General features: G+C 64.7%; 53 protein-coding genes and 4 pseudogenes (1 of these 57 only partly in view). 28 read left to right on the top strand and 29 right to left on the bottom strand.

Features of this window, described 5'->3' with window-relative positions; translation table 11 throughout:
- Positions 1 to 74, bottom strand: partial view of a ComF family protein gene (locus A7D16_RS11865; protein WP_193395461.1) — the 5' portion only. 652 nt of this gene lie to the left of the window's left edge; only the first 74 of its 726 coding nucleotides appear in the window; its start codon is at positions 72 to 74; its stop codon lies beyond the left edge, outside the window.
- Between the two features lie 49 nt (positions 75 to 123).
- Between A7D16_RS11865 and bioB the strand changes: the two genes are divergently transcribed.
- The 7 genes from bioB to lpxO all read left to right on the top strand — a co-directional run bounded on the left by bioB (position 124) and on the right by lpxO (position 6,979).
- The gene (gene bioB / locus A7D16_RS11860) at positions 124 to 1,158 is read left to right on the top strand and encodes a biotin synthase BioB (protein ID WP_064632944.1); all 1,035 of its coding nucleotides are present in this window, start codon (positions 124 to 126) and stop codon (positions 1,156 to 1,158) included.
- A gap of 201 nt (positions 1,159 to 1,359) precedes the next feature.
- Positions 1,360 to 2,565 (top strand): 8-amino-7-oxononanoate synthase, encoded by a 1,206-nt coding sequence (bioF, locus tag A7D16_RS11855; RefSeq protein WP_064632942.1) that lies wholly within the window; start codon positions 1,360 to 1,362, stop codon positions 2,563 to 2,565.
- 190 nt (positions 2,566 to 2,755) lie between these two features.
- Positions 2,756 to 3,106, top strand: a complete 351-nt coding sequence (locus A7D16_RS11850) for a DUF7079 family protein (protein WP_064632963.1) — start codon at positions 2,756 to 2,758, stop codon at positions 3,104 to 3,106.
- Positions 3,107 to 3,270: 164 nt separating this feature from the next.
- Positions 3,271 to 4,032 carry a pimeloyl-ACP methyl ester esterase BioH gene (gene bioH, locus A7D16_RS11845; RefSeq protein ID WP_064632960.1) on the top strand — a complete coding sequence of 254 codons (762 nt, stop codon included), beginning with the start codon at positions 3,271 to 3,273 and terminating at the stop codon, positions 4,030 to 4,032.
- 44 nt (positions 4,033 to 4,076) lie between these two features.
- A complete protein-coding gene (locus A7D16_RS11840) occupies positions 4,077 to 4,859 on the top strand; it encodes an SDR family oxidoreductase (RefSeq protein WP_064632938.1) in 783 nt (260 codons plus the stop codon).
- A gap of 84 nt (positions 4,860 to 4,943) precedes the next feature.
- Entirely contained in the window at positions 4,944 to 5,828 is an 885-nt protein-coding gene (gene bioC, locus A7D16_RS11835; RefSeq protein ID WP_064632936.1) for a malonyl-ACP O-methyltransferase BioC, read from the top strand.
- Positions 5,829 to 6,073: 245 nt separating this feature from the next.
- Positions 6,074 to 6,979: a lipid A hydroxylase LpxO gene (lpxO, locus tag A7D16_RS11830; protein ID WP_064632934.1), complete on the top strand. Its 906-nt coding sequence runs from the start codon at positions 6,074 to 6,076 to the stop codon at positions 6,977 to 6,979.
- Positions 6,980 to 7,073: 94 nt separating this feature from the next.
- On the opposite strand, the gene A7D16_RS11825 is transcribed toward lpxO, so the two are convergent.
- From A7D16_RS11825 to A7D16_RS11815, 3 genes are read right to left on the bottom strand one after another with little or no spacing between them, the layout of a single operon-like run.
- Entirely contained in the window at positions 7,074 to 7,493 is a 420-nt protein-coding gene (locus A7D16_RS11825; protein WP_064632931.1) for a nuclear transport factor 2 family protein, read from the bottom strand.
- A 42-nt stretch (positions 7,494 to 7,535) separates the two neighbouring features.
- Positions 7,536 to 8,153, bottom strand: coding sequence for a YdcF family protein (locus A7D16_RS11820; protein ID WP_064632929.1), 618 nt, complete (start codon positions 8,151 to 8,153; stop codon positions 7,536 to 7,538).
- Complete coding sequence (locus tag A7D16_RS11815) at positions 8,138 to 9,097, bottom strand: pyridoxal-phosphate dependent enzyme (RefSeq protein WP_064632926.1); 960 nt, start codon at positions 9,095 to 9,097, stop codon at positions 8,138 to 8,140. Before A7D16_RS11815 ends, A7D16_RS11820 begins: the two co-directional genes overlap by 16 nt.
- Positions 9,098 to 9,253: 156 nt before the next feature.
- Here A7D16_RS11815 and A7D16_RS11810 point away from each other — a divergent pair, with 156 nt between their 5' ends.
- From A7D16_RS11810 to A7D16_RS11800, 3 genes are all read left to right on the top strand, one after another.
- The gene (locus tag A7D16_RS11810; protein WP_064632924.1) at positions 9,254 to 9,727 is read left to right on the top strand and encodes a hypothetical protein; all 474 of its coding nucleotides are present in this window, start codon (positions 9,254 to 9,256) and stop codon (positions 9,725 to 9,727) included.
- Positions 9,728 to 10,296: 569 nt separating this feature from the next.
- Positions 10,297 to 12,201, top strand: coding sequence for a tRNA uridine-5-carboxymethylaminomethyl(34) synthesis enzyme MnmG (gene mnmG / locus A7D16_RS11805; protein WP_064632921.1), 1,905 nt, complete (start codon positions 10,297 to 10,299; stop codon positions 12,199 to 12,201).
- A gap of 206 nt (positions 12,202 to 12,407) precedes the next feature.
- On the top strand, positions 12,408 to 13,118 hold the full coding sequence (locus A7D16_RS11800; protein ID WP_064632918.1) for a DUF2490 domain-containing protein: 711 nt from the start codon (positions 12,408 to 12,410) through the stop codon (positions 13,116 to 13,118).
- A 290-nt stretch (positions 13,119 to 13,408) separates the two neighbouring features.
- Here the strand turns inward: A7D16_RS11800 and A7D16_RS11795 are convergent.
- Both A7D16_RS11795 and A7D16_RS11790 read right to left on the bottom strand, forming a co-directional pair.
- Positions 13,409 to 14,147: pseudogene (locus tag A7D16_RS11795) on the bottom strand (alpha/beta hydrolase).
- Positions 14,148 to 14,808: 661 nt separating this feature from the next.
- The gene (locus A7D16_RS11790) at positions 14,809 to 15,669 is read right to left on the bottom strand and encodes a PA4780 family RIO1-like protein kinase (protein ID WP_064632916.1); all 861 of its coding nucleotides are present in this window, start codon (positions 15,667 to 15,669) and stop codon (positions 14,809 to 14,811) included.
- Between the two features lie 148 nt (positions 15,670 to 15,817).
- Between A7D16_RS11790 and A7D16_RS11785 the strand changes: the two genes are divergently transcribed.
- Positions 15,818 to 16,678, top strand: a complete 861-nt coding sequence (locus A7D16_RS11785; protein ID WP_064632914.1) for an IclR family transcriptional regulator domain-containing protein — start codon at positions 15,818 to 15,820, stop codon at positions 16,676 to 16,678.
- A 229-nt stretch (positions 16,679 to 16,907) separates the two neighbouring features.
- Here A7D16_RS11785 and A7D16_RS11780 read toward each other — a convergent pair.
- From A7D16_RS11780 to A7D16_RS11740, 9 genes and pseudogenes are all read right to left on the bottom strand, one after another.
- Positions 16,908 to 17,473: pseudogene (locus A7D16_RS11780) on the bottom strand (hypothetical protein).
- 158 nt (positions 17,474 to 17,631) lie between these two features.
- Complete coding sequence (pcaC, locus tag A7D16_RS11775) at positions 17,632 to 18,057, bottom strand: 4-carboxymuconolactone decarboxylase (protein WP_064632911.1); 426 nt, start codon at positions 18,055 to 18,057, stop codon at positions 17,632 to 17,634.
- Between the two features lie 28 nt (positions 18,058 to 18,085).
- Positions 18,086 to 18,868, bottom strand: coding sequence for a 3-oxoadipate enol-lactonase (gene pcaD, locus A7D16_RS11770; protein ID WP_064632908.1), 783 nt, complete (start codon positions 18,866 to 18,868; stop codon positions 18,086 to 18,088).
- 10 nt (positions 18,869 to 18,878) lie between these two features.
- On the bottom strand, positions 18,879 to 20,231 hold the full coding sequence (locus tag A7D16_RS11765; protein WP_064632906.1) for a 3-carboxy-cis,cis-muconate cycloisomerase: 1,353 nt from the start codon (positions 20,229 to 20,231) through the stop codon (positions 18,879 to 18,881).
- 342 nt (positions 20,232 to 20,573) lie between these two features.
- Positions 20,574 to 21,137 carry a protocatechuate 3,4-dioxygenase subunit alpha gene (gene pcaG, locus A7D16_RS11760; protein ID WP_064632904.1) on the bottom strand — a complete coding sequence of 188 codons (564 nt, stop codon included), beginning with the start codon at positions 21,135 to 21,137 and terminating at the stop codon, positions 20,574 to 20,576.
- 4 nt (positions 21,138 to 21,141) lie between these two features.
- On the bottom strand, positions 21,142 to 21,870 hold the full coding sequence (gene pcaH / locus A7D16_RS11755) for a protocatechuate 3,4-dioxygenase subunit beta (RefSeq protein WP_064632901.1): 729 nt from the start codon (positions 21,868 to 21,870) through the stop codon (positions 21,142 to 21,144).
- Positions 21,871 to 21,984: 114 nt separating this feature from the next.
- Positions 21,985 to 23,193, bottom strand: a complete 1,209-nt coding sequence (pcaF, locus tag A7D16_RS11750; protein WP_064632898.1) for a 3-oxoadipyl-CoA thiolase — start codon at positions 23,191 to 23,193, stop codon at positions 21,985 to 21,987.
- Positions 23,190 to 23,978: a CoA-transferase subunit beta gene (locus A7D16_RS11745; RefSeq protein ID WP_064632896.1), complete on the bottom strand. Its 789-nt coding sequence runs from the start codon at positions 23,976 to 23,978 to the stop codon at positions 23,190 to 23,192. The genes pcaF and A7D16_RS11745 overlap by 4 nt, the downstream gene beginning before the upstream one ends.
- Complete coding sequence (locus A7D16_RS11740; RefSeq protein WP_064632894.1) at positions 23,975 to 24,838, bottom strand: CoA transferase subunit A; 864 nt, start codon at positions 24,836 to 24,838, stop codon at positions 23,975 to 23,977. Before A7D16_RS11740 ends, A7D16_RS11745 begins: the two co-directional genes overlap by 4 nt.
- A gap of 250 nt (positions 24,839 to 25,088) precedes the next feature.
- On the opposite strand from A7D16_RS11740, the gene A7D16_RS11735 reads away from it, so the two are divergent.
- From A7D16_RS11735 to glpK, 6 genes are all read left to right on the top strand, one after another.
- Complete coding sequence (locus tag A7D16_RS11735) at positions 25,089 to 26,165, top strand: aromatic ring-hydroxylating dioxygenase subunit alpha (protein ID WP_064632891.1); 1,077 nt, start codon at positions 25,089 to 25,091, stop codon at positions 26,163 to 26,165.
- Between the two features lie 100 nt (positions 26,166 to 26,265).
- Positions 26,266 to 27,249, top strand: a complete 984-nt coding sequence (locus A7D16_RS11730) for a PDR/VanB family oxidoreductase (protein ID WP_064632888.1) — start codon at positions 26,266 to 26,268, stop codon at positions 27,247 to 27,249.
- Between the two features lie 45 nt (positions 27,250 to 27,294).
- Positions 27,295 to 28,122: a DeoR/GlpR family DNA-binding transcription regulator gene (locus A7D16_RS11725; RefSeq protein ID WP_064632886.1), complete on the top strand. Its 828-nt coding sequence runs from the start codon at positions 27,295 to 27,297 to the stop codon at positions 28,120 to 28,122.
- 241 nt (positions 28,123 to 28,363) lie between these two features.
- Complete coding sequence (gene glpD / locus A7D16_RS11720; protein WP_064632884.1) at positions 28,364 to 29,878, top strand: glycerol-3-phosphate dehydrogenase; 1,515 nt, start codon at positions 28,364 to 28,366, stop codon at positions 29,876 to 29,878.
- 175 nt (positions 29,879 to 30,053) lie between these two features.
- Positions 30,054 to 30,878, top strand: a complete 825-nt coding sequence (locus A7D16_RS11715; protein ID WP_064632881.1) for an MIP/aquaporin family protein — start codon at positions 30,054 to 30,056, stop codon at positions 30,876 to 30,878.
- Between the two features lie 138 nt (positions 30,879 to 31,016).
- The gene (gene glpK / locus A7D16_RS11710) at positions 31,017 to 32,516 is read left to right on the top strand and encodes a glycerol kinase GlpK (protein WP_064632958.1); all 1,500 of its coding nucleotides are present in this window, start codon (positions 31,017 to 31,019) and stop codon (positions 32,514 to 32,516) included.
- Between the two features lie 114 nt (positions 32,517 to 32,630).
- Here glpK and A7D16_RS11705 read toward each other — a convergent pair whose 3' ends face one another.
- Positions 32,631 to 33,143 (bottom strand): nuclear transport factor 2 family protein, encoded by a 513-nt coding sequence (locus tag A7D16_RS11705; RefSeq protein WP_064632880.1) that lies wholly within the window; start codon positions 33,141 to 33,143, stop codon positions 32,631 to 32,633.
- Between the two features lie 459 nt (positions 33,144 to 33,602).
- Positions 33,603 to 34,787 (bottom strand): 4-hydroxybenzoate 3-monooxygenase, encoded by a 1,185-nt coding sequence (pobA, locus tag A7D16_RS11700; protein WP_064632878.1) that lies wholly within the window; start codon positions 34,785 to 34,787, stop codon positions 33,603 to 33,605.
- Positions 34,788 to 34,883: 96 nt separating this feature from the next.
- On the opposite strand from pobA, the gene A7D16_RS11695 reads away from it, so the two are divergent.
- Positions 34,884 to 35,789, top strand: coding sequence for a helix-turn-helix domain-containing protein (locus tag A7D16_RS11695; RefSeq protein WP_064632876.1), 906 nt, complete (start codon positions 34,884 to 34,886; stop codon positions 35,787 to 35,789).
- Positions 35,790 to 36,205: 416 nt separating this feature from the next.
- Here the strand turns inward: A7D16_RS11695 and A7D16_RS11690 are convergent, their stop codons facing one another.
- From A7D16_RS11690 to A7D16_RS11670, 5 genes are all read right to left on the bottom strand, one after another.
- Positions 36,206 to 37,687, bottom strand: coding sequence for a benzaldehyde dehydrogenase (locus A7D16_RS11690; protein ID WP_064632873.1), 1,482 nt, complete (start codon positions 37,685 to 37,687; stop codon positions 36,206 to 36,208).
- Between the two features lie 33 nt (positions 37,688 to 37,720).
- Positions 37,721 to 38,488: a coniferyl-alcohol dehydrogenase gene (locus tag A7D16_RS11685; RefSeq protein ID WP_064632956.1), complete on the bottom strand. Its 768-nt coding sequence runs from the start codon at positions 38,486 to 38,488 to the stop codon at positions 37,721 to 37,723.
- A 511-nt stretch (positions 38,489 to 38,999) separates the two neighbouring features.
- A complete protein-coding gene (locus tag A7D16_RS11680; protein WP_064632871.1) occupies positions 39,000 to 39,530 on the bottom strand; it encodes a MarR family winged helix-turn-helix transcriptional regulator in 531 nt (176 codons plus the stop codon).
- A 452-nt stretch (positions 39,531 to 39,982) separates the two neighbouring features.
- Positions 39,983 to 41,251 (bottom strand): HD-GYP domain-containing protein, encoded by a 1,269-nt coding sequence (locus A7D16_RS11675; protein WP_064632954.1) that lies wholly within the window; start codon positions 41,249 to 41,251, stop codon positions 39,983 to 39,985.
- Between the two features lie 148 nt (positions 41,252 to 41,399).
- Positions 41,400 to 42,713, bottom strand: coding sequence for an MFS transporter (locus A7D16_RS11670; RefSeq protein WP_064632869.1), 1,314 nt, complete (start codon positions 42,711 to 42,713; stop codon positions 41,400 to 41,402).
- A gap of 460 nt (positions 42,714 to 43,173) precedes the next feature.
- Between A7D16_RS11670 and A7D16_RS11660 the strand changes: the two genes are divergently transcribed.
- Positions 43,174 to 43,719, top strand: a complete 546-nt coding sequence (locus tag A7D16_RS11660) for a gamma carbonic anhydrase family protein (protein WP_064632951.1) — start codon at positions 43,174 to 43,176, stop codon at positions 43,717 to 43,719.
- A gap of 22 nt (positions 43,720 to 43,741) precedes the next feature.
- On the opposite strand, the gene A7D16_RS11655 is transcribed toward A7D16_RS11660, so the two are convergent.
- Entirely contained in the window at positions 43,742 to 44,008 is a 267-nt protein-coding gene (locus A7D16_RS11655; RefSeq protein ID WP_082925787.1) for a YkgJ family cysteine cluster protein, read from the bottom strand.
- 420 nt (positions 44,009 to 44,428) lie between these two features.
- On the opposite strand from A7D16_RS11655, the gene ilvD reads away from it, so the two are divergent.
- Positions 44,429 to 46,267 (top strand): dihydroxy-acid dehydratase, encoded by a 1,839-nt coding sequence (gene ilvD, locus A7D16_RS11650; protein WP_064632862.1) that lies wholly within the window; start codon positions 44,429 to 44,431, stop codon positions 46,265 to 46,267.
- Here the strand turns inward: ilvD and A7D16_RS21550 are convergent.
- A pseudogene (locus A7D16_RS21550) lies at positions 46,260 to 46,612 on the bottom strand (phage integrase N-terminal SAM-like domain-containing protein); the annotation flags it as partial. The gene ilvD and the pseudogene A7D16_RS21550 sit on opposite strands and share 8 nt — an antisense overlap.
- Before the next feature lie 226 nt (positions 46,613 to 46,838).
- On the opposite strand from A7D16_RS21550, the gene A7D16_RS23110 reads away from it, so the two are divergent.
- From A7D16_RS23110 to A7D16_RS11625, 6 genes are all read left to right on the top strand, one after another.
- Positions 46,839 to 47,228: a hypothetical protein gene (locus A7D16_RS23110; RefSeq protein ID WP_147308493.1), complete on the top strand. Its 390-nt coding sequence runs from the start codon at positions 46,839 to 46,841 to the stop codon at positions 47,226 to 47,228.
- Positions 47,229 to 47,309: 81 nt separating this feature from the next.
- On the top strand, positions 47,310 to 47,603 hold the full coding sequence (locus A7D16_RS23105; RefSeq protein WP_147308492.1) for a hypothetical protein: 294 nt from the start codon (positions 47,310 to 47,312) through the stop codon (positions 47,601 to 47,603).
- A 71-nt stretch (positions 47,604 to 47,674) separates the two neighbouring features.
- Positions 47,675 to 48,304, top strand: coding sequence for a hypothetical protein (locus A7D16_RS11635; RefSeq protein WP_064632854.1), 630 nt, complete (start codon positions 47,675 to 47,677; stop codon positions 48,302 to 48,304).
- Positions 48,305 to 48,366: 62 nt separating this feature from the next.
- Positions 48,367 to 48,651 (top strand): DUF6959 family protein, encoded by a 285-nt coding sequence (locus A7D16_RS23100; protein ID WP_147308491.1) that lies wholly within the window; start codon positions 48,367 to 48,369, stop codon positions 48,649 to 48,651.
- Positions 48,652 to 48,708: 57 nt separating this feature from the next.
- Positions 48,709 to 49,050: a hypothetical protein gene (locus A7D16_RS21540; protein WP_082925784.1), complete on the top strand. Its 342-nt coding sequence runs from the start codon at positions 48,709 to 48,711 to the stop codon at positions 49,048 to 49,050.
- A gap of 63 nt (positions 49,051 to 49,113) precedes the next feature.
- Positions 49,114 to 49,743 (top strand): hypothetical protein, encoded by a 630-nt coding sequence (locus A7D16_RS11625; RefSeq protein ID WP_064632849.1) that lies wholly within the window; start codon positions 49,114 to 49,116, stop codon positions 49,741 to 49,743.
- 38 nt (positions 49,744 to 49,781) lie between these two features.
- Here A7D16_RS11625 and A7D16_RS11620 read toward each other — a convergent pair whose 3' ends face one another.
- Both A7D16_RS11620 and A7D16_RS11615 read right to left on the bottom strand, forming a co-directional pair.
- A complete protein-coding gene (locus A7D16_RS11620; RefSeq protein ID WP_064632846.1) occupies positions 49,782 to 51,137 on the bottom strand; it encodes a DUF6792 domain-containing protein in 1,356 nt (451 codons plus the stop codon).
- Positions 51,134 to 51,796, bottom strand: coding sequence for a hypothetical protein (locus A7D16_RS11615; RefSeq protein WP_064632844.1), 663 nt, complete (start codon positions 51,794 to 51,796; stop codon positions 51,134 to 51,136). Before A7D16_RS11615 ends, A7D16_RS11620 begins: the two co-directional genes overlap by 4 nt.
- 458 nt (positions 51,797 to 52,254) lie before the next feature.
- On the opposite strand from A7D16_RS11615, the gene A7D16_RS11610 reads away from it, so the two are divergent.
- Positions 52,255 to 52,605: a SymE family type I addiction module toxin gene (locus tag A7D16_RS11610; RefSeq protein WP_064632841.1), complete on the top strand. Its 351-nt coding sequence runs from the start codon at positions 52,255 to 52,257 to the stop codon at positions 52,603 to 52,605.
- Between the two features lie 39 nt (positions 52,606 to 52,644).
- On the opposite strand, the gene A7D16_RS11605 is transcribed toward A7D16_RS11610, so the two are convergent.
- The 3 genes from A7D16_RS11605 to A7D16_RS11590 form a co-directional block, all read right to left on the bottom strand.
- A protein-coding gene (locus tag A7D16_RS11605) for an IS3 family transposase (protein ID WP_095522362.1) occupies positions 52,645 to 53,747 on the bottom strand; the annotation gives its coding sequence in 2 pieces (ribosomal slippage) (positions 52,645 to 53,498 and positions 53,498 to 53,747; 1,104 coding nt in all).
- 244 nt (positions 53,748 to 53,991) lie between these two features.
- Positions 53,992 to 54,369: a DUF6559 family protein gene (locus A7D16_RS11595; protein ID WP_153043156.1), complete on the bottom strand. Its 378-nt coding sequence runs from the start codon at positions 54,367 to 54,369 to the stop codon at positions 53,992 to 53,994.
- A gap of 81 nt (positions 54,370 to 54,450) precedes the next feature.
- Entirely contained in the window at positions 54,451 to 54,732 is a 282-nt protein-coding gene (locus tag A7D16_RS11590) for a hypothetical protein (RefSeq protein ID WP_064632835.1), read from the bottom strand.
- 208 nt (positions 54,733 to 54,940) lie between these two features.
- Here A7D16_RS11590 and A7D16_RS21535 point away from each other — a divergent pair.
- Positions 54,941 to 55,548 (top strand): annotated as a pseudogene (locus tag A7D16_RS21535) (transposase); the annotation flags it as partial.

Here is a 55,548-nt window from a genome sequence, read left to right as displayed (position 1 = left end):
AACAGCAGCCGCAACACCCGGTGCGGCCACCTGTAAACCGATCCCACTTCTTCAAAGTTGACAGCTTCTTCCATGCTCACCAGACTGCCTGGCTTCCAAGCCGCTGACTGTCAGGAAACTCCGATGTCTGTTGCCGTACGCCATGACTGGGATCGCAAAGAGCTGCAGTCGTTGTTCGATCTGCCGTTTCCGGAGTTGCTGCACCGTGCGGCCAGCGTGCACCGCGCCCATTTCGATCCGGCGGAAGTGCAGGTCTCCACGCTGTTGTCGGTCAAGACCGGCGGCTGCCCGGAAGATTGCGCGTACTGCCCGCAGGCGCAGCGCTACGACACCGGCGTGACCGCGCAGAAGCTGATGGAGACCGAAGAAGTCGTGGCCAAGGCGCGCCAGGCCAAGGCTGCCGGCGCCTCGCGTTTCTGCATGGGCGCCGCCTGGCGCTCGCCCAAGGAGCGCGACATCCCCAAGGTGGCCGCGATGATCCGCGAGGTCAAGGCCATGGGCCTGGAGACCTGCGCCACGCTGGGTATGCTCGACGCAGGCCAGGCGCGCGCGCTGAAAGACGCCGGGCTGGACTACTACAACCACAATCTGGACACCGCGCCGGATTACTACGATTCCATCATCCATACCCGCCAATACCAGGACCGTTTGAACACCCTGGAACATGTGCGCGATGTGGGTTTGAAGACCTGCTGCGGCGGCATCGTCGGCATGGGCGAAACCCGCGAACACCGCATCGGTCTGCTGCTGGCGCTGGCCACGCTGCCGGCGCATCCGGATTCGGTACCGATCAACCAGCTGGTGCAGGTGCCCGGCACCCCGCTGCACGGTACCCAGCAGCTGGACCCGTTCGAGTTCGTGCGCATGATCGCGGTCGCGCGCATCGCCATGCCCAAGTCGATGGTGCGCCTGTCCGCCGGCCGCGAAGCGATGAGCGACGAACTGCAGGCGCTGTGCTTCCTGGCCGGCGCCAACTCGATCTTCTACGGCGAAAAACTGCTGACCACCGGTAACCCCGACACCGAGCGCGACCAGGCCCTGTTCCAGCGCCTGGGCCTGCGCCCGATGCAGATCACCGTCGATGCCGCCGAGCACGACCACCCCGGCACCGTGCATGCGGACATCACCCGCGGCGCGGCGTGCGAACACGCCGCATGACGGAGCACGCCGTTCCGGCGTGACCCCGCACTACGTCCAGCCCTTCAGAGCCGAGAAGGGCGGGCTGCAGCGTTCAACAGGCATCGCCGGCAGCCCATGCACCTCAAGCCCACCACGCTGCCACCGGCCGTCGGTGCCAGCTGGGCGATATGAGCGCGGCACGCTACGCTAGCGGCCCTTCTTTCGTTGTCGAACGCCCCCATGGCTCGCCCCGATCTGCACGAACGGATTTCGTCGCTGCGTAAATTGCGTGTGGCCCAGGAACGGGTGCGGGTGCGGCGGTTGGTGGGGCGCCGCGATGGCGTGCGGCTGGAGATCGACGGCCGCTGGCTGACCGGTTTCTGCTCCAACGACTATCTGGGCCTGTCGCAACAGTTCGAAGTGGTCGCCGCCTTGCAGGACGCCGCCGCGCGCGATGGTGCCGGCGCCACCGCCTCGCATCTGATCTGCGGCCACCACACCGCGCACGAAACGCTGGAACGCGAGATCGCCGAGTGGTTGGGCTACGCGTCGGCGTTGCTGTTCGGCAGCGGCTTCATCGCCAACCTGGCCGTGCAGCAGGCCTTGCTCAGCGAAGAAGACGATGTCTGCGTGCAGGACCGGCTCAACCACGCCAGCCTGCTCGACGCCACCCGCCTGGCCGGCTGCCGGCTGCGGCGCTATCCGCACCTGGACGTGGAAGGTGCGATGCGCCAGCTCAAGGGCGCACCCGACGGTGCGGCGATGCTGGCCAGCGACGGCGTTTTCAGCATGGATGGCGATGTGGCGCCGCTGCGTGCGTTGAGCCTGGTGGCGCGCATGCAGGACGCGTTGTTCTATGTCGACGACGCGCACGGTGTGGGCGTGTTGGGCCCGCAGGGGCGCGGTTGCGTGGCCGATGCCGGTTTGGGCGTGGCCGAAGTACCCCTGCAATTGGTGACGCTGGGCAAGGCGCTCGGCGGCTACGGCGCGGTCGTGGTCGGCGAAGAAGCATTGATCCGCCATCTGGCCGAAACCGCGCGGCCGTATATCTACACCACCGCGTTGCCGCCGGCGCAGGTGGCCGCCACCCTGGCCGCAGTCCGCCTGGCGCGCCGCGACGATTGGCGGCGTACGCGCCTGGTCGAATTGATCGGCACTTTCCGCGATGGCGCGCGCAAGCATGGCTTCGAACTGATGGCCTCCGACACACCGATCCAGCCGTTGCTGTGCGGCGAAGAAGCCACCGTCATGGCAATGTCGGCCGCGCTCGAACAGGCTGGTTTCATGGTCGGCGCCATCCGTCCACCCACCGTGCCCGAAGGCAAGGCGCGCCTGCGCGTGACGCTGTCTGCGCTGCACACCCCGCAGCAGGTGCAGGCGCTGATCGACGCCATCGTGCAGGCGCGCGATGTGGTGAGCCGGCAGCCGCTGCGTGCATCTGCCTGAGGGCGCCGCCCTGCATGCGTGGCCTGTACTGAAAGTGGCAGGGCCCACCCAGCCAACGCATTGACTGCACAACGCGCGCGCGTGGCAGGCGGCACCCGCGCGCTGACGTTTCGTTGCGACCTGCTCTGTGTGCATTGCACCGGTTTTGCGGTGCATGCGTACTGGCCACCCATGGCATCTGGTCACTGACATGCCGCTGGCGACGCCGGGTACAGCCACAGCGGCGCAGCGCCGCGTGTGGGAAGCGTTGTCGGTGCTGTATCTGGACACCGACAGTCGCGACGACGACAGCATTGCGCACGTTTTAGCCGTCTCACCATTCACCCTGGAACAGTCACGCACGATGCTGTTGCACGAGGTACATCCGGTGCTGATCGGCAATCTGCGCAGCGTGGCCGGCGTCTGGGGTGGATTCGACCCCGACTGGTTGGCGGCCACGATCCAGGCGCGGCGTGCACGGCGCTGGCGCGGGCATGCGCGCACGCAATGGGCGTTGCTGGCCCCGAAGATCGGCGCGCTGCGTGCAGCCGTCTCGCACTGACGCCGGCGCGCCGCAACAGCGCCATACCTAAACACCCAAGCGCCAATCGGCAAACTGCAAGCGGCGACAAGGCCACCACCATCCAGTATTTCTGGACCCTGTCGCAGCACCAACGCGCCTCGATCAACGCGTATGGGCACGCAACAATCGGCGACAATACGCGCATGCATATCGACGTCATCGGCCACGGGCCTGCGCTGGTTCTTCTGCACGGTTGGGCACTGCACGGCGGGGTGTTCGCGCCGCTGGTGGAGCGCCTGTCGTCGCACTATCAACTGCATCTGGTCGACCTGCCCGGGCACGGCTTCAGTCGCGACGACCGCACACCGCTGGCATTGCCGTACGTGGTCGCAGAGATTGCGGCAGCCACACCGCCGGCGGTGTGGCTTGGCTGGTCGCTGGGCGGGTTGTTTGCGCTGCATGCGGCGGCCACCCAACCGCAGGTGCGCGGGCTCGCGATGATCGCCGCCACACCGCGTTTCGTGCGCGGCAACGACTGGCCCGATGCAGTGCAGCGCGAGGTGTTCGTGCAGTTCGGCACCGAGTTGTCGCGTGACTATCGCGGCACGCTGGAGCGGTTTCTTGCGCTCGACACACTCGGCTCGGCGCATGCGCGCAGCGAGCTGCGCAGCCTGCGCGAAACGCTCAGCGCGCGTGGCGAACCGGCGCCCGATGCGTTGCAGCAAGGGCTTGCCCTGCTCGAGCGCACCGACCTGCGCCGCGCCTTGCCGCAACTGGCACGCCCCAGCCTGTGGATCGCCGGGCAACGCGATCGCCTGGTGCCTGCCGCCGGCATGCATGCCGCCGCTGCGCTCACCCCGCAGGCGCAGGCGCTCACCATCGCCGGCGGTGGCCATGCCCCTTTTCTCGGTCACGCCGATCAGGTAAGCGAGGCGCTGCAACGCTTCGTTGCGTCCGTGCCATGAGCGGATCGCCGAGCATGCGCTATCGCTGATCGAGGACACATCGCATGGATCTGGGAATCGCCGGCCGCTGGGCCCTGGTATGCGCCGCCAGCAAAGGCCTGGGGTTGGGCTGCGCAGGTGCGCTGGTCAGCGAAGGCGTCAATGTGGTGATTGCGGCGCGTGGCAGCGCCGCACTGGAACAGGCCGCCGACGCACTGCGCGCACGCCCCGGTGCTGGCGAGGTGCGCAGCGTGGTCGCCGATATCGCAACGCCGGCAGGACGCAGCGCCGCGCTCGCGGCCTGCCCGCAGGTCGACATCCTGATCAACAACGCGGGCGGCCCGCCGCCGGGCGATTTCCGTCAGTGGGAACGCGAAGACTGGCTACGCGCGCTGGACGCCAACATGCTCGCGCCGATCGAACTGATCCGCGCCACCGTCGATGGCATGCGCGCACGCCGCTTCGGCCGCATCGTCAACATCACCTCCAGCGCGGTGAAGGCGCCGATCGATATCCTGGGCCTGTCCAACGGTGCGCGTGCCGGCCTCACCGGCTTCGTCGCCGGGTTGGCGCGCAGCACCGTCGCCGACAACGTCACCATCAACAACCTGTTGCCCGGGCAGTTCGCCACCGACCGCCTGCGCGGCAATTTCGCCGCCATCGCGCAACGACAGGGCAGCAGCGCCGACGAAGTCGCCGAGCGCAAGCGTGCGGGCATCCCGGCCGCACGGTTTGGCGAGCCGGACGAGTTCGGCGCAGCCTGCGCGTTTCTGTGCAGCGCGCAGGCCGGCTACATCACCGGGCAGAACCTGCTCATCGATGGCGGCAGCTATCCCGGCACGTTCTAGCGCAATGAACCCGCCCGGCCCATCGCCGGTTGGCACCACACATCGATTCCCTCCACCCCGGCCAGCGGCGACAATAGCGGCGCCATGAACAGTACCTTCGACCCCCGCCACGTCCGGCGCGCTTTTGCGCGTGCCGCCAGCACCTACACCGCCGCCGCCGCGCTGCAACGCGAAGCAGAAACGCGCCTGCTCGAATCGCTCGACTACCTGGGCGCGCAGGTGCCCAAGGTGGTGCTGGATGTCGGCGCCGGGCCCGGCCATGCCAGCGGCGCGATCAAGAAGCGCTGGCCCAAGGCGCAGGTCATCGCGCTGGATCAGGCCATGCCGATGCTGCGCCAGGCGCGCAAGGCGGCCGGCTGGTGGAAGCCGTTCGCGCAGGTCTGCGCCGATGCGCGCGCGCTGCCCGTCGCCGACGGCAGCGTGGATGTGATCTTCAGCAATCTGTGCCTGCAGTGGGTGGAAGACCTACCGGCCGTGTTCGCCGGTTTCCGCCGTGCGTTGCGGCCGGGCGGGCTGCTGCTGTGCTCCACCTTCGGCCCGGATACGCTGATCGAATTGCGCGAAGCCTTTGCGCAAACCGACCCGGCCCCGCATGTCAGCCGTTTTCCGCCAATCGCCCAGTTCGGCGATGCGCTGCTGATGTCCGGCTTCCGCGACCCGGTGCTGGACCGCGACCTGTTCACCCTGACCTACAACGACCTGCCCGCGCTGATGCGCGAACTGCGTGCGATGGGCGCCACCAATGCGCTCAGCAACCGCCGCGCCACCCTGACCGGACGCGGCCGCTTCGCTGCCGCCAGCGCTGCCTACGAACCGCTGCGACGGCCGGACGGCACCCTGCCCAGCTCCTGGGAAGTGATCTACGCGCATGCCTGGGCGCCGGCGCCGGGCGCACCCATCCGCGAACATGGGCACGACATCGCCAGCGTGCCGGTGAGCGCAATCCCGATCCGCCGCCGCATCGACTGAGCGGCGGTACAGAAGGCCGCTCGCCGCGCAGCCACTGCCGGTGAGACACAGAGTATTGCGCCCACGCTGATGCCCAGGTGCCAGGCGAGGCGGCCACACTTGCTAGAATTCTGAAATGATCGGCCACGGTTTCCTGCTGCGGCCCACACTGTTCGATGGTGTCTACCGACACGGCGCAGCACTGCGCGCGCTTGTTGGCAGCCACTCTTACGTTTGCGGCCTCCGCCCCCCAATCGGCCTCCCCCATGTTGAAGTGGCTTCTCATCGCGCTGTTCATCGCATCGGCGCTCTATATCCATTACCGCGGTCGCGTGCGACACCGGCTCAGCCGGCAGCTGCTGGACCATTCCACCTTCATGGCCCCCGTCAACACGCTGATGTACCTGTGTTCGCGGGTGCCGACCACGCCGTTCATCGACCCGGGCAAGGAATTTCCGGAACTGGTGCCGCTACGCGCCAACTGGTCGCTGATCCGCGACGAAGCGGTGGCGCTGCAGCAGATGCAGAAGATCCGCGCCGCCGACGGCTATACCGACATCGGCTTCAATTCGTTCTTCCGCCGTGGCTGGAAGCGCTTCTATCTGAAGTGGTACGGCACCGCCCACCCGTCGGCGGCCGAGCTGTGCCCGCAGACCACCGCGTTGCTGAAATCCATTCCCACGGTGAAGGCGGCGATGTTTGCCGAACTGCCGCCGGGCAGCGAACTGCGCCCGCACCGCGATCCGTTCGCAGGCTCCATGCGCCTGCATCTTGGCCTGGCCACGCCCAACGACGACCGTTGCTTCATCGATGTCGACGGCCAGCGCCACAGCTGGCGCGATGGCGAATGGACCATGTTCGACGAGACCTACATCCACTACGCGCGCAACGACACCGACCAGGACCGCATCATCCTGTTCTGCGACATCGAGCGCCCGATGCGCTGGCGCTGGGCAGCGGCGGCGAACCGTTTCGTCGGCCGCAGCCTGCTCTCGGCCGGCGCCTCGCCCAATCAGGAAGGCGACAAGACCGGCGGCATCAACCGCGTGTTCCGTTATTTCTACGCCGCGCGCCTGAAGGCCAAGGCGCTGAAGGAACGCAACAACCCGCTGTACCAGGTGCTCAAGTGGAGCATCTTCGTGCTGGTGGTGGCCGGCATCGTGTTGCTGTAACCCGGACCACCGCCTGGGAGCGCGCTTGCGCGCGATGACGCGTTACCGGGAATGCCTCGTCGCGCGCAAGCGCGCTTCTACACAGCGCTGACACTCAGCGCGATACCTGCGCGATCCATTCCTGCAGGTTGTAGTAGTTGGTGACACGGGTGATCTTGTCGCCCTGCACGTCGAAGAACGCACCGCCCGGCAGCACATAGGTCTGCCCGGTGGCTTCCGGCAGGCCTTCGTCGGTGGTGTGGTAGACGCCGTGCACCACGTACTCGGCACCTACGCGGGTGCCATCGTCGTTGGCAGTGATCACCACATCGCGCAGCTGTTCGCGGTAACTGTCGTTCATGCGCTGCAGGAAGGCGGCAAATTCCGCACGCCCGATTTCGCGCGCACCCTGATTGAGGTCGTGGGCCACGTCGTCGGCCAGGAACACCAGCATGGCATCCCAATCGCCGCGGTTGAAGGCATCGTAATAGGCCTGGACCAGGCCGATGGCGCGTTGCCGGTTGCTCTCGCTCATGCTCGAACCTGCCGCTGGGAAAGCCGCATCATAGGCCCGCAGTCACGGCCCTTGCACCACCAGATCGCGGTGGAAGTAATAGACCTCCTGCAACAGGAAGCGCCAACTGGTGTGGAAGCTGCGAAAGCGCGTGCTGGGCGTGGACGAGGCCAGCGCATCCACGCCCAGCTCCTGGCTCAGCCGCAGCGCGCGCGCCATGTGCAACGGGTCGCTGACGATGATCGCCCGATGCATGCCGTGCCGCTCCATCAGCGTGCGCGCCTGTTCCAGATTCTGCCGGGTGGTGCGTGAAGCGGTTTCGATCACGATGGCTTCCGGCGGGATGCCGTGGCGCAGCGCATAGCGCCGGGCCACCTGCGATTCGGCAAAGCGCGCACCATTGCCGAAGCCGCCGGTGAACAACAGCCGTGGCGCATAGCCCTGCGCGTATAGATCCAGCGCATGCCGGATGCGTTCTTCGAACACCGGCGAAGGGCGCGCATCGTAGGCGGCCGCACCCAGCACGATGATCACATCGGCCGGCGCGGCCTGATCGCGGTCGCCAACCCACACAATCCAGCCTGCCACCGCCACCAGCCAGATCAGCGCCAGCATGCACAACCGACAACCCCAGCCCCACAGGCCGAGCCCGCGCGAGCGCCTGCTCACGCCGCAGCCCATGGCAAGGCATCCAGATCCACATTGCCGCCGGACAGGATCAGCCCTACCCGCCGCCCGGCGAAGCGTGCCGGTTCGGCCAATACCGCGGCCAGGGTGATCGCCGACGACGGCTCGACCACCTGCTTGAGCACCTGCCAGAGCAACCGCATCGCCTGCACCACCGCGGCATCGTCGACGGTGATCACCTGTGCACCGGCCTGCTGCAGCAGCGCGAAGTTGGGCACGCCCAGGCTGCCGCGCAGGCCGTCGCAGACGGTCTCCGGAACGAAATCGACCAGCCGCTGCCCGGCCGCCAACGAGCGCGCGGTGTCGGCCGCGCCAGCCGGCTCGGCCAGCACCAGCGCGCAGCCCGGAGCGTTACCCAGCGCCAGCGCGGCCCCGGCCGCCAGCCCGCCACCGCCGACCGGCGCCACCAGCACGTCCAGCCCATCGCTTTGATGCAGCAGCTCCAGCGTGGCGGTGCCCTGCCCGGCAATCACGGCCGGATCGGTGTACGGGTGCACCAGCGTGGCGCCGCTGCTGGCCTGCACCTGCGCGCACAGCTGCTCGCGCGCGGCGATGGTCGGTGCGCAACGCCACAGCGTGGCACCGTGGCGGGAGATATTGGCCAGCTTGGCCGCCACCGCGCCTTCGGGCACCACCACGTGGCAGCCAATGCCACGCGTGCGTGCGGCGAGCGCCAGTGCCGCGCCATGATTGCCGGACGAATGGGTCACCACACCGCGCGCTGCCAGCGCGTCCGGCAGCGACCACACCGCATTACAGGCGCCGCGGAACTTGAATGCGCCACTGCGCTGCAGATGCTCGGCCTTGAAGAACAACTGCGCGCCGCTGAGCGCATCCAGGCTATGCGAGGTCAGCAACGGTGTCGGCGCGCAGTGCGGCGCGATCCGCGCAGCGGCTTGCAGGACGTCGGAATGGGCAAGAGGGACCGGATCGATCATGCCTGCAAGATTAACGTATGCCCCCTCTTCACGGGTCGCACGCACTGCCGCCGCGCATGCTGGATCGATGACGAAGCGCCGCGTTGCCGCACAATTAAGGACCGATTCAATGCATCGGTTCGAAAGTGACACCATGGTTGCAGGAGGGCACCATTCATGAAATTCCGTCTGATCTTTGCCGCCGGGCTGCTGGCCCTGGGTGGCTGCGCAACGTACGACTACACCGGCGGTGGGTCGGGCGGCTATTACCGTGGTGCCCCTGCCGTGCAGTATCGCTATCCACCCGGCTACTCGCCTTACTGGTACGGCAGCCCGTACGGTGTGCCGTATGGCTATGGCGCCGGGTCGATCGGCCTGTACGACTATCCGGTGTACCCGGTCTATCGCGGCGGCGGCGGTTACTACTACCGGCAGAACGATCGCCGCCCGCAGTACCGCCCGCCACGTCCGAACGGCTCGTTCAACAACGGTCCGCGCCCCGGCGGCTCACGTCCGCAGCGGCCCAACCGGCCACCGGCCACCGGTGCACCGCCATCGCGGCCACCGCCGCGGATCGGCGCACCGCCACGGGTGATCCGTGAGATCCAACGGCAAACCGCACCACGTAACACACGCGGGCAGATTCCTTGAGCTCCTGACTGCGACACGGCCCACAATTGAAGACATTGGGGGCTTGCGTTCAGCCAGCGATTGGCCGCAAGCTGGGTGCTCTGTGTGACCCGCCACGTCATCTTCTGACCGGGCCCGCCTCACTGACCGACTCATGTCGATGTCCGACAGGGAAATCTGGATCCCCCCTGTTCCGGCCCTGTCGGATATCGGCGCCTACAACGCAGAAAGCCCCGGCACGCCGGGGCTTTCTGTTTTCGTCTGGATGATGCTCTGCAAGCGCTGCAGCGTGGCAAGGCCCAGCCGCGGCCCCTACGCGGAAAAAAATAAGGGTCGGCAGTCCCCCGACTACCGACCCTTACGCTACCCCATCGCACGCGCGGCTGGCCCCTGTTCCAATTCCAGCCTTTGCGCCCATGTCGCAATGCCACGACAGGTGCAATAGGGATATCCGCACGAAACATGCCAACTTGAGGGTCACTGTTGCGAAATGTGACTTGAGTCACATTTTTTATGAATTGATGACCTTCACTGCCCTTCAGCCGATACTTCCGCGGCCGTTTTCCCCTTTCCGCTCTCAGTCCACACCCATGTCCGACTCTTTCTATCGCTACGACGTCATCGTGATCGGCGGCGGCCACGCCGGCACCGAGGCCGCACTGGCGTCTGCCCGCGCCGGTACGCGCACCTTGCTGCTCACCCACAACATCGAGACGGTGGGCGCGATGAGCTGCAACCCGGCCATCGGCGGGATCGGCAAGGGGCACCTGGTCAAGGAGATCGACGCGCTCGGCGGCGCGATGGCCCGCGCAGCGGATCTGGCCGGCATCCAGTGGCGCACGCTCAATGCCTCCAAGGGGCCGGCGGTGCGGGCCACCCGCTGCCAGGCCGACCGCAACCTCTATCGCAACGCGATCCGCCGCATCGTCGAAGCCCAGCCCAACCTGACCGTGTTCCAGGCGGCGGTGGACGATCTGATCATCCACAACGGCGCCACCGAAGCAGACAGCGTGCGCGGGGTCATCACTCAGACCGGGCTGCGCTTCGAGGCCCCGGCGGTGGTGCTGACCGCCGGGACGTTTTTGGCCGGCAAGATCCATGTCGGCGAAACCCAGTACGCGGCCGGGCGCATGGGTGACCCACCGGCCACCACGCTGGCCGCACGCCTGCGCGAGCGGCCGTTCGCGATCGACCGGCTCAAAACCGGCACGCCGCCGCGCATCGATGGGCGCACGCTCGACTACGGCGTGATGACCGAACAACCCGGCGACGACCCGCTGCCGGTGATGTCGTTCATGGGCCAGCGCAGCGACCATCCGCGCCAGGTCAGCTGCTGGATCACCCACACCACCGAGCAGACCCACGACATCATCCGCAGCGCGCTGCATCGCTCGCCGCTGTATTCGGGGCAGATCGAAGGCATCGGCCCACGCTACTGCCCGTCGATCGAAGACAAGGTGGTGCGCTTCGCAGAGAAGACCAGCCACCAGATCTTCGTCGAGCCCGAAGGCCTGGAAGTCACCGAGATCTATCCCAACGGCATTTCCACCTCGCTGCCTTTCGATGTGCAGCTGGCGCTGGTGCGCTCGATTCGCGGCTTTGCAAACGCGCATATCACCCGCCCCGGCTACGCCATCGAGTACGACTTCTTCGACCCGCGCGGGCTCAAGGCCTCGTTGGAAACCAAGGCGGTGGGCGGGCTGTTCTTCGCCGGGCAGATCAACGGCACCACCGGTTACGAAGAAGCCGCCGCGCAGGGCCTGCTGGCCGGGCTCAATGCGGCGCGCCGCGTGCAGGGCCTGCCGGCGTGGTCGCCGCGCCGCGACGAGGCGTACCTGGGCGTGCTGGTCGACGATCTGATCACCCACGGCACCACCGAGCCGTACCGCATGTTCACCAGCCGGGCCGAATACCGGCTGCAGCTGCGCGAGGACAACGCCGATGCGCGCCTGACCGGGGTCGGTCGGGAGATGGGCTTGGTCGACGACGCACGCTGGGCGCGGTTCGCGCACAAGCAGGAGGCGGTGCACCGCGAAACGGCGCGCTTGTCGGCGCTCTGGGCGACGCCGGGCAATGCCCTCGGCCGCGAGGTGGCCGACGCGCTGGGCGTGGCGGTCAGCCGCGAGACCAACGTGCTGGATCTGATCAAGCGCCCCGAGCTCAACTACGCCAGCTTGATGCGGGTGCCGTCGCTGGGACCGGGCGTGGACGATGCGCAGGTGGCCGAGCAGGTCGAGATCAGCGTCAAGTACGCCGGTTATCTGGATCGCCAGCGCGACGATATCGCGCGGCAGCAACGTCACGAAACCACGCCGATCCCCGACGGCTTCGATTATGCCGGCGTGCGCGGCCTGTCGATCGAAGTGCAACAGAAGCTCGAACGCGTGCGCCCGCAGCATATTGGCCAGGCGCAACGCATTCCCGGCATGACGCCGGCGGCGATCTCGCTGCTGCTGGTGCATCTGGAGCGCGCGCGGCGCAGCCAGGTGGCGTAATCGACACGCCGGTCGCTGTCCGTCGTCGGCGATCGGCCGGTCACACCTGTTTTGAAGACCGCAGTCACCGCTGCTTCAGCACAAAACGATGGAATGGCCCGATTCACGAAGACCCGGGCGAGCAAAGGCGATTTGAGCCAACCAAACGGTCGAAGCAAACTCAAAAGTTGTTGCTATGATTTGCCAACGCCGACACATTTCACTAAATGAACGCATTTGGCACGTTACTGACGGCAACATTTCGCTTCGCCTGCCCCTTCCTGTTGCTGACACTGGCGAGTACTTCGCCGGCGCAGGCCAATACCGAAGAAGACGGGCGTTACTGGCTGAGCATTTATGCGCAGGGCAAGCTGCCGGTCGAAAACCTGTACTGGAGCATGGATGTGCACCCGCGCTGGCGCGAGGAAGGCGAGCAGTTCGACCAGCTGATTTTGCGCCCTGCGGTGTTCTATCGACTCAATGCCAAGGCCAGTGTCTGGATGGGCTACGACACCATCATCAGCCATCCGGCCGGGCAGCCGTCCAATCGCGAAAATCGCTGGTGGGGGCAATTTCAATACCAGTTCGACCCGATTGCCAATATCACCATTACCAGCCGGACGCGTCTGGAACAGCGCCACCGCGAAGACTTCAGCGATGAAGGCTATCGCGTGCGGCAGATGATCCGGGCGGTACACCCGAGCCGGTTCAGTCCGCAACTGTCCTGGGTGGCGTTCAACGAACTGTTCGTCAATCTGGATCAGACGCAATGGGGGGCGCGCCGCGGTCTCGACCAGAACCGCGCCTTTGTCGGCATCAACTGGAAATTCAATGCCATTGCCAACGCCGATATCGGTTATCTGAATCAGTTCGTCAACACGCGTGCGGTAGATCGCGAGAACCACGTGTTGATGACCACATTCCGGTTCAATTTCTGATCGGCAATTGCCGATAGGCAGCGTTGCATCGCAACGTCGAGTCGCTGCGTGTCTTCGACACTCAAACGCGTGAAGCCGGCGCGCTTGCCGGCCACGGCTGCGCGCGACCGAGAATGTCGCCGCAGCCATCGTTGCGGGCAGCGATCGGGTGGCGCCGGGCACTGCACCGACGCGATGGTTGCAGGCAGTTGTCGCATCGCGCGCGCGCAGTGAGTGACTGGCGCAGGACAAAGTCCGATCGCTCGCCGCCGCTGCGGCAACACGTGTAGCGACACGGCTGCCGCACGGTGTCATGCAGCCCTGCGTTCGATCGCGGGCAGCAGGCGCTGGCGTAGCGTCAACGCCGCCAGCTCCAGCGTTTCGTCCGCCGCGCGCAGGACCCCGCCCATGTTGATGAAGCCGTGGATCATGCCGGGAAAGCTGTGCAGCGTGACTTCTACGCCGCAGGCACGCAGACGTTCGGCATAGGCGCGGCCTTCGTCGTAGAGCATGTCGCGGTCGCCCACGACGACCAGTGCAGGCGCAACGCCGGCAACGTCCGGCACCAGCATCGGCGAGACGCGCCAGTCGTTGGCGACCGCCATGTCGGGCACCAGGTGACGGTTGAAGAAGTGCACCGCCGCTGCGGTCAGCGGCGGCAAGCCGGCATTGAGCGAACGCGATGGATACAGCCCGTTGTCCTGGCGTGCGTCGGTGAGCGGATATACCAGCAACTGACAGCGCAAGGCGATTCCGGCATCGCGCGCGGCCAGCGCCGCAACGGCGGCCATGGCGCCACCGTTGCTGTCGCCGAAGATCGCCAGCCGCTGCACATCGGCACCCACCGCGGCGGGCTGGGCGACCACCCATCGCAGGGTGGCGATGACATCTTCCACGCCTGCGGGTGCGGGGTGTTCCGGGGCGAGCCGATAATGGATGGCCAGCAGCTGGCAGCGGGCGCGCGCCTTCGACCGGCAGGGTTTCCATGGGCGGTTGCGCTGCCTCTTGCAGCTGGGCGAACAGACGCACGACATCGGGATCAAACGACATGACGAACTCTCCGGAAGACAAGGGCCGAGCCTGCCAGAGAGTTACGACCCATCACTATCTCAGTCGCGAACGGTTTTTGCCTGGCGTAGTGGCATGGCTGCATAGACCGGCGCAACCCTGGTGCTGCCCGGCCATGTCGTCGCGCCGAGACAGCCTGCGCGGTTGGCGAGCGTGGATGCGATCCAGCGCGAGGGGCGAGGGTTTGCTGCGCTGCATCGCAACCGGTGCACTGATGCAGGGCCTACCCGCAGGCCGCAGCGACACGCGACAGCGCGCGCTGGTGAGATCGCACCAAGGGACGACGCAGGGCCGGAAGCACGGCGCTGCGTCGGACGCTGCGCATCAGGCAGGTGCAGCGGGGGTTGGTGAAGTTGGTGCGGCGAGCGACATACAGCAAGCGACATGCAGCGTGCAGTGGCGGCGCCCGGCGTAAGACGTGGCTACTGAAGCGTCGCGCCTGTCGTCTGTTCGGCGCATGACATGCGCGTGCGCCATCGCCAGCACTACACCCCGCCAGAGCGGCTGATCACACGTCGCGAGCACTCAACAGGCGACTGCGCATAGCGCGCTGATAACCGCCATGTCCGCAGCGAGGCAGACCGCGTCGAACACACCGACCACGCGCGCCTGGCGGTACGCCTAGCAGCGGTGTTTGCAGTTATCAGTCATTGTCTTCGGCAGCGGCCTCGCGGCCTTGCTGGCGGATGAGATTTTCCTGGCGTGCGTCTTCGATCGAAGCGCGGATGGCGCGCACGTCGGCGCGCTTGGTGTCGAACTTGAAGCGGCCGGTGAGCGTACTGTCCGGGCGCAACTCGCCCTTCTCGAACAGCGCCCACATTTCTTCGCCGTAATAGGTGTCCAGCAGCTCCGGTGCGAAGCGGCCCAGGCAGTCGCGCAGGTTGTGCACGTCGCGCAGTAGCATGTCGCGCGCGGCATTGTTGCCGGCCGCGCTGACCACCTGCGGGAAGTCGATCACCACCGGGCCCTCGGGCGAGACCAGCACGTTGTATTCGGACAGATCGCCGTGCACCAGGCCCAGCGACAGCATCTTGACCACGTCGCCGATCAGGCTGGTGTGGAAGTCGCGCGCCTGCTCCGGCTCCAGTTCCACTTCGCCCAGCCGCGGTGCGCTGTGGCCGGCTTCGTCGGTGACCAGGTCCATCAGCAGCACGCCGTGGAAGTAGCCGCGCGGCTTGGGCACGTGCACGCCGGCGTCCACCAGCTGGTAGAGCGCATCGGCTTCGGTGTTCTTCCAGGCGGTCTCGGCTTCCTTGCGGCCGAACTTGGTGGCCTTGCCCATCGCACGCGCCTGACGGCTGCCACGCACCTTGCGGCCTTCCTGGTATTGCACGCGCGCCTGGAAACTGCGTTGCGCCATGTCCTTGTAGACCTTGGCGCACAGGATGTCGGCGCCTGCGCTGACCACGTAGACGGATGCTTCCTTGCCGCTCTTCAGTGGTCGCAACACTTCGTCGATGACGCCATCGTCGATCAGCGGTTGCAGGCCCTTGGGGGTTTTCATGGACTAAGCGCACCGATCCGGAACAAACCAGCCACGATTATGCGGCAAGCAGGGTGAAGCGCTTACATGCCCACGCACAGACTGTGAGCGGGGGCATGCAGTGGCGCGAGCGCTTACCATGCACAGGACCTGTCAGCACCGTACTCCTATGCCCGAGCCCGCCTCCAACCGCCGCAAACGTCCCGCCCCCGCCGTTGCGGCCGGTAGCGAGCGCGGTCTGCCGCACGAGCTGATGCAGCAGATCGCCGCCGCCCAGGGCGACCCGGACTTCATGACCTCGCTGGGCCGCGGGCTGGTGGTACTGAGCGTGTTCGCCCAGCACGCGCGCGAAGTGACGATGTCGCAGATCAGCCTGGAAACCGGCATCTCGCGCGCGGCGGTGCGGCGGGTGCTGCATACGCTGGCCAAGCTGGGCTATGTCGGCGAGCAAGGGCGTGGCTATGTGTTGCTGCCGCGCGTGCTGGGCATCGGCGGGGCCTACGCGGCGTCTTCGTCGATGACCGCAGCAGCGCAGCCGGTGCTGGACGGGCTGCGCGACCAACTGCACGAATCGTGCTCACTCGGCGTGCTGGATGGCGACGACCTGCTGTATGTGGCACGTGCGGAAACGGTACGCATCATGTCGATCGGGCTGCGCCCGGGCACGCGGCTGCCGGCCTATTGCACCTCGATGGGCCGGGTGCTGCTGGCCGCCCTGCCCGGCGACACCTTGCAGGCGTATCTGGAACGCACCACCTTGCGTCCGCGCACCGATCGCACCGTGACCCAGGCCTCGGCACTGCTGGACGTGCTGGCGCGCACGCGCCGCGAAGGCATGTGCCTGACCGATCAGGAACTGGAAATCGGCCTGCGCTCGATCGCCGTGCCGGTGCGTAACCTGCGCGGTGAGGTGATCGCCGCGCTCAACATCGGTGCGCAAGCCGGACGCGTGAGCCTGCAGACGATGCAGACGCAGCTGCTGGAACCGCTGAAGCAGGCGGCGCAGCGGTTGGGGGCGTTGTTGAGCTAGTGCGGGCCTGCACGGTGCGTGCAATGCGTGGTGTTCGATATCCGGGAGACGGTCCACGCACTCGGTCCGCTGCAACGCAGGCGACGACGATCGGCGCGCGCGTGGTCATGTTCGAGCAGCGCATGACCGACGCCTGCATTGCATCAGCGCGGGTGGATCACCTGTGCGTGGCCGACGCCGACGCTAGCCACACGCCTCCACCGCGCACTGCTGCGCGGGCACACCGGCTTCAGCGCGGACGACGCAGGAAGCTCACCACTGCGTCCACCCACGCGGCGTGACTGTCTTCGACCTGCGCCACATGGTCGGCGTGCGGCAGGGTCACCCAACTGCGGTCTTCGCTACGCAGGCGCGCGTACAGATGGGCGTTGTCGGCCTGGGTAGCGATCGGGTCGTCGACGCCGCGCAACAGCAACACCGGCAATGCCGCGACCTGCTCGGGCCGGAAGGCGAACTGCTCCATCGCGCGCCAGTCGGTGCGTACCGGGTCTGCTGCGAGGGCCTGCGCAACATAGGCCGCACGCCCGGCGGCGCCGCGTTGGCGGTGATGAAATCTTCGCCGGCTGCCGCCGCCGTGGTGGGTGCACGCAACGGCCGATCTGCAGATACCGCTGGCGCGGGCGGCGCATCCACATCGTCCGGAAAGCCGAACAGCACCAGCGCAGACATCGCCAGCGGCTGGCCATCATCGGCGCGCACCTGCGACAACGCGGTGCCGGGGCCGGGCTGCGGTTGTGCGTGCAGCGTTGCGGTGGTCAGCAGCAACAGCAGCAGGCAGGGAAATCGATGCGGCATGCGATGGCTCGGGATGCGGTGGGTAAGAGCGCTAACGACACGTAGCGCGCAGATGTCAGGCGGATGCGGACGCGCGCCCGGAACCGCAACGAGTCCACATGCCGCATCGAGCACCCGCCGCGCCCGGCGTTAGTGAACCCAGTCGTTTGTCAGCCGCTTCAAGTCCGACCTTCCCCGGGTTGCTCCGCTGCCGCTGTGCCGGGCTTGGCGGCCTGCTCTTCCAGGATCGGCCTGGCGAGCGCAAAGGCGTGGTTGGCGGCCGGTACGCCGCAGTAGATCGCTGCCTGGAGCAGCACTTCCTTGATCTGCGCAGGCGTGACGCCGTTGTTGCGCGCCGCACGCACGTGCAACTTGAATTCCTCGTCGTGGCCCAGCGCGACCATCATCGACAAGGTGATCAGCGAACGGGTGTGCGCCGGTAGGCCGTCGCGGGTCCAGATGCTGCCCCAGGCGTAACGGGTGATCAGGTCCTGGAATTCGTCGGTGAGTTCGCTGCGGGCGGCCAGGGCGCGGTCGACATGCGCATCGCCAAGGACGCGCCGGCGCTCACGCAGGCCGGCCTGATAACGCTCGTCTTCGTGCATGGTGTGTCCTTGCATGGTGGGGGGAAGCTCAGCTGGCCTGAAGAAAGCCCAGCACTGCGTCGTTGAACGCAGCCGGCGATTCCAGGTTGCAGATGTGGCGGCCGGGCACCTGCGCGTAGTGACCGTCCGGTGCGGCGTAGGCGATCTCGCGCAGGTTCGGCGGCGGGCACACCGGGTCGTCGTCGCCGGCCAGGGCCAGCAGCGGCAGATTCAGCCCGTCCAATGCGCCGCGGAAATCTGCCTCGGCCACCGCCTGACAGCAGGCGATATACCCGGCCGGCGAGGTGGACACGAACGCGGCGGCGATCATGTCCAGACGCTGTGCGTGGCTGATGGCAAATTCCGGCGTAAACCAGCGTTGCAGGGTGGCATCGATCAGCATCGGCAGGCCTTCGCTGCGGACCTGCTCGATGCGGGTTTCCCAGGTGGCGGTGCTGCCGATCTTCTGCGCGGTGGCGCACACCACCAGCCGGCGCAGGCGCCGTGGTGCATGCAGGCCCAGCCATTGCCCGGTGAGGCCGCCGATCGACAGGCCACAGAAATCGCTTTGCGCAACACCCAGCGCGTCCCACAGCGCCAGGACGTCCTGGCCCAGGTCGGCGACGCTGTACGGGCCAGGCGGCGCATCCGAATAGCCATGGCCGCGGCGGTCGTAGCGCAGGATGCGGTAGTGCGGGGCGAAGGCTTCGATCTGCACGTCCCACATGTGCAGGTCGGTGCCGAGCGAATTGCAGAAGGTCAGCCAGGGGCGTCCTTCGGTGCCGTCCAGGCGGTAATGCAGGCGATGCGTGGGCAACTGGAGATAAGCCATCGAAGCACCGTCAACAGGAAGAAGATCCAGCCAGCACGCGGTCGATCCAGACCGAGGACATGCCGCGCCAACTGTCGTTATCGAACACCGCCTGCAGTTGCGCGTGCGTGAGCACCGCGCTTACCTGCGCGTCTTCGCCAAGCACCTCGCGCAAATGCCGCTGCTGCGCCTGCGCGCGTAGCACCGCCTGCTCCACCAACGCGTGCGCCTGCGGTTTGCCCAGCTGCGGCGCGAGCGCGAACACCGCCGCCTCGGCGTAGAGCAGCCCGCCGTGGCTATCCAGATGTGCATGCATGCGCGCGCGGTCCAGTTCCAGAGCGGACAGGCACAGCTGCATCTGCGCCAGGCTGCCGGCGGTCAGGCAGACAATCTGCGGCAAGGTCTCCCACTCGGCATGCCATTGCCCGGCCGCGCGCTCATGTGGCTGCGCCATGGCGCTGAACAAGGTGGCGACCAGGCCCGGCACGCGGGTGGCTGCGGCAATCGCCGCCACGCTGGACACCGGATTGCGCTTGTGCGGCATCGCCGATGAACCGCCCTTGCCTGCAGCGGCAGGCTCGAACACTTCGCCCACTTCCGACTGCATCAGCAACACCACATCGCCACCGATCTTGCCCAGCGTGCCGGCAAGCAGGCCGAACGCGCAGCCGACCTCGACGATGCGGTCGCGCGCGGTGTGCCAGGGCAACGCCGGCAATGGCAGCTCCAAGGTGCTCGCCAGTGCCTGCGCCACCTGCAGGCCACGCTCCTGCAGCGAAGCCAGGGTGCCGGCGGCGCCGCCGAACTGCAGCACCAGCGCATCCTCGCGCAGCGCCTGCAGGCGTTGTTGCGCGCGCTGCAGCGCGTCCAACCAGCCGGCCACCTTGAGCCCGAAGGTCACCGGCACCGCCTGCTGCAGCAGGGTGCGCCCAGGCAGGCCGGTGTCGCGTTCGCGTGCGGCCAGCGCCGCCAGGTCGGCGCACAGGTGCTGCAGACGCGGCAGCAGCAGATCGAGTGCGGCGTGCAGCTGCAGCACCGTGCCGGTATCGATGACGTCCTGGCTGGTGGCGCCCCAATGCACCCAGCGCGCGGCGGCGCTGTCGTGTTCGGCCACCCGCGCGGTGAGGGCCTTGACCAGCGGAATGGCAGGGTTGCCGGCCAGCGCCGTGGCCTGCGCCAAGCCGGCCAGATCGTAGTGCTGCACAGCGCAGGCAGCGGCAATGGCCTGCGCGGCGTCGGCGGGAATGACACCACACTGCGCCTGCGCACGCGCAAGCGCCGATTCGAAGTCCAGCATTGCCTGCACACGCGCCGCATCGTCGAACAACGCGTCGCACGCAGGCTCACCGAACAAGGATTCCAACAGCGAAGATGTCGCACTCATGCATTGCATCTCTAGGCGTGGCGGCAGCATCGCATCGATGTGCGGAGGTGCCAACTAGACGAAAGGGCAATGCGCCGGGTGCGCCTGCCACTGCCCGGTCGAGGTAGGTGACGCCGCACGTGCCTTGCATGCGCGTGCGACCGGGCGTGTGCTTGCCAAGGCGCACACCGGCGTCGCTGGACGCGTGAGGCGCCATCGTGCGTCGCCTGCCCGCACGCGGCTTGGCATTCCCCAAGCAGCGTGTATGCCTGCAAGAGGCGACCGGATCCTCGTTGGATAAAGACCTGCCGGCGTAACGCCGCACGGATCCGACACGCGCACGCTTCACCATCCAGGTACGGATCAATACCGGAAGAACACCGTCTCCGCAGCGCCCTGCATGTGGATGTCCCAGGCGTAGGCGCCGCGTTCGCGCGGCTGGGCGAGCAAGGTGGCGCGCCGCTCGGCCGGCACCAGCGCCAGGATCGGGTCGCTGCCCAACTGCGGGTCGTCGGCGAAATACAGCCGCGTCGAGACCCCACGCAACAGGCCACGCATGAACACCAGTACGCTCAGATGCGCCGCCTGCAGCGTGCCGTCCGGGCCGGCCACCCGGCCCGGCTTGATGGTGCTGAAGGAAAACCGCCCGCTCGCGTCGGTGGGCACGCGGCCCCAGCCGTCGAAGCTGGCGTCATGCGCAGCGCAGCGGGCATCGGCCGCATGCGCATAGATGCCGGCCGCATCGGCTTGCCACACTTCCAGCACGGCATCGGCCACTGGCGCGCCGGCGCCATCGAAGATGCAGCCGCTGATCTGCACCGGCGTTCCGGCGGCCTGCGTGGATGCAATCTGCGTGCGATACAGCGGCTCCAGCCCAAGCCGGTAATACGGGCCGACGGTTTGCGACGGCGTTGCGTGCAGGCTCATCGCGTCACTCCCAGACCGTTTGCTTGCGACCGCGCAAGACGATGTCGAAGCGGTAGGCCAGTGCGTATTCGCTGATGGCATTTTCCCAATCGAAACTGGACACCATGCGTTCACGCGCCAGCGCATCGTCGACGCAGTTGTAGATGGGGTCGTGCGCCAGCAACGGGTCGCCGGGGAAATACATCTGGGTGATCAGCCGCTGCCCGATGCCGTCGCCATGCAACGAAAAATGGATATGCGCCGGCCGCCAGGCATTGTAGTGATTGCGCCACGGGTAGGCGCCCGGCTTGATGGTCTTGAAGCTGTAGCGGCCGTGGGCGTCGGTGAGCACCTGGCCGGTGCCACGGAAGTTGGGGTCCAGCGGTGCGTCGTGCTGATCGCCTGCGTGCTGGTAGCGGCCGGCGGCGTTGCATTGCCACACTTCCACCACGCTGTTGCGCACCGGCCTGCCGTTTTCGTCGAGCACGCGGCCTGAAACGATGATGCGTTCGCCCAGCGGTGCGCCGCTGAAACCTGCAGTGAGATCGGCGGCGTGCTCGCCCAGGGTGAGCCGATCCAGGCGCGGGCCGGTGACTTCCGACAGCGTGACCGGCAGGTCGATCGGCGCACGCGTGGGCCCGCGCAAGGCGGTCGAGGCGTACGCCGGATGCAGGTAGGCCGGCTGCGTGCCAAGCCGGCTGCGGCGGTAGCCGAGCAGCGGATCGATTGGTGGCTCAGAAGCGGAGTCGCGCATGCTGCATCTCCATCGGTTGCGCTACGGCGGGGTTGAGAATGCTGGCGTCGACACTGCGCATTTCGAAAACCTCATGCGTGCGCGGCAACGGCAGCCGTGGTTGCAACGGGCACATCACAGGCGCTCGATCGCCAGCGCCACGCCCTGGCCAACACCGATACACATGCTGGCCAAGCCGAGCCGCCCGTTGCTGGCTTCCAGCTGGCGCAGCAGGGTCAACGCCAGCCGCGCGCCGCTCATGCCCAAGGGGTGACCGAGCGCGATGGCGCCACCGTTGGCATTGACGTGCGCGGCATCGTCGGCCAACCCGAATGCACGTGTGCAGGCCAGTGCCTGCGCGGCGAACGCTTCGTTGAGTTCGATCGCATCGAATTGCTCCAGACGCAAATTCAATCGTGCCAGCAGGCGCTGCGTGGCCGGTACCGGGCCGATCCCCATGTACGCCGGCTCCACCCCCGCCGATGCGAACCCCAGCACCCGCGCGCGCGGGGTCAGCCGATGCGTCTGCACGGCCTGCGCAGAGGCCAGCAGCAAGGCGGCGGCGCCGTCGTTGAGGCCGGAGGCATTGCCGGCGGTCACGGTGCCGGGCTGGCGGAAGACCGGCTTGAGCTTGGCCAGCATTTCGGCGGTGGTGTTCGGGCGTGGCGCTTCGTCGTATTCCACGGTAACGGCATCGCCGCCCTTGCGCGCGGCCACCGGCACCGAGGTGATTTCCGCGTCGAAGAAGCCGGCCGCCTGGGCGGCGGCGACGCGTTGCTGGCTGCGCAGCGCGAAGGCGTCCTGATCCTCGCGCGCAATGGCATGACGCTGGGCCACGTTTTCTGCGGTTTCGCCCATCGATTCGGTGCCATAGGCGGCCTGCAGGCGCGGATTGATGAAGCGCCAGCCCATGGTGGTGTCCTCCAGCTGCTGGGTGCGGGCGAAGGCGCTCTCGGCCTTGCCCATCACCCACGGCGCACGCGACATCGATTCGACACCGCCGGCAATCGCAAGGCCCAGTTCGTCGGCACGGATGCCGCGCGCCACCGTGCCGATCGCATCCAGCCCCGAACCGCACAGGCGGTTGAGCGTGCTGCCCGGCACCGAAGACGGCAGGCCTGCCAACAGAAGGCTCATGCGCGCGACATTGCGATTGTCCTCGCCGGCCTGGTTTGCGCAGCCCAGGTAGACATCGTCGATGGCGGTCGGGTCCAGCTGCGGATGCCGGGCCAGCAACGCGGCGATCGGCACCGCGGCCAGGTCGTCGGCGCGCACGCTGGACAAGGCGCCGCCATAACGGCCGATCGGCGTGCGGATGCCATCGATCAGATACACCTCGCTCATGCCTCCGCTCCCGCTGCCTGGGCACCGTGCGCCGCATCGGTACGCGCCTGCAGTGCGCGCAATGCGTCCAGTTCGGTGGGGCTGGGCGGCGTGGTCTGCGCGAGGTCTGCGGCAAACCGGATTGGCCAACCGGTGGCCGCGCTGACCTGCTCGCGGGTCGTTCCGGGGTGCAGCGAGGTGACGGTGAGTTCGCGGGTCACGGGGTCGGGCTCCATCACGCACAGGTCGGTGACGACCACGGTGGGGCCGGCGCCGCGCAGGCCGGTACGCGCACGCGCGTCGCCACCATCCAGATGCCCGACCGTGGTGATGAAGTCCAGCGCCGGCACGAAACTGCGTCTGGATTGGCGAATGATGATGAACACCTGTTTGGCGCTGGCGGCAATCTCCGGCGCGCCACCGGCGCCGGGAAGGCGCGTTTTCGGCGCGTCGTAGGGGCCGATCACGGTGGTGTTGAGGTTGGCGTGGCGGTCGATCTGCGCCGCGCCCAGAAAGCCCACGTCCACGCGCCCGCCCTGCAGCCAGTAGCGAAAGATCTCCGGCGTGGACACCACGGTGTCGGCGGTCTCGGCCAGCTCGCCGTCGCCGATCGACAACGGCAGCACCTGCGGGCGCGCACCGATCGGGCCGGATTCATAGATCAGCGTGACATCCGGCGCATGCGTGAGCCGGGCCAGATTGGCCGCGGTGGAGGGCAACCCGATGCCGACAAAACACACCGCGCCATCGGGCAGGCGGCGCGCAGCGGCCACCGTCATCATCTCGTTGGTGCTGTAGGCGCTCATGCGGCCACCTGCTGCTGCGAGTGCGCGTAGACGCGCTGAAACCCGGCAAAATCGTCGGTATCGAGAATATGCGCCTGGATCCAGGCCTGAAAGCGCGCACGGTCGCGTGCGATCGCATCCCAGGCCAGATAGAAGCGGTTGTCGCGTGCGTAATAGCCATGTGCGTACGACGGCGCGGCACCACCGGGAACGACGCAGACCGCATCGACGACCCAGCGCGGCAGAATGCAGGCGTTGGGTGGCGCGTCGAGGGTGTCGACGATCTCTTCCACCGTCACGATCACCTTGCGCGCCGCCAGCGCGGCTTCTTTCTGCACGCCCAGAATGCCCCACAGCAACACATTGCCGCGGCGGTCGGCCTGCTGGGCGTGGATCACCGTGACATCGGGAGTGACCGCCGGCGTGGTTGCCAGCGTTTCGCCGGTGTAGGGGCATTGCAGGAACCTGATGCTGTCGTTGACGCGCGGCAGGTCCGAGCCCACGTAGCCGCGCAACACCGCAAACGGCAACCCCGAGGCACCGGCCACGTAGGCATTGGCCATGTCGGCGTGGCTGTGTTCACGGATCTGCAGCGGTTGCGGCCAGGCGTGTTCGACCGCATCGCGCAGCCGATGCAGCGAGCCCACGCCCGGGTTGCCGCCCCAGGAAAACCGCAGCGCCGCAGCGCAACCGGCGCCGATCAACTGGTCGTAGATCAGGTCGGGCGTCATGCGCACCAAGCGCAGCGCACGCTTGTGCTGGCGGATCACCTCGTGCCCGGCTGCATGCGGAATCAGATGGGTGAAGCCTTCCATCGCCACGCAATCGCCATCGGCGATCAACTGCGACACCGCGTCCGCAAGAGAGACGATTTCGGCCATTGCTTACCTTCCAGTGCAGCGAGCGTGGGGTCACGGTAGGCGCAGCCGGTGCGCCGGTCAATCCGATAATCGGCGCATTAAATCGATAATCGCACAATTTCGATGGGGCGGTAACGCGCCCACATTGTCTCCGGTGTATACATAACTTCGCTTGCAAGCAGACGCCAGCGTTGCCATGCGCGTTCACTGGTTGCCGGCCGGCGCATGCCGCGTCGCACCCAGGTTGCCTACTCACCCAGGAGTCACGGTCATGTCGCAGTCCAAACCGCTGTTTCCCCTCAATGCGTGGTACGCCGTTGCCTGGGACCACGAGATCAAGCACGTGCTCAGCCCGCGCAAGATCTGCAACCTGGATGTGGTGGTGTACCGCACCACCGCCGGTGCGGTGGTCGCGCTCGAAGACGCGTGCTGGCACCGGCTGGTGCCGTTGTCGATGGGCAAGCTGCGCGGCGACGATGTGGTGTGCGGCTATCACGGGTTGGTCTACAACACGCAGGGGCGCTGCGTGCACATGCCCTCGCAGGAAACCATCAACCCCTCGGCCTGCGTGCGCAGCTTTCCGGTTGCCGAGAAGCACCGCTACGTGTGGATCTGGCCGGGCGACCCGGCCAAGGCCGACACGCGCCTGATCCCGGATCTGCACTGGTCGCACGACCCGGCCTGGGCCGGCGACGGCCGCACCATCTACGCCAAGTGCGACTACCGGCTGGTGCTGGACAACCTGATGGACCTGACCCACGAGACCTTCGTGCACGGCTCCAGCATCGGCCAGGACGAAGTGGCCGAAGCACCGTTCGATGTGGTGCATGGCGATCGTGGCGTCACCGTGTCGCGCTGGATGCACAACATCGACCCGCCGCCGTTCTGGGCCGGGCAGATCGCCCGTCATCTGGATTACCGGGGCAAGGTCGATCGCTGGCAGATCATCCATTTCGAGGCGCCCGGCACCATTGCCATCGATGTGGGCGTGGCCATCGCCGGCACCGGTGCGCCGGAGGGCGACCGCAGCCAGGGCGTCAACGGCTACGTGCTCAACACCATCACGCCCGAAACCGACACCACCTGCCATTACTTCTGGGCGTTCATGCGTAACTACGCGCTGCACGACCAATCGCTGACCACGCTCACGCGCGAAGGCGTGACAGGCGTCTTCGGCGAAGACGAAGCGGTGCTGGAGGCGCAGCAACGCGCGATCGATGCGCACCCGGATCACACCTTCTACAACCTCAACGTGGATGCCGGCGGCATGTGGGCGCGGCGGATGATCGACCGCCTGATCGCGCAGGAGCAGCGCGCGCAGGATCTGTCGCTGCGCATGGTGGGCTGAGTACGTCGCATGCCGCCAGCCATGTCATCGACCACAGCGATTCACCGCACCGCCATCACCGCCGGCGCCGGCCGGCACGCCTCATTGCCTGGAGCCCCTCATGCGTAAAGACACCCAGTGGCATCGCGCCCACGTCGTCAGCATCGCCGACGCCTGCCCGGGCGTGCGCGAAATCGTGCTCGATCCCGGCACCGCCGCGCGCAGCTTCGAGGTCGGCAGCCATGTGGATTTTCGCGTGCAGCTGCATGGGCGCGAGGATGTGCGCTCGTACTCGCTGGTGGGCGAGCCGCGCGCCGATGGGTACTACCAGATTGCGGTACGGCAGATGCCCGACAGCCGCGGCGGCTCGCTGCACATGTGGACGCTGGCGCCGGGCGATGTGGTGGAAATGTCGCCGCCCAGCAACAACTTCCCGCTGGATGAAAGCGGTGAGGAAATCCTGCTGATTGCCGGCGGCATCGGCATTACGCCGATCATCGGCATGGCGCAGCGGCTGGCGCGTCGTCACCCCGCGTTTCGCCTGCTGTACGCCGGCCGCTCGCGCAACGCCATGGCCTATGTCGACACCCTGGAAGCGCTGCTGGGCGAACGTCTGCACCTGCAATGCGACGACAGTGCCGGCCAGCTCGACCTGGCTGCCGAGCTGGCGCGGCTCTCGCCCAATGCCGAGGTCTATGTGTGCGGCCCGCTGGGCATGCTCGAAGCGGTGCGCCAGCACTGGCACGCTGCCGGGCGGACGCGTGCGCGGCTGCACTTCGAAACCTTCGGCAACAGCGGGCGCGTGCCGGCGCAGGCGTTCGTGGTGAAGTTGCCGGGGTTGGGCCTGGAAGTGCCGGTGGCGGAAAACGAATCGATGCTGGATGCGTTGGCCAATGCCGGAGTGGAGCTGATCGCCGAATGCCGGCGTGGCGAATGCGGCCTGTGCGCGGTGGAAGTGCTGGACAGCGCCGCCGATATCGATCACCGCGACGTGTTCTTCAGCGACGAACAGCGCCGCGAGAATCGCAAGCTGTGCGCCTGCGTGTCGCGCGCGGTGGGCGGCAGCATCAGCATCGATACCGGCTATCGCAGCGAGCTGGGCTAAGCAGCACCGACCGCGACCGCGCCCACCGTTTGCATCCTCACGCGTATGCGCGATCATCTGCGCATGGAGTCGACTCACTACAGGACTGTCCCGGCGCCGGCCTTGAACCCGCGCCAGGAGCAATTGGTGGCACTGGTGCGGCAGCAGGGCTTTGCCGATGTGGAAGGCCTGGCCACGCGTTTCGAGGTGACGCCGCAGACCATCCGGCGCGATCTGACCCTGCTCTGCGATGCCGGCGTGCTGCGCCGTTATCACGGCGGCGTCAGCATGCCCTCCAGTGTGGAAAATCTGGCCTATACCGCGCGCAAGGCGCTGCAGGCCAGCGAAAAGCAGCACATCGCGGCACGTGTCGCACGCTTCATTCCCGACGATGCCTCGCTGTTCATCAACCTCGGCACCACCAACGAGGAAGTCGCGCGTGCGTTGCTGCAGCATCGCGGCCTGCGCGTGATCACCAACAACCTCAATGTGGCGGTGATGCTCAGCGCCAACCCCAGCTTCGAGGTGATCGTGGCCGGTGGCGTGGTGCGTGGGCGCGACCAGGGCGTGACCGGCGAGGCAACGGTGGAGCTGATCCGCCAGTTCAAGGTGGACTTCGGGGTGATCGGCATCTCCGGCATCGACGTGGACGGCACCTTGCTGGATTTCGACTACCAGGAAGTGCGCGTGGCCCAGGCCATCATCGAGCACTCGCGGCAGGTGCTGCTGGCCGCCGACCACAGCAAGTTCGGCCGCAATGCGATGGTGCGGCTGGGCGCGATTGCCCAGGTGCACGATTGGTTCACCGACCGGCCGCCGCCGCAGGAACTGGCCGCGGTACTGGCCGAGGCCGGCACCCGGGTGCATCTGGCGGATGCCAACGACGCCGGCTGAGACTAGACGGGCGAGAGACTCATGTTCGTTTCTGTGCGTTTATGCAATGAGGGATAAGAATCGGCATCTAGGCCAATAGCCTCCGAAGATCGGTCTTGGCAGATCAACCATCAGTTTCTTTGAGCTCCACAGCCTGCCCTGCGGTTTCACTTCTTCACGTTTCCGCAAGGTTTCATGTTCGAATATGTTCGAACATGAAAACTTGGGTTCGCTGAGGTAGCGCGCCCGGACGGAGACACCAATGGGCGAAACGTACGATCTTCTGGTGATAGGCGGCGGCATCAATGGGGTCGGCATCGCCCGCGATGCGGCCGGGCGCGGGTTGTCGGTGTGCCTGTGCGAGCAGGACGATCTGGCCGCGCACACCAGCAGCGCCAGCACCAAGCTGATTCACGGCGGCCTGCGCTATCTGGAGCAGTACGAGTTCGCACTGGTCGGCAAAGCGCTGGCCGAGCGCGAAGTGCTGCTTCGGCTGGCCCCGCACATCATCTGGCCGCTGCGCTTCCTGCTACCCCACCAACCGCATCTGCGCCCGGCATGGATGATCCGCGCCGGGCTGTTCCTGTACGACCATCTGGGCGGTAGCAAGCGCAGCCTGCCGCGCTCGCGCCGACTCTCCTTGCGCACCCACCCGGTCGGCGCGCCGCTGCAGGAGTCGCTGCGCACCGGCTTCGTGTATTCCGATGCCTGGGTACAGGACGCGCGGCTGGTGGTGCTCAATGCGATGGACGCCGCCAAGCGCGGCGCCAGTATCCATACGCGCACGCGCTGTGTCGGTGCCTGGCGCGATGCCGGCTTCTGGTATGCCGAGCTCGAAGGCCGCGACGGGCGCCGCCGCACCGTGCGGGCGCGCGCACTGGCCAATGCGGCCGGCCCGTGGGCGGTGTCGTTCCTGGACAAGGTGGCGGCAGTGCCGCACCAGCACGCGTTGCGGCTGGTCAAGGGCAGCCACATCGTGGTGCCCAAGCTGTTCGATCACGACCATGCGTACATCTTCCAGCAACCGGACCGGCGCATCGTGTTCGCCATCCCGTATGAGCACGACTTCACCTTGATCGGCACCACCGACGTGGATTACGAAGCCGACCCTGCCGCGCCCAAGATCGACGCGGCCGAGGTGCAGTACCTGTGCGATGCGGTAAACCTGTATTTCCAGCAGCAGATCAGCCCCGCCGATGTGGTGTGGAACTACAGCGGCGTGCGGCCGTTGCTGGACGACGCCGAAGACAATGCCGCCGAAGTCACCCGCGACTACCAGCTGGAAGTGCTCACCGACGGCGCGCCGTTGCTCAACGTGTTCGGCGGCAAGCTGACCACCTATCGCAAGCTCGCCGAAGAGGCCGTGGACCGGCTCACCCACGCGCTGGGCGCACGCAAGCCCGCATGGACCGCGCGCGGCGAGGCATTGCCCGGCGGCGAGCAGCGCGATATCGCCAGCCTGCTGGAGCGCGTCAGCAGCGCGCGCCCCTGGTTGCCGGCGGCCACCGCGCAGCGGCTGGTGCGCAACTACGGCACCTGCGCGGAGCAATTGCTGGGTGACGCACACACGCTGGCCGGGCTGGGCATGCACTTCGGCGCGGACCTGTATCAGGCCGAGGTGGATTACCTGCGCCAGCACGAATGGGCGCAGACCGCCGACGATATTCTGTGGCGGCGCAGCAAGCTGGGCCTGCGAATCGATGCAGCCGGGCGGCAGCGCCTGGAAGACTATCTGCAGGCGCAGTCGGTCCAGCAAGCGGATATCGTCTCTGCTTGAACACACCGCGTTGCCGGCGAGGACGGGTCGTCCGGCAACGTATTCTGGCGCATCAGCCAGCATCATTCCGAGTCACGTGGAGGGCACACCAAATGAGCATCACCGACCACCGCTGCGCACCAATCAGCGCGCTGCACCATCTTGTTTGCGTCACTGACCTTGCAGGCCTGCGCGCATGAGCCGGCAACTGATAGGGGAACTGATCTCCGAAGCGGTGGCGATGTTCATCATCATCGCGCTCGGCGATTCGGTCGCGGCGATGTACATCCTCTACGACCCCAGCCCGTATCAAAACGCCTATTGGGGCGTGTGCATCGCGTGGGGCCTGGCAGTGACGCTGGCGATCTATGTCACCGGCTCGGTCTCCGGCACGCATGCCAACCCGGCAGTGACGCTGGCACTGGCACTGTTCCGCGATTTCTCCTGGAAAAAAGTCGTGCCGTACTGGATTGCCCAAGTCATCGGCGCGTTCCTGGGTGCGGCCATCGTCTACCAGCTGTACGGGCCGGTGATCGACCACTTCAACCAGGTGCAGCAGCTCACCCGCGAAGCCGGCGGCGCGGCCGGTGTGTTCTTCACCGCACCTGGTCTGGCGGTCACGCCGATGCATGCGCTGGTCGACCAGATCATCATCACCGCGTTCCTGATCTTCGGCATCTTCGCCATCACCGAGCAGTTCAACGAGGCTGCACCCACCGCCAACTCCGGTGCGCTGATGATCGGCTTGCTGGTGGCCACGCTGGGCGCGTCGATGGGCTATCTGGAAGCCTGGGCGATGAACCCTGCACGCGACTTCGGCCCGCGCCTGTTCGCTTACTTCGCCGGCTGGGGCGAGGCAGCACTACCGGCCAAGGACAACTACTGGTGGATCCCGATCGTTGGGCCATTGATTGGTGGGCCGATCGGCGCGCTGGCGTATCAGTGGCTGATCCTGCCCTTCCTGCCGGCGCGTGTGCGCCATCTTCAGGGCGGCGCCAAGCCAGTCGATCCGCAGCAGTGATGGTGTTGCGCCAAGCCCGGCATCAGTACGACAACGCGTGGCGGCCGCAGTGACCGAGCTACTTCGGTCATGCGTATCGCCGCCTGCACCGACCATTCTCGCCGTGCGCCAGCGCCGGCATTGTTCGAGGAATCTCCAATGGAAAAGCAGTACGTCCTTGCGATCGATCAAGGCACCACCAGCTCGCGTGCGATGTTGTTCGATCGCCAGGGCAAGGTGGCCGGTGTAGCGCAGCGCGAATTCGGCCAGATCTTTCCGCAGCCGGGCTGGGTGGAACACAACCCGCGCGAGATCATGACCAGCGTCTACACCACCATTACCGAGCTGCTCAACAATGCGCAGATCGATGCGCGCTCGATTGCCGGCATCGGCATCACCAACCAGCGCGAGACCGCGGTGGTGTGGGACAAGGCCACCGGACAGCCGATCTACAACGCCATCGTATGGCAATCGCGGCAGACCAAGGACATCTGCGCCCAGCTCAAGGACGCCGGCCATGAGCAGATGGTGCGCGACAAGACCGGCCTGTTGATCGATGCCTATTTTTCCGGCACCAAGGTCAAGTGGATCCTCGACCACGTGGAAGGCGCCCGCGAACGCGCGCAAAACGGCGAGCTGGCGTTCGGCACCATCGACAGCTGGCTGATCTGGAACCTCACCGGCGGCAAGGTGCACGTCACCGACTACACCAATGCCTCGCGCACCATGATGTTCAACATCCACACGCTGGAATGGGACGCCGAGCTGCTGGCGATGCTCGACGTGCCGAAGGAAATGCTGCCGGAAGTGCGCTCCTCCAGCGAAGTCTATGGCATGACCCAAACCCAGTATTTCTACGGCGAACAGGTGCCCATCGCCGGTATCGCCGGCGACCAGCAAGCCGCATTGTTCGGCCAGGCCTGCTTCGAGCCGGGCATGGCGAAAAATACCTATGGCACGGGTTGTTTCATGCTGATGAACACCGGCGACAAGGCGGTGGCGTCCAAGGCCGGCTTGTTGACCACAATCGCCTGGGGTATCGACGGCAAGGTCGAATACGCGCTGGAAGGGGCCATCTTCGTGGCCGGCTCGGTGGTGCAGTGGTTGCGCGACGGCTTGCGGATGCTGGGCAAGGCCAGCGACTCGCAGGCCTACGCCGAACGCGCCGGCGACAACGATGGCGTCTACATCGTGCCGGCCTTCGTCGGCCTGGGCGCGCCGTACTGGCGCAGCGACATTCGCGGTGCCGTGTTCGGGCTGACGCGTGGCACGACGAAGGAGCACTTCGTGCGTGCGGCGGTCGAGTCGATGGCTTACCAGACCCGCGACGTGCTCACCGCGATGCAGAGCGATTCGGGCATCGAACTGAAGGAACTGCGTGCCGATGGCGGCGCGATTGCCAACGACTTCATGGCGCAATTCCAGAGCGACATGCTCAATGTGCCGGTGCTGCGCCCGGAGGTGGCCGAAACCACGGCACTGGGTGCGGCGTATCTGGCAGGGCTTGCAACAGGGTTCTGGAGCAGCCGCGAAGAAATCGCCAAACAGTGGGCAGTGGATCGCCGCTTCGAACCGGACATGGCCGAGGACAAGCGCGAAGCGCTCTACGCCGGTTGGCAGCAGGCGGTGGAAGCGACGATGGGTTTCCGCATCAGCTAAGCGGTGCCATCACGCAGCAGCGCCCACCGTCAGGCGGGCGCTGGGATTGGCCGGGTATCTGTATTCACGAGGCAAGTGCAGGGCTGCGCAATGCAGCCCTGTGTGCCGCAATGCTTACTGGCCGCCGGTTTTGGCGCGTCCGGCAATCGTGTCCGGATCCCAATGTTCCTTGATCAGGCCCTTTTCGATGCGGAACATGTCGAACCAGGTGGTGGTGTAGGTCTTGCTCGGATCGCGCGGATCCGGCAGCGTGCGCACCGACACCAGCGTCACCAGATCGCCATCGGCGGTGATGGCGACCAACGGCAACTGCACCCGCTCCTGCACCGGGCTTTTGGGAACGAACGCGGTCAAAAACCTGATGAACGCATCGCGCCCGTTGGCCACATTCGGGTTGTGCTGGATGTAGTTCTTGTCCATGTAGAACGGGGCGTAATCCACTTGGCCGGCTTCGAACACGATGCGCCAGAAATCGTAGACCAGGCGCTTGTTGGCAGTTTCCAGCCAGTTGGAGCCGATCAGCATCTTCTGGTGATTGGTGTTTTCGGTGACCGCGGTCTGCGCGAACACAGCCACCGGCGTGACCAGCATGACCAACAGCAAGGCACGGGAGAACAGCTTTTTCATGGGGTACTCCTGGGTGGAGACGGGCACTGCGCTCGTCGGGGGGACGCCAGCACGATGCTCCGTTGAACGGGGGAATGACGCGTCCCTGCACACAGCCACGTCTACGCGTCATCGCCACCCTAACGGCGGCGTTTGCTTGTCCGCTAGACGCCTGAAAGTGCACCTGGGCACTTGTGGAATAAATGGTGAGAAAAACATCACCACAATGCAGATGGTCGAGGGCCCGTTGCCGCGCCAGCAGGTTGCACAAGATACCTGCGCTGATCACCCGACCACCGCTGTGAAGCGACGGATGCATGATTGATGCATGCGGCGTCAGTGGTTTTGTGTATGCACCGCAATGCACTTCCATCGCGTGCACAAGGTGCAGGCAACAGGGAAACCCGATGGCCCTGCCACTCGCACAGCGGATGCCTCCCGCTACACGCACCAACCATCGCCAATGCAATCGATCCAGCGTCAATCGGGCAGCCTGGCCAGCGGCAGGCCCGCATAGTTTTCTGCCAGCGTTGCGCGGCCTGCCTCACTACCGAGCAGGTAATCGAGTTCCGCTACGCGCAGCCGCGCGGTGAATGCATCTTCGTCGTCGAAGCGGTGCAGCAGCGTGGTCATCCACCACGAGAAGCGCTCGGCCTTCCACACCCGCTGCAAGGCCAACGCCGAATACTGCTGCAGCACGCCGGCATCGCCACCTGTCTTCCAACGCGCGAACAACTGCGCCAGCAGGCCGACATCGCCCAGGGCCAGATTCAGTCCCTTGGCGCCGGTGGGCGGCACGATGTGCGCCGCATCGCCGGCCAGGAACAGGCGGCCATACTGCATCGGCTCGGCAACGAAACTCCGTAGCGGCGCGATGCTCTTTTTGATCGATGCACCGGTGACCAGCTGCGCCGCCAATGCAGGCGGCAGCCGCGCACGCAACTCGTCCCAGAACGCCTGATCGCTCCAGGCGCCCACCTGTGCGTCCGCGGGCACCTGGATGTAATAGCGCGTGCGCGTGGGCGAACGCATCGAACACAGCGCAAACCCGCGTGAGTGGCGCGCGTAGATCAGCTCCTCGTGCACGGGCGGTGTATCGGCAAGCACGCCGAGCCAACCGAACGGATACACACGCTCGAACAGACGCAGGCGTTCGGCAGGAATACTGGCGCGGCTGACGCCATGAAACCCGTCGCAGCCGACGATGTAGTCGCAGGCGATGCGTTTGCGCTGGCCGTCCTGGGTGAACTCCACGGCGGGCGCATTGCCTTGCACATCGCACAGGGTCAGGTCCTGCACGCTGTAATGCGTCGGTGCACCGCTACGCTGGCGGGCCTGCATCAGGTCGGCGGTGACCTCCGTCTGGCCATACACGGTGACGCCGCGTCCGCAGCCACGCAGCAGGTCGATGCGCTCGCGGCGGCCATCGAGAGTCAACTCAAAGCCGTGATGCAGCAAGCCTTCGCGCTGCAAACGCTCGCCAACACCGGCGCGCTGCAGCAGCTCCACGCTGCCCTGCTCCAATACGCCGGCGCGGATGCGCGCCAGCACATGCTGCGGCGTTTGTCGTTCGACGATGACGTTGTCGATGCCGGCACGCAGCAACAGCTCACCCAGCAACAAGCCGGATGGACCGGCGCCGATGATCGCGACCTGCGTTCGCATGCACTGCTCCTGGCCCGGATGGCGAGGCATGCAGTGTCGGTAGCCAAACACCTGCATTGAAGGGATGATTGCGTGCAGTCCTTGGACTTTTCGACGATGCCCACACGTGCACCAGATACCGCTGCCGTCCCGGCCTTTGGGCTGTACGGCGAGCAACAGGCCGATGCAGCAGAACTGCTGCATTGGGAATCGATTGCCGCACGCAGCCGGCTGCACGACTGGCAGATCGCGCCGCATCGACACGAGGGTCTGGCGCAACTTCTGTACATGCAACGCGGGCCGGCGACCTTGCAGCTGGACGGGCGCACGCACCGTTTGCGGGACGCTTGCGTGGTGTGGCTGCCGCCGCTTTGCGTGCATGGCTTTGCATTCGATCCGGCGGTGCGCGGACACGTCATCACCCTGTGCATGCCACTGATACGCACCGCGCTGAGCGCTGCGCCGTTGCTGCAACAGGCACTGACCACGCCGGCGGTACTGCAGGTACACCAGGCGCGTAAATGGCTGGATATGCTGTACGGCAGCATTGCCGAGGACCATGCGCGTCGGCGGGTTGGCCATGACCTGGCGGCGCAGGCCGCGGCGGTGCAGCTGGTGATCTGGACCGCGCGCACCGCGTTGGAACGCGCCCAGGACGCCGCTGCGGTCAGCCCGCAGGCGGATCGCGCATTGCGCCATTTACGTGCGTATCAAGGATTGATCGACAACCACTACCGCGCTCATTGGCCGATCTCCCGCTATGCCGGTCAACTTGGGTTGACCCCAGGTCATCTCAACGCGTTGTGCCAACGATTGGCCGGCGCATCCGCACTGCAGCTGCTGCACCGCAGGATCATGCTGGAAGCACGCCGCACGCTGCGCTACACCAGCCTGAGCGTGCAACAGATCGCCGCCGGCCTTGGATTTTTCGACGCTGCATATTTCAGCCGCTACTTCGCACGGCACGCCGGCTGCTCGCCGACGCGCTTTCGGGAACGGGATGAAGAGCGGCTGACAGAATGACGATGCCCCCCGCTTGGTCGTTCCTAGAGCGGTTGATCTGCGACGTAGCTGCAGGGCCCTTGCCCAGCCACCCTCGCAGGACACGCCGTGAACCGGCAAGCAGCGACGCGCCGTCTTCGCTCTTCAACAAAACCACCAGCCACCTGTCTGGCGCGGTGTCCTCACCGATTGCGGGACCGTTGGCGGCATGGATGCCGCCACCGAGCCCCCGTGGACGGGTCTACGGCGTGCCCCGCGAGCGGTGAGGGCGCCGCACACTCGACTGCCCGGAGCTTTTGGCTGCAGCTAACGGCACTCACAAAAACGACACCACGGTACCTCCAGCAACGATGGCGAGTGCGAACAACATGCGGCCGCCGGTGAGACAGCGTTCGAGAGGGTGATGCCAGCCACCCCGCTCGGCTGCACCAGGCCGATCAGAACGGATACTGCGGCACTTCGTTCTTGATCGTCAGCCATTGCCAGTGCGTGTACTGCTCCCAATCGGCCGGGCCGCCCACGCTGGTGCCGTTGCCTGACGCACCGGTGCCGCCGAACGGGTTGATGACCTCATCGGCCACGGTCTGGTCATTGATATGCAGCATACCGGTGTGCAACAGATCGCCCAACGCCATTGCGCGCGACACCGACGCCGACAGGATGCCGGCCGCCAGCCCGTACTCGCCGTGGTTGGCCATCTCGGCAGCCTCTTCGTCGGTATCGAACACCGCGATGTTGATCACCGGGCCGAACACTTCTTCGTCGAACACGCGCATGCCGGGGCGCACGTTGGACAACACCGTTGCCGCATAGAACAGGCCGTCGTTGGTCGCGCCGGCTTCCACCACCGCACCGGCCGCGACGCTGTCGGTGACGATGTCGATGACGCGCTGCAGCTGGCGTTGGTCGATGATCGGGCCCAGTGCCACGGTGCCGCTGACCGGGTCGCCAACCGGCAAATGGCGTGCCTTGTCGGCCAGCCGCTGGGTCAGCGCTTTTGCCACGCTGCGTTGAACCAGCACACGCCCGGTGGCCATGCAGATCTGGCCCTGATGCATGTAGGCACCGAACGCGATGGCCGAGGCCGCCTTGTCCAGATCCGCATCGTCGAGCACGATCACCGCATTGTTGCCGCCCAGTTCCAGCGCGACCTTCTTCAAGTGCCGGCCTGCAATCTCGCCGATGCGGCGGCCCGCAGTGGTGGAGCCGGTGAAGGCGATCATCGGGATATCCGGCGATTCGACCAACGCCTGGCCAATTTGCGCATCGCCGTGCAGCACGTGCAGCAGGCCCTTCGGCAAACCCGCCTCTTCCAGCACCTGGGCGATGATCACGCCACCGGTGTACGGCGTGCGCGGGTCCGGCTTGAGGATCACCGCATTGCCCATCGCCAATGCCGGCGCCACCGAGCGCAGCGACAGAATCAGCGGAAAGTTGAAAGGCGAAATCACCGCGATCACGCCTAACGGCAGATGGCGGGCAAGGCTGAGTTGGCCGGCGCCGGTCGGCAACATCTGGCCCATGGCCTGCAGCGGCAGGCCCGCGGCCTGCTGGTAGAACACCACCGATTCGTCGACCTCGCGCTGCGCCTTGGGCAGGATGCCGCCGGTTTCGCGCGCAATCAGCAAGGTGGCTTCGGCACTGCGCGCCTGCATCACCTGCGCAGCGCGATGGAAGACGGCAGCACGTTCGCGCGGCGATGTCGCCACCCAGGCGCGCTGCGCCTGTTTGGCTTGTGCAACGGCGGCAGCGACGTCGGCCAGGTCGGCCTTGCTGACCTCATGCAACAGGCTGCCGGTTGCCGGCTCATGGATCGGCAAGGTACCGCCGTGACCGGGCACCCACTCGCCATTGAAGATGCAGCCGTGCCACGCGGGTGTAGCGGTCGCAGCGACCGCTGCGCTGGGAAGAGCATTCATGGTCTAGCCTCCTGCTAAAACGGGTGTGGGGGATTACAGCGTGGTGGATGCCAGCCCGCCATCAACGGGCAGGGTGATGCCGTTGATCCAGCGCGCGGCATCGGATGCAAGAAAGACAATCGCCTCGGCCACTTCGTCGGCATACGCCGGGCGGGTCATGCGCTTGGCATCTTCCTTGACGCGCGCCTCGCCCAGCATGGCAGCGAAATCGCCCAGAATCGGCGTAAACACCGGGCCCGGCGAGACGTTGTTGACGCGTACACCGTGATCGGCGAACCAGGGCCGCGATTGCAGCAGGGTCCACACGATCAGCGCTTCCTTGAAATATTGATAGCAGGTGTCGTGCGCCACCGGGTGCGCCGCCAGCCACGCGCTGCCGCTTTCGAAACTGTCGGTCGCAGCGAGTTGTTTATGCAGGTCCAGACGCTGCGGCCATTCGGCGCCCAGGATCGAGGCCACATTGATGATGGAACCGCCCGACATGATGCGCGGCAGCAGCGCCTGGCTCAGGTGGCGCAGGCCCAGATAGTTGACGCGTGCCACCACATCCAGCGGCGCGGTGCCGGGCACACCGGCCACATTGGCCAAAGCATCAATGCGCTCCGGCAAGGCCTTCACCAACGCATCGATGGATGCCGGGTCGCCAAGATCCGCCTGATGGAAGCCGTGCAGGGTCATCTGCACCGGCGTGCGGTCGACACCGATCACGGTGGCGCCATGAAACCGTGCCAGCCGTGCGACCTCCGCGCCGATGCCCGAGGCCACACCGGTCACCACGATCGTCTTGTTCTGCAAATTCATTGTCACCCTCCGAAGGAGCCGGCTGTGCCGGCGCTGGAACACATGGACGTACTGCAGGTTGACGTTATTGCCGGACGCCGGGTTCCCGACGTCCGCCGGCAGATACACATTGGCGCACAGGATGTTGCTGGCATCGAACCGCCATACGCCGCCCGGGCCTGCATAGAACACGCGCTGACGGCTGTCCGCCACGCGCCGGTGCCGCCGGTGTTGAGGCCATTGGTCAACGCTGCGCTCTGCGGCACGCCTTGTGCGAAGGCCGCGCCTGCCGCCAGCACTCCCAGCACTCCCAAAACGCCGAGCAAAACGCGAGCCCGCCACGCCGCTTGCATCCTGCCACCACGCATCACCGATGATCGAATCACTGCAGACATCTCCAGCGTTGGGAGGAAACAGCGGTACGTGTTACGTAGCAAATCTCAGGCAGGCGCAGGCCCCGCGCTGCACACAGCGCGTGCGATGAAAACGTTGGTTGAGACCCGGTGCCGTGCGGCGGGCCGACAGAAGCGCGTTACAGCGTATCCAGCCGGTCCAGACGATCCAGTGCGCGCAACAGCGGCGCTTCGCTGGAACCGAGCATTGCACTGAGTTGCTGTTCCATGCGCAGCACTTCGGCTTCGGCGGCGGTCAACAGCGCGACCCCGGCCGCGGTCAGCGACAGATGCTGCATGCGCCGGTCCTGCCGCCCGCGCACCTGCCGCAGCAGGCGACGCTTGACCAGCCGCGCCACCACGATCGCCAGGTTGGGCGGCGACACGTGCAGCACATCGCCGATCTGGCGTTGGTTGATGCCCGGGTTGCCATCCACCAGCATCAGCAGCGAGAAATCCACCGGCTTGAGGTCGAAGGCGGCCACGCAGTCCTGGAACATCCGCCGCACCAACAACTCGGTGCGGGTGATGCGATAGCCCAGCAACCGCAGCAGACGCGCCTGATCCACCGTGGTGACGGCATCGGGCAAGGGCGCAGCAAGGGCGGTGACGGGCATGGCGGTTCTCGCGACAAAGGCAGCAGGCGGACCGGTGCGCGCGATGCGACCCATCCGCAACGCCGATCCCCGGCGTGCAGCGCATTGTAGACGCGGCCAGGCCTGCCGATGTGGACGGGTACGCTGCCGGCGTGCGCGCTGTTCGCACGTACACCCCACTGCCCTTGCACGCACGCGCCCGGCAACAGCGACGTTGTGCTGCGGCTGGCGTGGGACGGCGGTGATCCAGGCACGGCTTGGACATGTGATCCGGTCGGCAAGTGATTGCGCTCCAGAATAGTTATTCATCATAACTATATTGCCAAGCTGCAGCGCAGCATGGTCGCGTCCGCTAGCCGGCGCGTGTCTTGCAGCCTGAAGTGCCCGCCGGCAGGTAACCAGCCGGCAGGCACGCTGCCAGGCGTGTCGTCGGCTCATCTGTCCAGGCTGATCTCGGCACGACAAGGAGCACACGGCGCCGCACACCGCTTCGCAGCGCCTGCCCACACAGCACGTGCGCAGCCCGCTTACGGCAGCCAGAGCTTCTCGAGATCGCGGAAGCCCCACTCGGTGGGGCTTTCCATCTGCGCGATACGGTCCTGGCAGTCCGGGCGCGACAGGTCGATGTCCTGCACCAGCACGTGGCTGCGCAATTTGGCCGAATAGAACACGCGCACCTTGGGCTTGAGCAGCGAATCGGGGGTCTGTTCGATCACCACCGCGAGTTTTTGCGACTCCAGCCGCACCAGCGAGCCGACCGGATAGATGCCCAGCCGGCGCACGAAGGCCTGGAAAATCGCCGGATCGAAATGGCCGTTCCAGGAGGCCATCTGCTTGAGCGATTCGGCCGGATCCCAGCCGCGTTTGTACGGGCGGTCGGAGCTGATGGCGTCGTAGACATCGCAGACCGCGCCCATCCGCGACATCAACGAAATATTCTCGCCCACCAATTGATTCGGGTAGCCGCTGCCATCCATTTTTTCGTGGTGATGCAGCGCGATTTCCAGCACCACCGCGTTCTGCACGCCGCCGGCCACCAGCAGCCGATGGCCATCCAGCGGATGCTGGCGCATGACGTCCATTTCTTCGTTGGTGAGCCGGCCGGGCTTGTTGAGAATCTCCAGCGGCGTCACCGCCTTGCCCATGTCGTGCAGCAGGCCACCCATCGCCGCTTCCACCACCTGCGCCTCGGGCAGACCGAGCTGACGCGCCAGCCCGCTCATCAAACCGGCCACCGCCATCGAGTGCAGATAGGTGTAATCGTCGGCGGTCTTGAGCCGTGCCACGCTGATCAAGGCCTGCGGATGCCGCAGCACCGAGTCGTTGATGGCTTCCACCAGCGGCATCGCCGCCTCGGTATCGACGGTACGGCCCAGCCGCACATTGCGGAACATCGCCTCGACCATGTCGCGGCCGTCTTCGAAAATACGACGCGCGCGCACCACCTCGGCTTCGATGCCGACCTGTGCAGTGACGCTAGTGGTGCGCACCTTCCGCGGCTTGGCGGCAGGCTCCGGCGGCTCCGGCGCGGGTGGCTCCGCGGCAGGCTCCTGGCTCGGCGGCGCACCCGGTACGACCGACTCGGCCTGCGTGCCACAGGTTGCGGCCACTTCCACATCCAGCCCGCGCGCAGTGTCGATCACCAACTGCGCGATGCGGCTGTCGTGGATCTTGTCCACGTCCTCGGAATCGACCAGAAACGACGTCTTCCAGAACGGATGGTGCACCCACGCGCCCAGCAGCTTGCAGACATACATGCCGGGGCGGAGTTGGTCTGAGTCGATGGTTCTGAGCATGCCGGCGCTGGTCTGCACGATGTCCACGGAAGAGTCCGCCATGACTTGGCGGTCATCGTCGTTATCGGCAACGCGCACGATTTCTTTGGTCAGCGAACCCTCCACGCGAACGTGTCCGCGACGCCTGGCACCGTTGTGTCCGAGCAATTCAGCAATCCGGCAGCCGCATCGCCAGCACGGCGCCCGCGGCACACAGCAGCGGCACGCTGCAGGCCAGATACAACATCGCCGGCGACCACCCGGCGTCCAGCAGCACCCCGGCGCACAGCGGCGACAGGATGGCGCCAAGGCGTCCCACGCCGATCGCCCACCCCATGCCGGTGGAGCGCACCGAGGCGGCATAGACCACCGGGGCCACCGCATACAGCCCGCCCATCGCCGCGGTCAGCGCCGCACCGGTCAGTAGCGCGAACACAAATGCCCAGCCGAGCACCGTACTGCTCAACCCGAATGCGAGCATTGCCACTGCGACGATGACCAGTGCCCCGGCCGTCAGCCGTGACAGGCGCGCGCGCAGGGCCAGCCAACTGAATAACGTACCGCCGACGATGCCGCCCAGATTCAACAGCACCCCGCCGGTGAGGCCCTGGCCAGCCGACAACCCTGCCGTTACCAGCAACTTGGGCGTCCAGCTGAGCACAAAATAGAACCCGAACATCAGCAGGAAAAAGGCCAGCGCGATCAGCAGCGATTGCCGCCGCAACCCGCCCACGAACAACGACGCATAGCCCTTGACCTGCCCGGCTGCCAGCACTGCAGGTGGCAGCGGCAATTCGCGCTGCGCCGGCATGCCCATGCGCGCCAGCACCGCATTGAAGCGCGCGTGCGCATCGGGCGGCCGGCGCGCGATCAGGAATTCCAATGATTCCGGCAGAAAGGCGAGCACCAGCGGCACGCACAGCAACGAACCGAGCGCGCCCAGCCAGAACACCGACGGCCATGACCAGTGCTGCACCAGCAATGCAGCGAGTGCGCCTCCGAGCGTGGCGCCAACCGGGTAGCCGGTGGCCTGCAGCACCGTAGCGGTGCTGCGCCAGCGCACGGTCGCGTACTCGGCAGCGGTGACCGCAACGCAGGCGAGCATGCCGCCGATGCCGATCCCGGTGAATGCCCGCAAGGCGCCGAGTTGCCAGGCATTGTTTGCCAGGGCTGAAGCCCCCATGCCGACGGTCAGGATTGCCAGGCAGATCAATGTCAGCGCACGGCGGCCGATGCGGTCGGCCAACGGTGCCAGCAGCAACGACCCCAGCGCCATGCCGACCAGCCCGGCACTGAACAGCACACCCAGCAGCTTGCCCGACAGCTGCCAGTCCGCCGACACGTGCGGTGCGGTGAAGGCCATGGCCATCACGTCGAACCCGTCGAGCATCGTCAGCAGCACGCAGACCGCCACCGCCCTCCATTGAAATGGCGTCATGCGCTCCAGCACGAAGGTCCCAGACGGCGCGGGGTTGTGAAGCATCGGCGTGTCCTGTGGTGTGTGGGGGCGGGGGCGAGCAATGGCCCTGCGCTGCGAAGCGTGCGAACGCACGGCGCCGAGCAGAGCGCACTGCTGCGTGCGACGCGCTGTGCGCAGGGCGTGGCAACCACTTGCACGCTAGGCCGATTGCAGACGCCGTTCAAGACCGATTACCGCAGCGATGTGCGCTTATCGGACGACACGGCGCCGTGTCTTCGCCTGCACCGCACTGCGTTCGGTGCGTTGCAGGCAGCATGGCCTGCAGCCAGGCAAACCTCGCTGCGCCACGGACACTCGCCCATGACCAAGCCAGCCAAGCCAGTCGGCAACCCTGCGTGCAGGGCATTCGCGCGTTGATTGCCTCTCGCCTGCCGCCACGGCACTGCCGCAACCGCAACCGCTGCGCGGGTATCATCTGTGGCGTGCCCGCAGCTGGCGGCACGCTGACTTGCCGGAGAGTGCCGTGACCCCGATTCGCCCCTTCCTGGAGCACACCCCGCAGCTGGGCGCGCGCGTCTACATCGACCCGGCCTGCACCATCATCGGCAAGGTGAGCCTGGGCGATGACGTGTCGGTGTGGCCGGGCACGGTGATCCGCGGCGATGTCAATCACGTGCAGATCGGCGCACGCACCAACGTGCAGGACGGCACCATCATCCACGTCAGCCACCACAGCCCGTTCAACAAGGCCGGCTACCCGACCGTGATCGGCGAAGACGTCACCGTGGGCCACGGCACCATCCTGCATGCCTGCACCATAGAGGACCTGTGCCTGATCGGCATGGGCGCCTGCGTGCTCGATGGCGCCACGGTCAAACGCTACGGGTTCGTCGGTGCCGGCGCGGTGGTTGGCCCGGGCAAGGTGGTCGGGCAGGCAGAGTTGTGGCTGGGCAACCCCGCACGCCTGGCGCGCACGCTCAGCGACAAGGAAATCGAGAGCCTGCATTATTCCGCGCAACATTATGTGCGGCTCAAGGATCAGTACCTAGGCGTGCCCAGCGGCAGCTGATCGCCACGATGCGCGCCGCCGCTTAAGGCTGAGTTGCGCGCTCCAGTGCCGTAAGCATCGACAAGGCCTGCGCGCGCGATGTTCCGCACATCTCCAGCGACGGCCGCAGGTTGCCGCACACCGCCGGACGCAGTGGCGAACCGAACAACCGGCAGCCCAGCTGCGCATCCAGTTGCACGCACGCCACCCCGGCCGGCTTGCCGTCGGGCATGCCGGGAATGGGCGAACTGATCGACGGCGCGATGCAGCAGGCAGCGCAGCCCAGGCGGCACGAAAGTTGCGAAGACATCGGCCTAGTGTAGCGGCGCCGTCGCGCGTGTTCCTGGCAGTGTCGCGCCGCGCGCGCAAGGCGCGACGTGCATCGTCTCGGCCAGCGGTCTGATTGCAAGGGCAGTGAGCACGCTGCTCCGGTTGATGCGCGTTGCGGCAGCGCATGCTCGGGAAGTTTTCAGCCGTGCGGCAGACCATCCCGCCGAGACGTCAATGCCGGGGCCAACACCGGGCAAGCGCGCAGCCGCATGAATCCAGCGGTTTGCAGTGGCGGCATGCAATGGTCGACCTTGGGACACCCGACCTCGCCGCAGCCGCGCACAGCGCTGCGTGCTAACGTGCCAGATCACCGGAACGCGCCTGCGACGGTTGCAGCAGCAACAGTCGCGACGCGCTCTAATTGCCAGCCACCGCTCGCTAATCAGCCGTCGACTTCGCCATGCCCGAGTACCGTTCCAAGACCTCCACCCACGGCCGCAACATGGCCGGCGCGCGCGCACTGTGGCGCGCCACCGGCATGAAGGATGGGGACTTCCACAAGCCCATCATCGCCATCGCCAATTCGTTCACGCAGTTCGTGCCCGGGCATGTGCACCTGAAGGATCTGGGCCAGCTGGTCGCGCGCGAGATCGAACGCGTCGGCGGCGTGGCCAAGGAGTTCGACACCATCGCCGTGGACGACGGCATCGCGATGGGCCACGACGGCATGCTGTATTCGCTGCCCAGCCGCGAGATCATCGCCGACTCGGTGGAATACATGGTCAACGCGCATTGCGCCGACGCGCTGGTGTGCATTTCCAACTGCGACAAAATTACCCCCGGCATGTTGATGGCCGCGCTGCGGCTCAATATCCCCACCGTGTTCGTCTCCGGCGGCCCGATGGAAGCCGGCAAGACCAAGTTGTCCGACCATAAACTCGATCTGATCGACGCGATGGTGATCGCCGCCGACGACAGCGCCTCCGATGAAAAGGTGGCCGAATTCGAACGCAGCGCCTGCCCCACCTGCGGCTCCTGCTCGGGCATGTTCACCGCCAACTCGATGAACTGCCTGACCGAAGCGCTGGGCCTGTCGTTGCCCGGCAACGGCACCGTGGTGGCCACGCACGCCGACCGCGAGCAGTTGTTCCTGCGCGCCGGGCGCGTGGCGGTGGAGCTGTGTCACCGCTGGTACGGCGGCGAAGACCCCACTGCCCTGCCGCGCGGTATCGCCACCTTCGAAGCATTCGAAAATGCGATGACGCTGGACATCGCCATGGGCGGCTCGACCAACACCATCCTGCATCTGCTTGCCGCCGCGCAGGAAGGCGACGTGCCGTTCGGCATGCGCGACATCGACCGCCTGTCCAAGCGCGTGCCGCAGCTGTGCAAGGTGGCCCCGAATACGCCGAAATACCACATCGAAGACGTGCATCGCGCCGGCGGCATCATGGCCATCCTCGGCGAGCTGGCACGTGGCGGACTGCTGCATACCAACGCGGCCACGGTGCACGCACGCACGCTGGCCGACGCCATCGCGCAGTGGGACGTCACCCAGACCGATGCGGAAACCGTGCACACGTTCTACAAGGCCGGCCCGGCCGGCATCCCCACCCAGATTGCCTTCAGCCAAGCCACGCGTTGGGACACCCTGGACACCGATCGCAGCGAAGGCTGCATTCGCGATGTCGCGCACGCGTTCTCGCAGGAAGGCGGCCTGGCCGTGCTGTACGGCAATATCGCCCGCGACGGCTGCGTGGTGAAGACCGCAGGCGTGGACGAATCCATCCACGTGTTCGAAGGCAACGCCCGCGTCTTTGAGAGCCAGGATTCGGCGGTCAAAGGCATTCTCGCCGACGAAGTGAAGGCCGGCGATATCGTGGTGATCCGCTACGAAGGCCCCAAGGGCGGCCCCGGCATGCAGGAAATGCTCTACCCCACCAGCTACCTCAAATCCAAGGGCCTGGGCAAGCAATGCGCCCTGCTCACCGACGGCCGCTTCTCCGGCGGCACCTCGGGCCTGTCGATCGGCCACGCCTCGCCGGAAGCCGCCGCAGGCGGCGCCATCGGGCTGGTACGCGATGGCGACAAGATCCTGATCGACATTCCTAACCGCTCGATCAACCTGCTGATCTCCGACGAAGAGCTTGCCCTGCGTCGCGCGGAGCAGGATGCCAAGGGCTGGAAGCCGGTGGAGGTGCGTCCGCGCAAGGTCACCACGGCGCTGAAGGCGTATGCGCTGCTGGCGACCAGCGCGGACAAAGGCGCGGTGCGCGACAAGGCGATGTTGGCCGGCTGAGCTGTTGCAGCGATTGCAGCAGCGTCGGCTCCTTTATGGGCCGCTTAGCGCGCACCAAGTTTTCCATGCACGGCAGCTCGATGCGCAAAACCTCGCGGTAGAGAAACAACAACGCTGCCAACGCCTGGTTCTGTGTGCCCGCAGACACCTGCCCATCGGTGGCCAGCCGCGTCAGGAACGCCTCGACCTCCGCCTGCCCATCTGCGCCGGATCGCGCTTGCCGCTGGCGAGGATGAAGCACCGTATCCAACTGAGATAGGCCTGCTCGGTTCGCAGGCTGTAATGCCGTACCCGCAGGCGGTCGCTCACCTGATCGAGCAACCGGACCGGTGGACGTGATGTTATGCCGTCGTGTCTGGGGGTGTCTCATACGCCTGCGTCCTTGCTGGATAACACCGCAAGCATCCGCATTGTCGCGGCCGCTTACTATCGTGCGATCCCGTGACTTGGGCTAAGAGTTCCCCCATTCACAAAGCGTCCGCGATCGAAGATACTCGCCACAACACCGCATTTCGGCGGTCCAATAGTAGTTAGGCCTCATACCTTTTATCGTGAATATGGACAGCACCTGATGGAAAGCAAAGCCTCACTTACCACACTCTTTATCCTCACGCTCTTTAGCGGTCACGCACAATCGAAGAACACTTCACAAGCGGAATTCTTAGTTGTTCAGCAATGCTCAGAAGCAGCTCGACTTGTTTCTAGGGCTGCGGAAAATTTCCCGTTGAGTGAGAGCTTGAGGAGCAATCTGATCTTTACGATGCATGAAGAGATCAATTCCAAGGGCCTTCCCGATCACTTAACGCCGCAGGCTGATCATGTCGTCACAGCTAGGAAAGTGATGGAATCCATTGTTGAAACCAGTTCGCCCGAGAAAAACGCCAAGATCAAGAATGAGAGAATTCTTACGTTATCGGCAGCGATGTGCGTGATGCAATGGAAAGTCGACAATGAGGCCTAACAATTCATTCAAGCCGACACCGCTTCGCGGCGCGGCTTAATTCAGGCGTTAGCCCTGTCATCAAGCAACAAGGAGACTTATATGCACATAGAAGCGAGCGGAGTTGCAACATTCAGGGTCAATGCAACAGGTCAGAACGTTTCTGTTTCTGCTTCTGATCTAGACTGGGATTGTCAGGGGGACGGCGAGCGCGACATGGGCCCTGAGCTTATCCATACAGCAGACTTTGATATTGCGGGGCACACGGTAACCTGGAGCATTTGGGAGTATCCCGTAGGCGTCGAAAATCACAGCGACACCCATGTTCCCGATGGCATCACTTTGGTCACGGACATTGACTATAGCTTGGTGCACGATCCTGACCGACAGGGCTAACAACTTAATCAAGCCGAACTGGCCTCGCCAATCGGCATATTTCGGGCGTTAGCCAGACCTATTAGGCATCCATGCTCGGCACGAAGAACAAAGCGCTCCCGCTTGCCGCTATCGCGCTAGTCGCCATGGCAGTCACATGCGTTGCATATATGCAGGGCTACAGATTCGACCTTTCTAAAGATTCCGCACCCGCCTGGATCCAGGCCATTGGCAGCATCCTCGCAATCGTGGCGGCCGCTTGGATAGCCAAGCAGCAGAATGTGCATGCCCGCACACTTGAAGAGTACAAGCAAGCAAAAGCGGACAAGCAAAAACTGGAAGTGATCATGGCACTTATGGCCCGCTCGCATCGCTTGGCCATTGACGTATGCAAAGCCTATGAATCGAATGAACAGGAAGATATAGACCAGATAACGCCGCCACTCATGGCCGACACGCATCACGCACTGATGGCATTGCCAGTGTTTGACATCCCTGAGTGGCAGCTTTCATTGGACGTGCTAATGATCAGTCGGGCACTAGCTTCACTTCGAGAGCAGTTTCTTGCCTTGCAAGACTCCACGTCTGAAGAAGAGTTTCGTTCAAACCTGAAAGACCTCAATGAACTTGCAAGTGAGATTAAGCAGGTTAGTGGTGATGCTGTTTCAATCGCCAAGAAAGAGATCAACGAGCGAGACCTGGTTCTTCACGGGTCTGGCTAACAATTCATTCAAGCCGAACCCTCTTCGCGGGTCGGCTTAATTCAGGCGTTAGGCACCAGATCATGCGCTCAACCATCGTCGAAATTTTCTCCGACCAAGCCAACGCGTCGGTGATGCGTCATCCTGATCGTCGCTTTCCTGGAGTCCTTGTTCAGGGTGACTCCCTGTATGCAATGTGTCTTCAAGCTGACGCTGCTTGTGCCAACGCCAAGCAACTGATCAATTCCGACAACTATGATGAGCTCAATGATCTGCGCAATAGGCTTTGGGATTACCTCAACCACTACAAAGCTGTGCTCGGTGAGCATAAGGTGCCGTTGCCTTTCAGAGAGTCGGCTGGTGCCTAACAATTCATTCAATCCGGCACTGCTTCGCGGCGCGGCTTAACTCAGGTGTTAGACCTCATGACTATCGACATCGACAAACTGACCGAGGCCGAGCTCATCGACCTCAATCATCGGATTGTTGAGAGACTTCGCTTCATGCAGCATGCGCGAGCTCACGCAACTATGCTCCGCTTCAGCATTGGTGAACGCGTCACGTTTGAGCCGGATATGCGAGGCCCGGTTTATGGCGTTATCGTTCGCTACAACAAAAAATCGGTCTCCGTGCTTACGGATGATGGTCAGCGTTGGAATGTAGCGCCTGGTCTTCTACGTCCAGCATCAATAAAGGGCACTAAGCATTCGTCTTCTGGCAACGTTGTCGCTTTACCTCGCAAACCGCATAATGAACCTAAAAATTAATTCAAGTCGATGCCGCTTCGCGGCGCGGCTTAATTCAAGCGTTACGCCTCAGAGGAGAGTGCAATGGCAGATGATGGTTTGAAAGGCGCAGAGAAGCGCGATCTCGCTATCCAGACTGGGTTGCAGCTGATTCCGTATGTCGGCGGCTCCCTCTGCACGCTCTATTTCGGAACAAAGCAGGAGAAGCGTTTTAAGCGCATAGAGTCGTTTTATGCTGAGCTGGCAGAAGAGCTGAAACAGGTTAAGGGGGCCATTCCTCCCGTCGAGAAGCAAGACGCTCCTGCCCTTGAGGCGATCATGGAGTCATTGCACGACAAGGTTGAGGCGGAGCCCACCGCTGAAAAGCGCCAGTTCTTTTTGAACTACCTCAAGCATACTCTGCTCCAGCCAGTCTCGGGAAACTTCGATGAGCGCAAGTACTTTCTCACTACCCTAGATGAAATGAGCCTTCTAGAATGCGAACTTCTTGCCTTCATTAATGGCTCTGGTCAGGTACAGGTCGGGAGCATACAAAAGCCAGGCACTGAGCAGTACGCAATGGTTGGCGCCATTGGGCGGCTCAAGGCAAGAGGTTTCCTCACTGCCTCCCAAGGCTCCTTTGCCATTGGCGGCGGGGCGGATAACTCGCTCCAAGAAATCGTGCAGGTCTCGTCGTTTGGCAAGCGCTTCCACAGTTTCTGCCTAGATGCATAACAATTCATTCAAGCCGAAGCCACTTCGCGACTCGACTCTTACATCGATCGTGTAGGTGCTTGCTCAACCGTATCCTGCTGCGACCGCTGCGCATCCAAGGCCTGAGACTGGCGGACGCTTTCCTGCAGTGGAGGCACGGCCTCAGACAGATCTACCTTGGCCCTGAAGCCCGGCGTCTGGCCAAGAATAAAAATGCTTCCTTGGTGTAGGGTCACGCTCTGCAGCTGATCGTCACGAAGGATGCCCGCGCGCTTGGCTTCGACGGTGGCGTGCATTGCAACCTCATCAGAGGTGCCCTCTGGTAGCTTGCTGTGAATCGATCGATACAGAGGGTCGTTTGAGACCATCGCAGGGGCAGGCGCAACGCAGCGCTCCAACGACTCACCAATTGGCATCTTCCAGCCCGGTGGCACATACGCTGGCGCATCCTCGCTTTGCATGCGCTGTTGCACCTCCTGCCACCGGGTCGCAGCCATTTCCGCGCGTCCAGCACCTGGGAGAAGCGGGTCGCGCAAGTGATCGATGCCATCCGCCAGGCTCATCCCTTGAATGACCCTCGCATTGAAGGTCACGCCCATCCTCAACGTCTCAACATCACCGCGATACTTGTCGATCATCGGCGCATGTTGCCGGGCCAGCAGCTGCGTTTGAGGGTCTTCCAACACCGAGCGGTCCGGTTTGCCGTTGGCGTCCAACGGCAGGAAGTTGTGGATCCGATGCGAATCTCCCAAGTCCGTTGCGACCATCGGATTGCGTGCATCCAAAAGACTGCTGTCGTTGGCGTAACCAGCCCTATCCAATGCAGTGATCTCATGCGACGCGGCGTATACCTTCACCTGCCCATAGTACTTACTTGCAGCACTCACGGCATCGCCTGCCATCACGTGATTGATCACGTCGTTGCCACCTTCCGGAATGCGCCGGTCCAGGCTGACCGCACCATAGGCGTTAAAAGTCTCTCCCTTGAGGCCGAAGTGGTGCGCAGTGACCTGGGCGAGGTTGCCGCCCAGAGAATGACCGGTGACGGTGACATCGGGAGCAGGTTGGCCGGTTTTGAGGTGCTTTTGTTCTGCGTACTTCAATGCATGCTGAGTCAATTCGATCGCATCATCGACCTGACGATTGTGACGTGCTGCAACCATGCCACCGTCAGCATAAGCACCATCTTGCTTTGGTTGACGATCAAACTCGGTACCGCGATGAGCGACGATAATTTCGCCCGTTTCTATTTTCTCGTAGATAATTCCCTGATAGCCGGATGGACGATCCATATATTCCAGACGCCTGAACGAGACGCCGCCGATTTTTACTGGCGTACTGTCAGACCCGGTTTCACCAGGTCGCGCATACACATCATTTGCGAGAAAGGCATTTTGCTGTTCGGTCAGGCTCATTTGGACACCCTCTCAGATTTTAGCGTTACCTTAAATAAACTTCCGCGATTTGACTCAGCATATTTATCCACACTATATTCACCGGTGTCGGGATAGTTATCCATCTGGCTTCGCGGATAGCCTCCTTTCCAAAAATAAAATTTAACGGGTACTGAATCGTATATTTGCGCTTTAAAGAGCGCCGGCTGGAAACGCGTTTCCTCTTTTTTGCCGGTCGCCTTTAGCGAGATACCAACACCATTGAGTTCAAAATTACACACACCCTTTCCGTAATAATCCGCATCGATCATGCCATCTGCATAGATCGTCGCGACATATGTCGTCGGATCTATTTTTTGAAAATTGATGGGTATCCCATCTTCTTTTGACTTACTCCAAACACCCGCAATAGGCTCTATCGGCGTGCATTGCTCATGATTCGTCATTTGATAAAAGGCGGTGCCCGATATCCACTCAAACGGACCCGGCGCATCCTCGATTGTCATGGTGAGCTTGTAAGCTTCCGTCGGATGTTGATTTTTCCGATAGACCGGGTCTCCGTCAGCCGTGGTCTCGCCGTTTTTTTCGTACTTCTCAGACGCAGCATTCATTGGGTTGCACCCCGTCAAAAGGACTAGGAAAAGACATCCGACAATCTTGATTTTGAAATACACGTTCATGCCACCTCGGTGCCCTGCGTGTTTAAAGTTGGGAGCGAACGGCCTGCCGGTGCGGTACGGCCTGAGTCGCAGTGAGTGTAGCGAATGTGCATTGACTAATCCGCTCTTGACCAATGCCCAGCTCTGACTTTGCCGGGTGAAACGCCAACGCGCAGATCTTCTATCGACGCTATCCAGACCGCCAGCATCAACCGGTTGACATGTCACGCAGCGCGTAGCAGTCTCCTCGGCAAGGAGCGTAGAAACTCCCCTAACAGCGGTACCCACCTCCGTCAAACCGGTGGGTTTTTTGTGTCTGCAGATTCTTGTGGGTGCAACCGACGCGATGCCTGCGTCGGGAGGGCGGCTAATACAACACCCTTCGGGGAAATACGCCCGCCGACTGTTAGCGGTTTCTAACCTCCCGACATCCCGTCGCCATCCGGCGGCGGGGCCTGTTCGTCAAGGAGGGCTTTGCCATGCGTCGACCCACGTCCCGTCCCACATCAGCACGCAAGCGCGGCACGGAGCCGCCGCCCCGCGAGATCGGCTGGCACTCGCTCGACCCCTCGATCAAGCCGCGGCCCTATGTCGAGCGCACCCCCATCCCCCAACCCCGCACCGAAGCCCGCCCACCGCGTCCCGGCCACCCGCGTGCCCCGCAACACTGCACCGTCGGCTACGGCTATTACCCCGCCAGCGACCAACGCGTGCCCACGCTGCGCCTGCGCGGCCGCTGGTTGGAACAACTGGGCTTTGCCATCGGCAGCAAACTCAACATCCGCCTGCGCAACGGCGAGCTGGTCGTTAGTGTGGCACCCGCCGACTGAGCTGGCGCGACGTCCCCCCGTCCTGAGTAGCGGCCGGGTCTAGAGTCCGGGGTTGATGATATCGGTGTTGGCCAGCTGTTGGGCATACGCGGACGGGGTCATGCCGCCAATTGCTTTCTTGGGTCGCTCCTCGTTGTATTCGCGTCGCCAGCGCTCGATCTCGGTGCGTGCGTGCAGCAGTGTCGGGAACCAGTGCTCGTTGAGGCATTCATCGCGCAACCGGCTGTTGAACGATTCGACATAGGCGTTCTGGTTTGGCTTGCCGGGTTGGATCAGCCGCAGCTGCACTCCATGCGCATGCGCCCAGGCGACCATCGCCTTGCCGCAGAACTCCTTGCCGTTATCGGTGCGGATCACCTGCGGCAAGCCGCGGCTGATGGCAAGCCGATCCAGCACGCGCGTCACGCCATGGCCCGAGATTGCACGCTCCACCTCGATGGCGACCGCTTCGTGCGTAGCATCGTCCACGATCACCAGGCACTTGATCGCCCGGCCGTCGGCGGTGCGGTCGAACACAAAGTCCATCGACCACACCTGGTTGGCCTGCGATGGCCGCAGCAGCGGCTGACGCTCGCCCACTGGCACTTTCTTGCGCTTGCGGCGGCGGACTTGCAGCTGCTGCTCGCGGTACAAGCGCTCCACACGCTTGTAGTTCACCAGGCGTCCTTCCTGGCGCAGCTTGAGATAGATCATCCCCACGCCGTAGCGCTTGTGGCGATGCGCCAGTTCCACGATGCGCTCGCGTAGCGCAACGTTGCGGTCCTCGCGCGGGCAATAGCGCAGCGCACTGGCGCTCATGCCGATCGCGGCCAACGCGCAACGCTCGCTGGCCCCTCGCCCGATCCACTCGCGCACCAGCGCACGACGCGCCGGTGCGCTCACCATTTTTTTTGCAGCGCCTCCTTGATCAGATCGTTCTGGAACACCTGCTCGGCGAGCAGCTTCTTCAGGCGCGTGTTCTCTGCCTCCAGGTCCTTGAGTCGCTTGGCATCGGGCACGCTCATCCCGCCAAACTTGCTGCGCCACAGGGAGTAGGAGGCCTCGCTGAAGCCATGGCGCCGGCACAGATCCTTGATCGCCACGCCGCTTTCGGCCTCACGCAGAAAGCCGATGACCTGCTCGTCAGTAAAACGCTTCTTCACGTCCAATCTCCTTCGGGTAGGGAATTGGACTCCAAACTGCGGCGCTACTCAAAATCGGGGGGACGTCGAAACCCTCATGCATTTCTCCGCAAGTGGAACAAGTGAATGGTGAAGTCACGTGCAGGCCCTTACGCATGAATTAAGCCGAGTCGCGAAGCGAGCTCGACTGGAATGAATTGTTAGGCCACTTCCCTGGCGCAACTGAAGAACACGTTTGATCATCTCTTCTCTATCGCGCAGCGCACTAAAGATCCAGGAAATCAAACAGGGAGATGTCTAGGTCTGGAAACTCCAGCCAGGACAGATTCCAGTCGAACCAGCTGCCCGAATCGTCTTTAGCAACTGCCCGCAGCATCTCAGACTTCATCGCCGCGTAGTCACACCCCTCGGGAACATGCGCGTGCAGCTGATCAAAGTCCTCATGCAGGTTAAACATTGCATGTGACCAGCAGGCCACATCAATGTCTATGCGCTTACGACGGTTCGCTTCCTTGACCTGCTCGACGGTATAGAAATTGCGCTCCCCGTAATGCTGGAGAAGGTCATCGCCCACCAACCTTGCTTGCGCCTTCTTGTCTAGCGGGCTAATTGCACATGGTGCAGGTTGCACTACTGTACTCATACACACTCCTGTGAACTACCTGTAGTATCTAACGCCTGAATTAAGCTAGGCCCTGAAGTGGTATCGGCGAGCAAACAAGTATTAGGCCTCAATGGCAGGCTCCTTGAATATAATTTGCAGCGACCCAGGCGAGATAAGACTTGGTGCCTGATGATTGGCGCTGATGTGACTACTCATGCGGATGCTGAAACCGTGTTGAGCGAGGATGCCAAGCTCCCGGACTGACTCAACACGAACGTAGTCTTGTTCGAAACGAGTCATGCTCGCGACGTACTTACCGTCCTCATGGAGGTGCGGAGTGAGAACAAAGCCGGGCTCGCGGCCGCGCGACACGGTGTAGGAAATAGCGGTTGCTTCTGCCACTTTGCAATTCCCTTTGTTTGAGCCCTAATGCCTGAATTAAGTCGGCTGGCGAGGCTGATTTTACTCGAACGAGTTATTCCGTCCGTGCACTGGCGACTGGCACGAGCCGGTCGACTGGTGGCAGGGCATCCGGTACGGACTGACTGATACGCCCAGGGTTTCCTAGACATCTCAAGGCCATGGAAAATGGCTAATTCGGAGGTGTCCCATGAGCAGCAAGCGGTATACGGATGAGTTCAAGATCGAGGCGGTCGGCAAGTGACCGATCGCGGGTTCAAGGTGGCAGCAGTCGCCGAGCGGCTGGGTGTAACGAGGCACAGCCTGTACGCCTGGCTGCGCAAGTTCGGCAAGCCCGGCGTCGTGCAGCGCGCCGAGGTGGATCACAGTGCCGAGGTTCGGCGCCTGAAGGCCCAGTTGCGCCGCATCACCGAGGAGCGCGACATCCTAAAAAAGGCCGCAGCGTACTTTGCCAGGGGGTAAAGGCAAAGTACGCCTTCATGCACGCCCATCGCGGGGAATTCAGGCTGTGCGCGATGTGCCGCGTGTTGCGGGTAAATCGTGCGGGGTATTACGCCTGGCGAAAGACGCCCACCAGTGAGCGCGCCAAGGAAGACGAACGCCTGCTGGGGCTGATCAAGCGCCACTGGCTGGCCAGCGGCAGTGTCTATGGGCATCGCAAGGTCAGCACAGAGCTACGCGATCTGGGTGAGCGTTGCAGTCGCCATCGCGTGCATCGGTTGATGCGCGCGGAAGGGTTGCGTGCGCAGGTGGGCTATGGTCGCAAACCCCGCTTCCATGGCGGGACCGCGTGTGCCG

This window comes from Xanthomonas nasturtii (genome assembly GCF_001660815.1).
Taxonomy (GTDB): Bacteria; Pseudomonadota; Gammaproteobacteria; order Xanthomonadales; family Xanthomonadaceae; genus Xanthomonas; species Xanthomonas nasturtii.
This window is presented reverse-complemented; position numbering and strand designations above follow the sequence as displayed.

What these genes read in the sequence shown, in the direction of transcription:
- A7D16_RS11790 (WP_064632916.1), bottom strand. Translation starts at nt 15,669, where the DNA reads ATGAAAACCCCCAAGGGCCTGCAACCGCTGATCGACGATGGCGTCATC.
- bioB (WP_064632944.1), top strand. Translation starts at nt 124, where the DNA reads ATGTCTGTTGCCGTACGCCATGACTGGGATCGCAAAGAGCTGCAGTCG.
- A7D16_RS11695 (WP_064632876.1), top strand. Translation starts at nt 34,884, where the DNA reads ATGCCCACACGTGCACCAGATACCGCTGCCGTCCCGGCCTTTGGGCTG.
- A7D16_RS11690 (WP_064632873.1), bottom strand. Translation starts at nt 37,687, where the DNA reads ATGAATGCTCTTCCCAGCGCAGCGGTCGCTGCGACCGCTACACCCGCG.
- glpD (WP_064632884.1), top strand. Translation starts at nt 28,364, where the DNA reads ATGGGCGAAACGTACGATCTTCTGGTGATAGGCGGCGGCATCAATGGG.
- A7D16_RS11850 (WP_064632963.1), top strand. Translation starts at nt 2,756, where the DNA reads ATGCCGCTGGCGACGCCGGGTACAGCCACAGCGGCGCAGCGCCGCGTG.
- pcaD (WP_064632908.1), bottom strand. Translation starts at nt 18,868, where the DNA reads ATGGCTTATCTCCAGTTGCCCACGCATCGCCTGCATTACCGCCTGGAC.
- bioF (WP_064632942.1), top strand. Translation starts at nt 1,360, where the DNA reads ATGGCTCGCCCCGATCTGCACGAACGGATTTCGTCGCTGCGTAAATTG.
- A7D16_RS11595 (WP_153043156.1), bottom strand. Translation starts at nt 54,369, where the DNA reads ATGAGTACAGTAGTGCAACCTGCACCATGTGCAATTAGCCCGCTAGAC.
- A7D16_RS11765 (WP_064632906.1), bottom strand. Translation starts at nt 20,231, where the DNA reads ATGAGTGCGACATCTTCGCTGTTGGAATCCTTGTTCGGTGAGCCTGCG.
- A7D16_RS11840 (WP_064632938.1), top strand. Translation starts at nt 4,077, where the DNA reads ATGGATCTGGGAATCGCCGGCCGCTGGGCCCTGGTATGCGCCGCCAGC.
- A7D16_RS11810 (WP_064632924.1), top strand. Translation starts at nt 9,254, where the DNA reads ATGAAATTCCGTCTGATCTTTGCCGCCGGGCTGCTGGCCCTGGGTGGC.
- A7D16_RS11615 (WP_064632844.1), bottom strand. Translation starts at nt 51,796, where the DNA reads ATGAACGTGTATTTCAAAATCAAGATTGTCGGATGTCTTTTCCTAGTC.
- bioC (WP_064632936.1), top strand. Translation starts at nt 4,944, where the DNA reads ATGAACAGTACCTTCGACCCCCGCCACGTCCGGCGCGCTTTTGCGCGT.
- pcaH (WP_064632901.1), bottom strand. Translation starts at nt 21,870, where the DNA reads ATGCGCGACTCCGCTTCTGAGCCACCAATCGATCCGCTGCTCGGCTAC.
- pcaF (WP_064632898.1), bottom strand. Translation starts at nt 23,193, where the DNA reads ATGAGCGAGGTGTATCTGATCGATGGCATCCGCACGCCGATCGGCCGT.
- A7D16_RS11655 (WP_082925787.1), bottom strand. Translation starts at nt 44,008, where the DNA reads ATGTCTTCGCAACTTTCGTGCCGCCTGGGCTGCGCTGCCTGCTGCATC.
- A7D16_RS23100 (WP_147308491.1), top strand. Translation starts at nt 48,367, where the DNA reads ATGCGCTCAACCATCGTCGAAATTTTCTCCGACCAAGCCAACGCGTCG.
- A7D16_RS23110 (WP_147308493.1), top strand. Translation starts at nt 46,839, where the DNA reads ATGGAAAGCAAAGCCTCACTTACCACACTCTTTATCCTCACGCTCTTT.
- pcaG (WP_064632904.1), bottom strand. Translation starts at nt 21,137, where the DNA reads ATGAGCCTGCACGCAACGCCGTCGCAAACCGTCGGCCCGTATTACCGG.
- pobA (WP_064632878.1), bottom strand. Translation starts at nt 34,787, where the DNA reads ATGCGAACGCAGGTCGCGATCATCGGCGCCGGTCCATCCGGCTTGTTG.
- pcaC (WP_064632911.1), bottom strand. Translation starts at nt 18,057, where the DNA reads ATGCACGAAGACGAGCGTTATCAGGCCGGCCTGCGTGAGCGCCGGCGC.
- A7D16_RS11675 (WP_064632954.1), bottom strand. Translation starts at nt 41,251, where the DNA reads ATGCTCAGAACCATCGACTCAGACCAACTCCGCCCCGGCATGTATGTC.
- A7D16_RS11715 (WP_064632881.1), top strand. Translation starts at nt 30,054, where the DNA reads ATGAGCCGGCAACTGATAGGGGAACTGATCTCCGAAGCGGTGGCGATG.
- A7D16_RS11670 (WP_064632869.1), bottom strand. Translation starts at nt 42,713, where the DNA reads ATGCTTCACAACCCCGCGCCGTCTGGGACCTTCGTGCTGGAGCGCATG.
- A7D16_RS11620 (WP_064632846.1), bottom strand. Translation starts at nt 51,137, where the DNA reads ATGAGCCTGACCGAACAGCAAAATGCCTTTCTCGCAAATGATGTGTAT.
- A7D16_RS11705 (WP_064632880.1), bottom strand. Translation starts at nt 33,143, where the DNA reads ATGAAAAAGCTGTTCTCCCGTGCCTTGCTGTTGGTCATGCTGGTCACG.
- A7D16_RS11685 (WP_064632956.1), bottom strand. Translation starts at nt 38,488, where the DNA reads ATGAATTTGCAGAACAAGACGATCGTGGTGACCGGTGTGGCCTCGGGC.
- A7D16_RS11610 (WP_064632841.1), top strand. Translation starts at nt 52,255, where the DNA reads ATGCGTCGACCCACGTCCCGTCCCACATCAGCACGCAAGCGCGGCACG.
- A7D16_RS11680 (WP_064632871.1), bottom strand. Translation starts at nt 39,530, where the DNA reads ATGGGTCGCATCGCGCGCACCGGTCCGCCTGCTGCCTTTGTCGCGAGA.
- A7D16_RS11625 (WP_064632849.1), top strand. Translation starts at nt 49,114, where the DNA reads ATGGCAGATGATGGTTTGAAAGGCGCAGAGAAGCGCGATCTCGCTATC.
- A7D16_RS11785 (WP_064632914.1), top strand. Translation starts at nt 15,818, where the DNA reads ATGCCCGAGCCCGCCTCCAACCGCCGCAAACGTCCCGCCCCCGCCGTT.
- glpK (WP_064632958.1), top strand. Translation starts at nt 31,017, where the DNA reads ATGGAAAAGCAGTACGTCCTTGCGATCGATCAAGGCACCACCAGCTCG.
- A7D16_RS11745 (WP_064632896.1), bottom strand. Translation starts at nt 23,978, where the DNA reads ATGAGCGCCTACAGCACCAACGAGATGATGACGGTGGCCGCTGCGCGC.
- A7D16_RS11820 (WP_064632929.1), bottom strand. Translation starts at nt 8,153, where the DNA reads ATGGGCTGCGGCGTGAGCAGGCGCTCGCGCGGGCTCGGCCTGTGGGGC.
- bioH (WP_064632960.1), top strand. Translation starts at nt 3,271, where the DNA reads ATGCATATCGACGTCATCGGCCACGGGCCTGCGCTGGTTCTTCTGCAC.
- A7D16_RS11740 (WP_064632894.1), bottom strand. Translation starts at nt 24,838, where the DNA reads ATGGCCGAAATCGTCTCTCTTGCGGACGCGGTGTCGCAGTTGATCGCC.
- A7D16_RS11800 (WP_064632918.1), top strand. Translation starts at nt 12,408, where the DNA reads ATGAACGCATTTGGCACGTTACTGACGGCAACATTTCGCTTCGCCTGC.
- A7D16_RS11725 (WP_064632886.1), top strand. Translation starts at nt 27,295, where the DNA reads ATGCGCGATCATCTGCGCATGGAGTCGACTCACTACAGGACTGTCCCG.
- mnmG (WP_064632921.1), top strand. Translation starts at nt 10,297, where the DNA reads ATGTCCGACTCTTTCTATCGCTACGACGTCATCGTGATCGGCGGCGGC.
- A7D16_RS11730 (WP_064632888.1), top strand. Translation starts at nt 26,266, where the DNA reads ATGCGTAAAGACACCCAGTGGCATCGCGCCCACGTCGTCAGCATCGCC.
- A7D16_RS11735 (WP_064632891.1), top strand. Translation starts at nt 25,089, where the DNA reads ATGTCGCAGTCCAAACCGCTGTTTCCCCTCAATGCGTGGTACGCCGTT.
- lpxO (WP_064632934.1), top strand. Translation starts at nt 6,074, where the DNA reads ATGTTGAAGTGGCTTCTCATCGCGCTGTTCATCGCATCGGCGCTCTAT.
- A7D16_RS21540 (WP_082925784.1), top strand. Translation starts at nt 48,709, where the DNA reads ATGACTATCGACATCGACAAACTGACCGAGGCCGAGCTCATCGACCTC.
- A7D16_RS23105 (WP_147308492.1), top strand. Translation starts at nt 47,310, where the DNA reads ATGCACATAGAAGCGAGCGGAGTTGCAACATTCAGGGTCAATGCAACA.
- A7D16_RS11825 (WP_064632931.1), bottom strand. Translation starts at nt 7,493, where the DNA reads ATGAGCGAGAGCAACCGGCAACGCGCCATCGGCCTGGTCCAGGCCTAT.
- A7D16_RS11635 (WP_064632854.1), top strand. Translation starts at nt 47,675, where the DNA reads ATGCTCGGCACGAAGAACAAAGCGCTCCCGCTTGCCGCTATCGCGCTA.
- ilvD (WP_064632862.1), top strand. Translation starts at nt 44,429, where the DNA reads ATGCCCGAGTACCGTTCCAAGACCTCCACCCACGGCCGCAACATGGCC.
- A7D16_RS11815 (WP_064632926.1), bottom strand. Translation starts at nt 9,097, where the DNA reads ATGATCGATCCGGTCCCTCTTGCCCATTCCGACGTCCTGCAAGCCGCT.